The sequence below is a fragment of the Dictyobacter formicarum genome (genome assembly GCF_016587435.1).
The window spans coordinates 115,343-173,013 of sequence record NZ_BNJJ01000004.1 but is presented as its reverse complement, the minus strand read 5'-3'; the positions used below and the strand labels follow the sequence as shown (position 1 = coordinate 173,013).

General features: G+C 49.9%; 47 protein-coding genes (2 of these 47 running past the window's edge). 19 read left to right on the top strand and 28 right to left on the bottom strand.

Going from position 1 to position 57,671, the window contains the following annotated elements:
- The 4 genes from JMI88_RS08250 to JMI88_RS08235 all read right to left on the bottom strand — a co-directional run.
- On the bottom strand, window positions 1-305 hold the beginning of the coding sequence (locus JMI88_RS08250; RefSeq protein ID WP_201361333.1) for a LacI family DNA-binding transcriptional regulator. It extends 742 nt beyond the left edge of the window; only the first 305 of its 1,047 coding nucleotides appear in the window; the start codon lies at window positions 303-305; the stop codon falls past the left edge of the window.
- Window positions 306-454: 149 nt separating this feature from the next.
- A complete protein-coding gene (locus JMI88_RS08245; protein ID WP_201361332.1) occupies window positions 455-1,681 on the bottom strand; it encodes a glycosyltransferase family 4 protein in 1,227 nt (408 codons plus the stop codon).
- A gap of 187 nt (window positions 1,682-1,868) precedes the next feature.
- Window positions 1,869-2,252, bottom strand: coding sequence for a tetratricopeptide repeat protein (locus JMI88_RS08240; protein ID WP_201361331.1), 384 nt, complete (start codon window positions 2,250-2,252; stop codon window positions 1,869-1,871).
- A 454-nt stretch (window positions 2,253-2,706) separates the two neighbouring features.
- On the bottom strand, window positions 2,707-3,603 hold the full coding sequence (locus JMI88_RS08235; protein WP_201361330.1) for a TlyA family RNA methyltransferase: 897 nt from the start codon (window positions 3,601-3,603) through the stop codon (window positions 2,707-2,709).
- Window positions 3,604-4,058: 455 nt separating this feature from the next.
- On the opposite strand from JMI88_RS08235, the gene JMI88_RS08230 reads away from it, so the two are divergent.
- Window positions 4,059-4,427: a hypothetical protein gene (locus JMI88_RS08230; protein ID WP_201361329.1), complete on the top strand. Its 369-nt coding sequence runs from the start codon at window positions 4,059-4,061 to the stop codon at window positions 4,425-4,427.
- 251 nt (window positions 4,428-4,678) lie between these two features.
- Here the strand turns inward: JMI88_RS08230 and JMI88_RS08225 are convergent, their stop codons facing one another.
- Window positions 4,679-5,746, bottom strand: a complete 1,068-nt coding sequence (locus JMI88_RS08225; protein WP_201361328.1) for a fatty acid desaturase family protein — start codon at window positions 5,744-5,746, stop codon at window positions 4,679-4,681.
- 405 nt (window positions 5,747-6,151) lie between these two features.
- Between JMI88_RS08225 and JMI88_RS08220 the strand changes: the two genes are divergently transcribed.
- Together JMI88_RS08220 and JMI88_RS08215 are read left to right on the top strand one after the other, a co-directional pair.
- Window positions 6,152-6,802, top strand: coding sequence for a TetR/AcrR family transcriptional regulator (locus tag JMI88_RS08220; RefSeq protein ID WP_201361327.1), 651 nt, complete (start codon window positions 6,152-6,154; stop codon window positions 6,800-6,802).
- Between the two features lie 123 nt (window positions 6,803-6,925).
- A complete protein-coding gene (locus tag JMI88_RS08215) occupies window positions 6,926-10,276 on the top strand; it encodes an efflux RND transporter permease subunit (RefSeq protein WP_236022863.1) in 3,351 nt (1,116 codons plus the stop codon).
- A 77-nt stretch (window positions 10,277-10,353) separates the two neighbouring features.
- Here JMI88_RS08215 and ybiA read toward each other — a convergent pair whose 3' ends face one another.
- The 4 genes from ybiA to JMI88_RS08195 all read right to left on the bottom strand — a co-directional run bounded on the left by ybiA (window position 10,354) and on the right by JMI88_RS08195 (window position 15,161).
- Window positions 10,354-10,800, bottom strand: a complete 447-nt coding sequence (ybiA, locus tag JMI88_RS08210; RefSeq protein ID WP_201361326.1) for a riboflavin biosynthesis intermediates N-glycosidase — start codon at window positions 10,798-10,800, stop codon at window positions 10,354-10,356.
- Window positions 10,801-11,044: 244 nt separating this feature from the next.
- Window positions 11,045-12,085, bottom strand: coding sequence for a DUF4097 family beta strand repeat-containing protein (locus tag JMI88_RS08205; protein ID WP_201361325.1), 1,041 nt, complete (start codon window positions 12,083-12,085; stop codon window positions 11,045-11,047).
- Between the two features lie 190 nt (window positions 12,086-12,275).
- Window positions 12,276-14,576, bottom strand: coding sequence for a peptidase domain-containing ABC transporter (locus JMI88_RS08200; RefSeq protein ID WP_201361324.1), 2,301 nt, complete (start codon window positions 14,574-14,576; stop codon window positions 12,276-12,278).
- Window positions 14,577-15,161 (bottom strand): hypothetical protein, encoded by a 585-nt coding sequence (locus JMI88_RS08195; protein ID WP_201361323.1) that lies wholly within the window; start codon window positions 15,159-15,161, stop codon window positions 14,577-14,579.
- Window positions 15,162-15,670: 509 nt separating this feature from the next.
- Between JMI88_RS08195 and JMI88_RS08190 the strand changes: the two genes are divergently transcribed.
- On the top strand, window positions 15,671-16,972 hold the full coding sequence (locus JMI88_RS08190; protein WP_201361322.1) for an NCS2 family permease: 1,302 nt from the start codon (window positions 15,671-15,673) through the stop codon (window positions 16,970-16,972).
- A gap of 19 nt (window positions 16,973-16,991) precedes the next feature.
- Here the strand turns inward: JMI88_RS08190 and JMI88_RS08185 are convergent, their stop codons facing one another.
- Window positions 16,992-19,214: a sensor histidine kinase gene (locus tag JMI88_RS08185; RefSeq protein WP_201361321.1), complete on the bottom strand. Its 2,223-nt coding sequence runs from the start codon at window positions 19,212-19,214 to the stop codon at window positions 16,992-16,994.
- Between the two features lie 343 nt (window positions 19,215-19,557).
- Between JMI88_RS08185 and JMI88_RS08180 the strand changes: the two genes are divergently transcribed.
- The 3 genes from JMI88_RS08180 to JMI88_RS08170 all read left to right on the top strand — a co-directional run bounded on the left by JMI88_RS08180 (window position 19,558) and on the right by JMI88_RS08170 (window position 22,371).
- The gene (locus JMI88_RS08180) at window positions 19,558-20,385 is read left to right on the top strand and encodes a sensor histidine kinase (protein WP_201361320.1); all 828 of its coding nucleotides are present in this window, start codon (window positions 19,558-19,560) and stop codon (window positions 20,383-20,385) included.
- 46 nt (window positions 20,386-20,431) lie between these two features.
- Complete coding sequence (locus JMI88_RS08175; RefSeq protein WP_201361319.1) at window positions 20,432-21,166, top strand: response regulator transcription factor; 735 nt, start codon at window positions 20,432-20,434, stop codon at window positions 21,164-21,166.
- 335 nt (window positions 21,167-21,501) lie between these two features.
- A complete protein-coding gene (locus tag JMI88_RS08170; RefSeq protein WP_201361318.1) occupies window positions 21,502-22,371 on the top strand; it encodes a DUF6585 family protein in 870 nt (289 codons plus the stop codon).
- 155 nt (window positions 22,372-22,526) lie between these two features.
- Here JMI88_RS08170 and JMI88_RS08165 read toward each other — a convergent pair whose 3' ends face one another.
- Window positions 22,527-22,685, bottom strand: coding sequence for a hypothetical protein (locus JMI88_RS08165; protein ID WP_201361317.1), 159 nt, complete (start codon window positions 22,683-22,685; stop codon window positions 22,527-22,529).
- Between the two features lie 518 nt (window positions 22,686-23,203).
- Entirely contained in the window at window positions 23,204-25,921 is a 2,718-nt protein-coding gene (locus JMI88_RS08160) for a PAS domain-containing sensor histidine kinase (RefSeq protein ID WP_201361316.1), read from the bottom strand.
- 416 nt (window positions 25,922-26,337) lie between these two features.
- Between JMI88_RS08160 and JMI88_RS08155 the strand changes: the two genes are divergently transcribed.
- Genes JMI88_RS08155 through JMI88_RS08145 form a run of 3 tightly spaced genes read left to right on the top strand, consistent with a single transcriptional unit; the run spans window position 26,338 to window position 28,856 of the window.
- Entirely contained in the window at window positions 26,338-27,588 is a 1,251-nt protein-coding gene (locus tag JMI88_RS08155) for a Tm-1-like ATP-binding domain-containing protein (RefSeq protein ID WP_201361315.1), read from the top strand.
- Between the two features lie 19 nt (window positions 27,589-27,607).
- Window positions 27,608-28,435 (top strand): phosphoenolpyruvate hydrolase family protein, encoded by an 828-nt coding sequence (locus JMI88_RS08150; RefSeq protein WP_201361314.1) that lies wholly within the window; start codon window positions 27,608-27,610, stop codon window positions 28,433-28,435.
- Window positions 28,436-28,439: 4 nt separating this feature from the next.
- Window positions 28,440-28,856 carry a cupin domain-containing protein gene (locus JMI88_RS08145; protein ID WP_201361313.1) on the top strand — a complete coding sequence of 139 codons (417 nt, stop codon included), beginning with the start codon at window positions 28,440-28,442 and terminating at the stop codon, window positions 28,854-28,856.
- 356 nt (window positions 28,857-29,212) lie between these two features.
- Here JMI88_RS08145 and JMI88_RS08140 read toward each other — a convergent pair whose 3' ends face one another.
- The gene (locus JMI88_RS08140; RefSeq protein ID WP_201361312.1) at window positions 29,213-29,863 is read right to left on the bottom strand and encodes a uridine kinase family protein; all 651 of its coding nucleotides are present in this window, start codon (window positions 29,861-29,863) and stop codon (window positions 29,213-29,215) included.
- A 325-nt stretch (window positions 29,864-30,188) separates the two neighbouring features.
- Here JMI88_RS08140 and JMI88_RS08135 point away from each other — a divergent pair, with 325 nt between their 5' ends.
- From JMI88_RS08135 to JMI88_RS08120, 4 genes are all read left to right on the top strand, one after another.
- A complete protein-coding gene (locus JMI88_RS08135; protein ID WP_201361311.1) occupies window positions 30,189-31,199 on the top strand; it encodes a LacI family DNA-binding transcriptional regulator in 1,011 nt (336 codons plus the stop codon).
- Window positions 31,200-31,682: 483 nt separating this feature from the next.
- On the top strand, window positions 31,683-32,963 hold the full coding sequence (locus JMI88_RS08130; RefSeq protein WP_201361310.1) for an ABC transporter substrate-binding protein: 1,281 nt from the start codon (window positions 31,683-31,685) through the stop codon (window positions 32,961-32,963).
- Window positions 32,964-33,008: 45 nt separating this feature from the next.
- Window positions 33,009-33,947: a carbohydrate ABC transporter permease gene (locus JMI88_RS08125; RefSeq protein WP_201361309.1), complete on the top strand. Its 939-nt coding sequence runs from the start codon at window positions 33,009-33,011 to the stop codon at window positions 33,945-33,947.
- A gap of 18 nt (window positions 33,948-33,965) precedes the next feature.
- Window positions 33,966-34,799, top strand: coding sequence for a carbohydrate ABC transporter permease (locus JMI88_RS08120; RefSeq protein ID WP_201361308.1), 834 nt, complete (start codon window positions 33,966-33,968; stop codon window positions 34,797-34,799).
- 244 nt (window positions 34,800-35,043) lie between these two features.
- Here JMI88_RS08120 and JMI88_RS08115 read toward each other — a convergent pair whose 3' ends face one another.
- A complete protein-coding gene (locus JMI88_RS08115; RefSeq protein WP_201361307.1) occupies window positions 35,044-36,036 on the bottom strand; it encodes a D-alanyl-D-alanine carboxypeptidase family protein in 993 nt (330 codons plus the stop codon).
- A gap of 600 nt (window positions 36,037-36,636) precedes the next feature.
- On the opposite strand from JMI88_RS08115, the gene JMI88_RS08110 reads away from it, so the two are divergent.
- Window positions 36,637-37,275 (top strand): LysM peptidoglycan-binding domain-containing protein, encoded by a 639-nt coding sequence (locus tag JMI88_RS08110; RefSeq protein ID WP_201361306.1) that lies wholly within the window; start codon window positions 36,637-36,639, stop codon window positions 37,273-37,275.
- A 469-nt stretch (window positions 37,276-37,744) separates the two neighbouring features.
- On the opposite strand, the gene JMI88_RS08105 is transcribed toward JMI88_RS08110, so the two are convergent.
- Window positions 37,745-38,038: an FmdB family zinc ribbon protein gene (locus JMI88_RS08105; protein WP_201361305.1), complete on the bottom strand. Its 294-nt coding sequence runs from the start codon at window positions 38,036-38,038 to the stop codon at window positions 37,745-37,747.
- A gap of 491 nt (window positions 38,039-38,529) precedes the next feature.
- Between JMI88_RS08105 and fmdA the strand changes: the two genes are divergently transcribed.
- On the top strand, window positions 38,530-39,774 hold the full coding sequence (gene fmdA / locus JMI88_RS08100) for a formamidase (protein ID WP_201361304.1): 1,245 nt from the start codon (window positions 38,530-38,532) through the stop codon (window positions 39,772-39,774).
- 83 nt (window positions 39,775-39,857) lie between these two features.
- Window positions 39,858-40,949 (top strand): urea transporter, encoded by a 1,092-nt coding sequence (locus tag JMI88_RS08095; protein ID WP_201361303.1) that lies wholly within the window; start codon window positions 39,858-39,860, stop codon window positions 40,947-40,949.
- A gap of 98 nt (window positions 40,950-41,047) precedes the next feature.
- Here the strand turns inward: JMI88_RS08095 and JMI88_RS08090 are convergent, their stop codons facing one another.
- The 8 genes from JMI88_RS08090 to JMI88_RS08055 form a co-directional block, all read right to left on the bottom strand.
- Window positions 41,048-42,343, bottom strand: a complete 1,296-nt coding sequence (locus JMI88_RS08090) for a peptidoglycan bridge formation glycyltransferase FemA/FemB family protein (RefSeq protein WP_201361302.1) — start codon at window positions 42,341-42,343, stop codon at window positions 41,048-41,050.
- A gap of 302 nt (window positions 42,344-42,645) precedes the next feature.
- Window positions 42,646-43,491 carry an aminoglycoside 6-adenylyltransferase gene (locus JMI88_RS08085; protein ID WP_201361301.1) on the bottom strand — a complete coding sequence of 282 codons (846 nt, stop codon included), beginning with the start codon at window positions 43,489-43,491 and terminating at the stop codon, window positions 42,646-42,648.
- Window positions 43,492-43,727: 236 nt separating this feature from the next.
- Complete coding sequence (locus tag JMI88_RS08080; RefSeq protein WP_201361300.1) at window positions 43,728-43,946, bottom strand: hypothetical protein; 219 nt, start codon at window positions 43,944-43,946, stop codon at window positions 43,728-43,730.
- Window positions 43,947-44,065: 119 nt separating this feature from the next.
- Window positions 44,066-44,707 (bottom strand): RNA polymerase sigma factor, encoded by a 642-nt coding sequence (locus JMI88_RS08075; protein WP_236022862.1) that lies wholly within the window; start codon window positions 44,705-44,707, stop codon window positions 44,066-44,068.
- A 461-nt stretch (window positions 44,708-45,168) separates the two neighbouring features.
- Entirely contained in the window at window positions 45,169-45,804 is a 636-nt protein-coding gene (gene thiE / locus JMI88_RS08070; RefSeq protein WP_201361299.1) for a thiamine phosphate synthase, read from the bottom strand.
- Window positions 45,801-46,610 (bottom strand): hydroxyethylthiazole kinase, encoded by an 810-nt coding sequence (thiM, locus tag JMI88_RS08065; protein ID WP_373323800.1) that lies wholly within the window; start codon window positions 46,608-46,610, stop codon window positions 45,801-45,803. The genes thiE and thiM overlap by 4 nt, the downstream gene beginning before the upstream one ends.
- A 72-nt stretch (window positions 46,611-46,682) precedes the next feature.
- On the bottom strand, window positions 46,683-47,537 hold the full coding sequence (gene thiD, locus JMI88_RS08060) for a bifunctional hydroxymethylpyrimidine kinase/phosphomethylpyrimidine kinase (protein ID WP_201361297.1): 855 nt from the start codon (window positions 47,535-47,537) through the stop codon (window positions 46,683-46,685).
- A gap of 67 nt (window positions 47,538-47,604) precedes the next feature.
- Window positions 47,605-49,128 (bottom strand): purine-cytosine permease family protein, encoded by a 1,524-nt coding sequence (locus JMI88_RS08055; RefSeq protein ID WP_201361296.1) that lies wholly within the window; start codon window positions 49,126-49,128, stop codon window positions 47,605-47,607.
- A gap of 1,000 nt (window positions 49,129-50,128) precedes the next feature.
- Between JMI88_RS08055 and JMI88_RS08050 the strand changes: the two genes are divergently transcribed.
- Window positions 50,129-52,036, top strand: a complete 1,908-nt coding sequence (locus JMI88_RS08050; protein WP_236022861.1) for a GxGYxYP domain-containing protein — start codon at window positions 50,129-50,131, stop codon at window positions 52,034-52,036.
- Window positions 52,037-52,185: 149 nt separating this feature from the next.
- Here JMI88_RS08050 and JMI88_RS08045 read toward each other — a convergent pair whose 3' ends face one another.
- Window positions 52,186-52,731, bottom strand: coding sequence for a hypothetical protein (locus tag JMI88_RS08045; RefSeq protein ID WP_201361294.1), 546 nt, complete (start codon window positions 52,729-52,731; stop codon window positions 52,186-52,188).
- 63 nt (window positions 52,732-52,794) lie between these two features.
- Window positions 52,795-53,676, bottom strand: a complete 882-nt coding sequence (locus JMI88_RS08040; protein WP_201361293.1) for an SPFH domain-containing protein — start codon at window positions 53,674-53,676, stop codon at window positions 52,795-52,797.
- A 213-nt stretch (window positions 53,677-53,889) separates the two neighbouring features.
- Between JMI88_RS08040 and JMI88_RS08035 the strand changes: the two genes are divergently transcribed.
- On the top strand, window positions 53,890-54,324 hold the full coding sequence (locus JMI88_RS08035; protein WP_201361292.1) for a TIGR03667 family PPOX class F420-dependent oxidoreductase: 435 nt from the start codon (window positions 53,890-53,892) through the stop codon (window positions 54,322-54,324).
- 132 nt (window positions 54,325-54,456) lie between these two features.
- On the opposite strand, the gene JMI88_RS08030 is transcribed toward JMI88_RS08035, so the two are convergent.
- The 3 genes from JMI88_RS08030 to JMI88_RS08020 all read right to left on the bottom strand — a co-directional run.
- Window positions 54,457-55,563 (bottom strand): Gfo/Idh/MocA family protein, encoded by a 1,107-nt coding sequence (locus tag JMI88_RS08030; protein ID WP_201361291.1) that lies wholly within the window; start codon window positions 55,561-55,563, stop codon window positions 54,457-54,459.
- A 27-nt stretch (window positions 55,564-55,590) separates the two neighbouring features.
- On the bottom strand, window positions 55,591-56,649 hold the full coding sequence (locus JMI88_RS08025) for a glycoside hydrolase family 130 protein (RefSeq protein ID WP_201361290.1): 1,059 nt from the start codon (window positions 56,647-56,649) through the stop codon (window positions 55,591-55,593).
- 135 nt (window positions 56,650-56,784) lie between these two features.
- Window positions 56,785-57,671: the 3' portion of a carbohydrate ABC transporter permease gene (locus JMI88_RS08020; protein WP_201361289.1), read on the bottom strand. The gene runs 34 nt beyond the window's last position; the window shows 887 of its 921 coding nt (coding positions 35-921); the start codon falls outside the window, past its right edge — the gene reads right to left on this strand; it ends in the stop codon at window positions 56,785-56,787.

The following is a 57,671-nucleotide window of genomic DNA, read 5'->3' as shown; positions in this document are numbered from 1 at the left end:
TGAGCTTTTTGCTTGTTAACAGCGTCAGTAATTCCATGGAGCATGCCCATAAAATGCTCTTCATTAGGAATACTTACTCCTATACGCTGCAAAGGTGCACGCACGATAGCATGAGTATGGCGGTGAGAATTATATCCCAGGTCTCGCACATGTGCCAGAACCTTATCTCGGGTCGCAACAGATACATCCGGGCGACCATTCAATACCCGCGATACCGTTGAGATAGAGACGCCCGACTTGCGAGCGACATCCCAGATGAGTGCACGAGATTCACGTACACGCGAATTTTCTTGTCGATCCTCCAACTAGATCCCCTGTTTAAATCACTTAATCAGACTGTGTAATTACCGTTAAATAATTTCCAGTTAGTTCAAAGTGTAGTAAGCATTCATTTGTTTGTCAAGCTATATCATTTTGCAAACACAAAAGTCATACTGCCAGGCCCTGCCAATGGTTAAGCTTGATGCTGCTTAGAGCGCGTAGCTTTGTACTGCAGGTAGATACTACTCCAGAACAGCAAGCACACAATCAAGCCAACCAGGCTAAAGCCAAGAAATTTAAAGATGCCGGTCAGGAATAGCGCGCTCAGACCAAACAGGGCGGTCGTCGCGTAAAAAATGTAGCAGATCTGGCGAGCGCTGAGGCCGCCAAATAATAAGCGGTAGTGGAGGTGGGTTTTGTGGGAATACTGCGGCAACAGATCTCGCTGCATAGGATTCTGTCCACGCCGCAGGCGATTAACCGCGACCCAGGCGATATCAAGGATAGGGATGCCTAAAATCATCAGGATGAGAGCGAATTTGGCTCCACCCATAATCGAAAGCATGGCTAGCGCGATACCTAAAAATTGGGAGCCGCTGTCGCCCATAATGATGCGCGCCGGATGCCAGTTATGCGGCAGAAAGCCAGCCACGGCACCAGTAAAAATAGCGGCCAGGGTAGCAATAGTATACTGGGATAGCTCCAGGCTAATAATCGTCACAAACAAGCCCGCAATAGCGACAATGCCGGCCGCCAGCCCATCCAATCCATCCATAAAATTAATGGCATTCATCATCCCAACGAACCAGAACCAGGTAAAAAGGACGGCCGGGATGGTGAGCCAGGAAACAACGGGCTCATGAATAAACAATGTCAACTCAGGCTGTTGATACCAGGGAACCGCCGCACCCGCCACCGGGGGCTGATGGACAAAGGGATTATGGAAACCAAAGAAGAGTACGCCATGAAACGAGTGCAGGCCAGGACCCATCAAGATCAATACCGCCACCGTCTGCGCCAGCATCTTAGGCAGTGGTCGCATCCCTTTTACATCATCATAGGCATGAACCAGCACGATCAGTAGCGACGATACCAGGAACAGGCTATAAATGACCAGTTCTTTTGAGACCGCATGGCCAAAAATCATTTCTGATACGCCAGGCTGCACAGCCAGAGTGGGTAGATAGAAAAGCAAAGAAGAAAGCAGGAAAGCCACAAAAATTGCCAGTCCGCCCAGGCGAGCCAGAGCTTCCTTATGCACCTTATGGGCTACTACCGGCTCAAACCAATTCATCTTACGACACAGCGCCAGCACTCCATAAGTCGCCACATAGGTTAATATAAATGCCACGACACCGCCAAGCAGCAATGTCAAATGGTTCGCAACCAGAAAATCAATCACAGGCCACACAGAATTCATAGCCCACCTTATCTAAAAATTGGGAACGCCCTTCCCTCACCTTTAGTATAAAAACTTGCGCGACGACTGTCAGGGATTTCCACTTCAAGCTAGTACTTACGTCGACCAAAAACATCAAAAAATCAAAAATGCACAAAAAAACTTCCTACTAACAAGCGCGGTGGATGAATATAGGAAAAGCATCCAACTATTCTTCGTTAACGTAGCCAAGGCTGCGCGCACGTTCACACGCTTCCAAAGCTTCCTCCCCGCGATCTAATCTGGTAAGCGCGTAGGATTTCTGCTTATAGAGCCACCCATCATTGGCGTAACCCAGGTGGCGCGCACGTTCAAAGGCTTCTAAGGCCTCGCGATAGCGCTGCAATTGATTAAACATCCAGCCCTGCTGCTCATATAACCAGCCTTCATCAATGGCATCCAGCAACAAAGCATATTTAATAAACGTCAGCGTCTTCTCATGTTTGGCCGCGCCAACAAAGATATTGCCATCCTCAACGTAAGATTGAGAAGACAAATCAGCAGCCAGTACATTCGTATTGGAAAAAGAAGTTTGTTCTGAAGGTTGCATCATTTGATATCCCTTAAGCATAATCTCATCCATTATAATCGGGTTTTATATGCAATCAAGTATGTATGTATAGCCTCCTTGCTTCAACTCCCGGCATATATAAACCGTTGGAGCAGAAAGCAAACAGATATCTATTCATACGCTATAACCACCTATTAAGTAACAATCGAGCTGCCAACGATGTGCTTGCAGCACATATGAGTTAGCTTCCCCTGCTCGCGCTAATAGTTATATAATGGTAATCGTTTAATCCCTTCTATATTCTTGACGTTTCACAGACCAAAAAAACAATAGGAATATGAACCCTGTGGGTTCGGGCCTATGATCTTTTACTTTTTAAGAAGGTATAAATGATCTCTTGTATTCCCGCCTTCGGCGGGAGGAGGGGAGAGGATGTTGGTGGGGACACCCCACCCCCGGCAGGAGGGGCTGGCCGCCCCTCCTGCACCTCCCCGCTTTATATATATCCGACCTGGGTCGGGCCGATACCATCTCCCATAACCATAGAGTACAAAACATCCTCGCTATACAATTTTGACGCCGCCAGAGGATCGAGCAGGAAAGAGACAAAAAATTCGTGTACACCATTGCGCGGCTGTAAAGCGAGCTTAGCCAGGCCCTCAACAGCCAGTCCATTAGTAGTGCCAGCCTGCAATATACGCTGCAGAACTTCCACCAGTAAGTACGGCTCCTCGATATATCCCTTGCGGCGTGCCTCGCTACACTCCACCTCAAATAACGGCTTCACCAGCGCCAGGATGCGTCCCTGCTCTGGCAGCAACGAGACGGCAATGGGCAACGCTTTCGTCAGCGAGAGATAAGACAGATCCAACGAGATCAGTGTAGGAGCCGGCGAGAGATCCATACCAACCAGATCGCTGAAATTAGTATGTTCGTAATTGCGTACGCGCGCATCTAAGCGCAAACGACCCAGCAACTGACCATGTCCAACTTCAACCGCATACACCAGGGCAGCCCCGTGTTGCAATAAACAATCGGTAAAGCCTCCAGTCGAGGCACCACAATCAATCGCCACCGCCTGCTGCACATCTATCCCGAAATGATGGAGGGCGGTCTCCAGTTTATAGCCACCCCGGCTGGCATAGCGCAAATGATCCTTCACACGCAGCGCGGCCTGGAAGGAAACCAGCATACCGGGTTTATCTAAACAACGTTCATCAACCAGCACTTTTCCGGCCATCACCCAGCGCCTGGCCTCATCAAGTCCTGGAAAAAAACCGCGCTCAACCAGCAGGTGCGCCAGCGGTAGGCGCCGGGGTAGTTTAGCACGCGCTGGAGGCTGAGCGATCGAGGGAATAATAGATGGCTCCTGATTGAACGAAGCAAAGGACATAGTCGGGCAACCTTCCTTAGAATGTGTCTGAAAGCCATACGGTACGCGCCTGCGGCCCCTCACACGACGCTCCTGCGGAGCTCAAAAGAGGTTTTTTATGTTGGTGCAAAACGTGCGCAGTGCGCACGTTTTGCACCAACATAAAAAAGAGATTGAGGGCGTCAGCGCTCCCAGGCTGGCACATAACGTAATTTCCATGATCATGGGAATCAAACACGCTCACTAACTAACAACATACATAATTCACCTATCCAAAAGGGTAGGTTTTAAATCAAGAAAGAATATATCAATAAAGAGACGTATCACAGGTAATTTTCTTAAATAATACATAAAAGGGCATGATTTTCAGCATACAGAAATGGGGTATCAAAAGGCATATATAAGCATATCAAAATAGCACTTAAGGCTAAATATATAATGAAGATAGAAGGTTGGGGTCAGTCAGGGAGGGTTTTATGCAAGTACTACCAAAAACGGGTATTACCGTCAAACAATACGGGAAATTTCATGTACGCAAGGTACAAATGCCAGCAGAGCAGCAGCCTCTGGGCATGCTGCAAATCTCTCTCGAACAAAAGGATGCAGATGAACTATTTATCGGCTATATTCCAATCCAAAATAGCGACCTCCCATTTGTCCAACAGCGCATTCGTTTCTGGATACTTGAGCAGCAGAGTCAGCTTAATCAGGTAGAGCAATGGATAAGCGATACTTTTGATGCTCAAACTCTGGAAAAATTGCAGGATCTCAATAGTATTCTGAAAGATAGATATGATCAGGTTCTGCAGGCTCTTCAGGAAATAGATCATACTCAGCAAAGCTAACATTGTTCGCCCCTTCTTGCTAAGAAGGGGCCTGAAAGCCCTGAGTTTCGCGCCTGCGGCCCCTCACACTACGCTCCTGCGGAGCTCAAAAGCAGTTTTTCTGTTGGGTGCAAAGCGTGCGAAAAGCGCACATTTTGCACCCAACAGAAAAAAGATTGGGGACGCCTGCGTTCCCCAGGCCCAGGGGCGCCTTGCTTCCCAGGGTCGTGGGCTTCAAACCCATTTCTGAAAGAAGAGGAGAAAAAGAGCTATTAAGAGAAGCGGCGCAGAGAGGCTCCTATCTGATGCAGATGCTGCAAAATTTCCTTGAACGATTGCAGGACATGCGTCTCGTGGTAGGGAATATCACGCTCCTCACAGAAGAGTTTCACCACGCTGCGAGCCTCTTTTAACTTGTTGCGAGGCATGCTGGGGAAGAGGTGATGCTCGATTTGATAGTTTAAACCACCATAAATGAAATCAATCAGGGGATTACCATAGATATTGCGTGAGGTCAACACCTGGCGATGCAAGAAACCAACCTGACTCTCTTTATCCAGGACTGGCATACCTTTATGGTTAGGCGCGAAAATAGAACCCAGGTAGAAACCAGCAACGGCCTGATTCAGAGCAATAAAGATGATTGCCTGCCAGATGTTCATACTGTAGAAAATCGCCGCAAAATATAGAGCAAAATGCGCAATTATCGTAGCCCACTCAAAACCATAAAATCTGGTCTTGTTTCGCAACAAAAAAACAATACTGTTATACTGCAGGCCAATTGATACCGTCAGTAGAGCAGGCAGAAAAATAAAGGCTTGATGCTTCACTAAAAATTGCCTGAATTTGCCAATCTGTGCCAGATCCTCTTTCCCCGTAAATTCCAGAAAAGGAATTTCAATATCTGGATCCATATCAACCTGATTGGGATGACTATGATGACTATTATGTTTATCCAACCACCAGGCATAGCTCATGCCAATACATAAATTTCCGCCGATTAAACCAATCAGATCATGCTTCCAGGAGCGATTAAACATCTGGCGATGGCCAGCCTCGTGGCTGAGCAAACCGATTTGAGCGAAGACGAAGGCCATGAAAATCGCATTGATGAGCTGCAGCCAGAAAGAATGAACAACGAGGAGAAAGATCATGCTAAGTGCCAGCAAACCGATTAGCATCAGCACACGATAGGTGTAGTAACCTGGCTGCTTATCTAACAGGCCACGTCTTTTCATTATGCGCTTTAACTCAGCAAAATCACGGTTAGAGGTTTCAGGGGTATACTGTTCCAGGGAGGTGTCATTGCCAGGTAATGTGAGCAATGCAGTCTTCTTCATTACGGCTTCCTTAATACAAAAAATGTACACTTGCGATATTGAATCAATATCATGTGTCGAATCAACTGATGTTCTTTATGATGTCCGGTCAATAGGTGCTACTGTTGTATTTTCAACCAGGGGACAGCAAAAGCGGGATAAGTGCAGCATTCATTCCTGCCTGTTAGTTGTTCAATACACCAATGTACCTGGATATCCATATGTGCATCCATAAAAGACATCATCCATTAGAGAGAAAGATCAGCAATTTTGTTTCAGAATATGGAAGTGTGAAAAATATACAGGACTTTATGGGCAACGTTATACCTTCGATTATTACTCTTGACAATCTTTCTATGCTACATGTATATTCTGTATGGTACTTATTTAATGTTCATTAAGTAACCTAGCTAATGGTAAATATTAATGATTTTTGACCAGAGAAGCGCTAACGAAGACAAGCGCCATACAGAGCGAGATCCAGAAACCCAGCGCCGCATTCTGGCAGTCGCCGAACGACTCTTTCTTGCCAAAGGCTTCAAAGGGGTATCAATGAAAGATATCGCCGACGAAGTCCAGGTAACGGCTGCCGCACTCTATTATTACTTTCCTGGCGGCAAACAAGAACTATTCATAAATATGGTCCAGCAATGGGTAGACAACTGGACCAGGCAAACCTTTGAAACAGTTTCTCATGTCGAGGGCACACGCGCCAAGCTTATCAGGCTGGCAGAAGCTTTTTTTTCGCGTCAATTCAGCAACTTCTTTGCACTTATAAGAGACCTCGAAGAGTTTTGTGGGGACAAGCCCGGCAAAAGGGAGCTGTTCAGGAAAAATCGTCAGGACCGCCAGCACCTCCAGGATATTTTCCAGCAGGGGATTGATAGCGGGGAGCTCAGGTCAGACGTACCAGCTGAAACATATATATCTATGTTTGAAGGAATTATGATGGGCATACAATTTAAGCGGCACTTTCATGTCGATCAAGAGAACGAAGTACCGGTTGATGTGCCTTTCATGGCTGAAACGGTTGTCAGTTGTCTATTAGATGGTATATCCAAACAGCCTGGCCGATAAGCTGGTCGTTAAAATATAACCCTGATAAACCAATAAACACATCTATTATAATGCGAGCTTAATAAACGTTTAATAAGTACAGCTATTAAATGGCTATCAGATTATCCGAAAGGAGCAACGGTAATGTCCTTTTTATCAAGGATTAGCCTTGCCAATAAAAGCATAGTAGCCCTGGTCACCATTGCTATTCTTATCTTTGGTGGCTTAACGATCCCGTCGATTAAGCAAGAACTATTCCCATCCATTTCATTCCCAACGGTCTCGGTGGTCACCGTTTACCAGGGTGCCTCACCGTCGATTGTTGAGCACGACATAACCAATCCTCTTGAGCAGAACTTTCAGGGGATCGCTGGGGTGCAGACAATTACTTCGTATTCAAATGAAGGCACATCGATTATCTCCGTTTCATTTGATTACGGGACCGATCTTGATAAGGCGCGCCAGACGCTATCCCAGCGTATCTCGCAGGCCCAGTCGAGCCTACCCGCCAATACGACGCCTCAGGTACAATCGTTTAGCATCGCCGATCTGCCTATTATGCAGCTGGCCGTGACCTCTGATGCCGATGCACAAACCCTGGCCACGCAGTTGAAGCAGAATGTGGTGCCCAGTCTAGAGCGCATCGATGGTATTGGGACCGTCAATGTAACCGGTGTGCGCAACCAGATCGTCAGTATTACACTTGATCCCGATAAGCTTAAGGCTAATGGCATCAGTTCTAGCCAGGTTTCGGGTGCGCTACAGGCTAATAATCTGAGCATACCGGCCGGCGATGTGACCGCCGACGGCAAAACAGTGCCTATCAAAGTTGGCAATACGCTGAATTCTTTGGATGATCTGAAAAACCTGGTGGTCGGCATACATACTACAGGCGTAACGAGTACGCCAGGAGCTGGCGGCGCGACCGGGGGAACTAACGGCTATCCAGGAGCCGGCAGCTCTGGTGGGGCCAGTGGTTTTCCAGGTGCCGGTGGCGCTGGCACAACAGGTAGTAGCGGCAGTTTCCCAGGTGCCGGTGGCGCTGCTGGTAGCAGCAGTTATCCGGGTGCCGGTGGTACAGGCTTGGGTACCGGTACGCCAACCACCACAGCAGCTACCCCTCAGGTAACGCTGGTCAAACTGAAAGACGTAGCTAAAGTCGAAGAAGTGCTCGCGCCTTCGACCTCATTGACACGCACCAATGGCAAGCCTAGCCTGGGACTCTCAATTGTCAAGTCACCCAATGGCAATACCGTCTCCATTTCCAATGCAGTACGCGACCAACTCAAAACCCTGCAGAACAATCTGGGACACAATGCCAGCATCTCGGTCGTCTCTGACCAGGCCCCATCGATCAGCAAATCCATTCAGGATCTGACGCGTGAAGGTCTGATCGGTGCCGTCTTCGCCATCATTGTCATCCTGGTCTTCCTGCTGTCTATCCGTTCGACTCTGGTTACGGCGATCTCGATTCCGCTGTCAATCGTGATTGCATTGATCGGCATCTACGTCGGCAACTACACCCTCAACATTTTGACTCTGGGTGGTCTGACCATTGCGATCGGTCGTGTGGTCGATGACTCGATTGTGGTGCTGGAAAACATCTACCGCCACATGCAGCAAGGTGAGAAAAAAGACGTGGCCATTCCGGCAGCGGTTCGTGAGGTAGCCGGAGCGGTGACAGCTTCAACTCTGACCACGGTAGCGGTCTTCCTGCCAATCGCCTTTACCGGCGGCATTGTGGGAGAGTTGTTCCGCTCCTTCTCGGTAGCGGTAACTATCGCCCTGCTGGCATCGCTATTCGTGGCCCTGACCATTATCCCTGTGCTGGCCTACTGGTTCCTGAAAGCACCAAAACCTGGTAAGGAGAGCAAGCCAGAAAAAGTAACGTTGCTGGAGCGTGGTTATACTGCCCTTGTGCGCTGGGTAACAGGTCGCGGCTGGCAGCGTGCCCTCACACTGATCCTGGCCCTGGCCATTTTGGTCGGCACCTTTAGCCTGATTGGGCGCTTACAGACCAACCTGTTCGGCTCATCCGGCCAGAACACTTATTCGGTCACACTGACCATGCCACCGGCCACCAGTCTGCAAAAGACCGATGAGGCCGCCAGGCAAGTGGAACAGACCCTGCAGGGTTTACCGCACGTTTTAACCAGGCAAACCGTGGTTGGCTCGGCTGGTGCCTTCTCTAGCTTCTTTGGTGGTAGTGGTACCAACACGGCTACCTTCGCGCTTACCGCTGATGCGAATGCGGACCAGGCCGCATTTGAGAAGGATCTGCGTAATCGTCTGAATAGCATCAAAACCGTTGGCACACTGACAGTTTCTGCTGGTGGTGGTGGTGGTGGCGGCTTTAACGGCTCCAATCTGGAAGTCGACGTCAAGGCGTCCGATGATGCTACCCTGCGTGCAGCATCGCAGCAGGTGAAGGGCGAGGTGGCCAAAATTTCAGGTCTAACCGACGTCTCTAGCAACCTGTCGGATGCCGTGCCGCAGATCGAGATTAACGTTGATCCACAAAAAGCGCTGAAATATGGCATGACAGCCGCTCAGGTTGCTCAGAATCTGCGCTCAATCTACAGCGGCACCACTGGTGTAACCAAAATTACGCTGAATGGCACACAGCTCGATGTCAACCTCTACTACGGTACCCCGGTCACCACAGTAGATAAGATCCGTAACCTGACCATCCCTACCACACTGGGCAGCGCTAAAGTGAGCGACCTGGCAACCGTACAGAGCGCCAATGGTCCAACCCAGATCACCCATATCGATGGCAATCGGACCGCTTCGATTACCGCCACCATTACGGATACCAATGTCGGTGCCGTCAGTAGCACTGTACAGCAGCATCTATCCAAACTGACGCTGCCAAACGGCGCCACCTACTCGCTGGGCGGTGTCACAGCACAGCAATCTGACACCTTCAGGAACTTGCTGCTGGCGATGGTAGTCGCCATCCTGCTGGTCTACTGTATCATGGTCGCCACATTCCGCAGCCTGTTACAGCCAATCATCTTGCTGATCTCGATCCCGTTTGCCGCGACTGGCTCATTCATCTTACTGCTAGTCACCAAAACCCCGCTGGGTGCGGCCGCCCTGATCGGTTTCTTGATGCTGGTCGGTATCGTAGTCACCAACGCCATCGTCCTGCTCGACCTGGTCCGGCAGTACCGCACGCAAGGCATGGATGCCCAATCGGCGGTCGTCGAAGGTGGACGCCATCGCTTACGCCCGATCTTAATGACAGCGATCGCCACCATTCTGGCCCTGCTGCCAATGGCGCTCGGCTTTGGTGGTTCCGGCGGCTTCATCTCGCAACCGCTGGCAATCGTCGTGATCGGGGGCTTAACCACCTCCACCATTCTAACACTGCTGCTGGTGCCAACCCTGTATGTTATCGTCGAAAGCATTCGTGGCCGCTCGGGCGGCACCGCACTCACGGAAACTATCGAAGAGAAAGATACAGCAGAGGTGCCCGTGCCAGCGATCTAGCTGACGCCACAACAGCATAAACAAAGGCAGGATCGGTCGAAATGACCGATCCTGCCTTTGTTTATACGCTAAATCGGCTACCGGCCGCGCTCTCTTAATATTGAGCGCACCTCCATCAAGATCTGGCCCAGTTTGTTCTGGCCGCTGCCATCGCGGCCCACACCCCAGTAGTAGTCGCCCGGGGCGTTTTCAACGATTTCCTCGTCGCCGGTAGACAGGAGCAATTCGCGGAGTTCAGCGTGGGTCTCAAATTTGCGCAGCACAGCCCGCAGCATCACATCATCTTTCACGCTTTCCCAGTCAGAACGCAAGGGGCGGCTACGATCGCGTCCCATCTCTGCCGCCTGCTTGGGACTATAAGCTCTGCGCACAGCTTCCTCATGAGGGGTACCCGCAAACTTCTGTGCCTGAAAGTAATGCTCGCTAGTCGGCCACCAGACACCATCAATCTTGATACCATGCCTGGAGAAATTAGAGAAGCAGCCATATGGCTCTTCTCGCGCACTATAAAAGGAAATCATCATCCATGCTCCTTCCTTTAGACAATAATACGCTAGTTTTTAAAAAGTGCTTGAAGGCTATACTTTTCGTGCCTTCGGCCCTGACGCTACGCGCCTACGGCGCTCAAAACGTTTTATACAGTGATGCAGAAAATTGTGCGTTGCACAATTTTCTGCATCACTGTATAAAACGGGTGCGGCCGCGCATGCGGACGCCCGCAAAGGGGCGCTGGGAAGCACAGCGCCATGGGATCAGAAACATTCTAAGTTAATTTTTATAGATGTTGACCGCGCCAATGTTGACGTGTGTATTTAGTCTGGCGCGTGGCGCGTCACCAACCACATTGCTGGCGAACTGGTTCTCAAGAGAACCAATATTGGTATGCGAATGCACCTCAAATGCGGACGTTGACGGTAGGTGCAACTGGATATCACCAATATTGGTATGACAGGCATATGTACCGATAGGGTCTAGCTCGCCAAGAAGTTTGAATGTGCCAATATTATTAGAAATACGGCTTTGACGGCGCAATATGACGTTTCTGGCTTCCACCGACCCGACATTCATTTTAATCTGGAGTTGTCCATCAATGCCGTCCAATTCGATCGAGCCCACATGCTGATGAACCTGAATATCGCAGTTGTGAGGGACAGCAATATCCAGGTCAATACCCGACAGGATGGAAGCACCAGCACGCTGAGCATTATTTTCAGCCCTGATGGTTAGTTGATCGCCTTCCTGGATATACACTAGATTGAGATCTTCTATGCGCGCGAAGCGCCCCTGGGTCCGCTTAGTGGCTTTGACAACAATACTGCTGGCCTCACCACGATGAATATGTAGAGAGCCTACGGGATTATGAATAACGAGTCCCGCCATATGCTGAACCGAAAATGAGCGAGCCGGTTCTTCAGCCACTGCGCTCTTTCCAGTAAAGACCCAGACCGCCACAGCTCCGATGACCAGGAAGATAAGAGGGATAAGTCCTTTGACGCTGGTGGCAAATGACGAAGCAAAAATGATGCCAATCGCGATACCGATCAGCAAGTATATCCATTTCTCGTGCAGTTTAGATTGCTGCGGCCGTAACTTCTCGCCCATCGACGCCTGTGAGCTTGCATAGCCATCTTCATATGCACGATCATATGCCGCGGGATCGGCGGCCAAAGGGGGCTGCCAGGGCTGCTCAGGGGTCGAAGCCTGTTCGCGAGGATCATTGTTAATAGTATGCGGCCAATAGGTCATATCAGGTACCGGCTGCTTTTCAGTTTCCTCGTCAGGAGAAAACATAGATTCCTGACCACCCATGAATAAACACTCCTTACATAGCAGAAATATTCTAGAGGTTACATGTTTTTATCTAGATATTACCATACTCTGTATAGCTGGTGGTGCCTCCTGACGGCGACACGAGGAAAGAAGTAAGGGGCATTCAAAGGACCGTAGCCCTTTGAATGCCCGCTTTATAGGGAGACCTCACAGCTTTGCGCTGGTGGGTTTAGAAGGGAAGCTCTTGTTCGAGTTGGTTGCGCACCAGGTGGGCATAGTGACCGTTCATTTTCAGCAACTCCTCGTGGCCGCCGCGCTCTACGATGCATCCCTTGTCGAGCACCAGGATTATGTCTGCATTGCGGATTGTGCTCAAGCGGTGCGCGATAATAATCTGGGTGCAGGCGAGTTCGGATAGGTTTTGCTCGACGGTTCGTTCAGTGACCACGTCCAGCGAGCTGGTGGCTTCGTCCAGCAGCAGGATACGTGGCTGATTCACCAGGGCTCTTGCCAGGGCCAGGCGCTGGCGCTGTCCACCGGACAGGGCATTGCCACCTTCAGCCACAAAGGTTTCGTAGCGCATGGGCATTGAAGCAATGTCTTCGTGCAGGCACGCCTTTTTGGAGGCTGCAATGATCTGCTCCATATCGACATCTGGATGGGCAAAGGAGATATTCTGGCGAATGGAGCCGCTAAAGATGCCCGACTCCTGGATAACGACACCTAATTGCTCACGCAAGGCCTGGTAATTCATCTTTTGCAGCGAGATACCATCATAAAAGATGTTACCCCCGGTCGGTGAATATAAGCCCAACAGCAACTTGCCCAGGGTACTCTTGCCCGAGCCAGTCTGACCCACTACCGCTATCCTCTGGCCCGGCTCAATGACCAGCGAAATGTCTGTGAGCACATTAGGCAGTTGAGGATCATAGCGGAAGCTCACATTGTTCAGCACAATATGTCCCGTCAGCACTGGTGGGGGCTCAACCTCCTTAATATCTTGCTCAACGCCGGCGCTGTAGACGTCTGCAATACGATCAATATGTGAGCGTACCATCTGCAACTGCACGACGCTACCCACTAATGAGGTCAGCGGCGCCAGAAAAGTGGCTGCCAGCGCATTCAGGGCCAGCATAGTACCTAATTGCAGTTGGCCATTAAGCACTTGCATGGTACCTAACCAGAGCAAGAAAAGGGGAGCCGTAACGTCCAGTATCGACGTTAAGCCATTAATAATGGACAGGTAGGTATTGTGCTTATTGGTAATGTTCAACAGTTTATAAAAGTAATTGAACCATTGATGGAAAGCCTGCATCTCGTAGCCGGCCGCTTTGACGGTTTCAATGCTGGTCAGCAGTTCTGTAACATAGCCCTGAGACTTACCGGCTGCCTCCAGTGTCTGAGTGTTGTACAGGAGGTTGGTTTTGTTAGTAACGAGCATAATGAGTATTTCTAAGCCACCAATAACCAGGACCAGAACTCCAAAGGTCCAGGACTGCCAGAAGAGAATGAACATATAGATGATAACCAGGCCACCATCCAGCAAACTAGAGACTAGTTGAGAACTGACGGTCTCGCGCACCACAGCGTTGCTAGCGATACGTGTCAGAATATCTCCACTGGAACGCTGTTGAAAAAAGCTCAGAGGCAGGTACAGCATATGCTCAAAGAAGTCGGGAAAGACCTTCGTGTCGATGCGATTTTGCAGATAGATGAGCAAGAAAGCACGTAGCAGTGTGATCAGGCTCTCACACACAATCAAAACCAGCAGGCCAATGCCAATAATGGGCATGACGCTGGTTATGCGTAAGGGAAGAATCTGGTCAATAATTACTTTCGTGAGCACAGGCACAATTAGCCCAAAAACCTGCAGGACTATCGAGGCCAATAAGACCTGCAAAAAGATCAGTGGCGCTCGTTGCAGATACTGGCGTCCATAGCTTCTCAGCGTCAGTGAGCGTGGCTCAGCGGCGCGCGAAAAAGTGGCACTGGGCTCCATCATCAGCACGACACCGGTAAAGCCATCGTTGAATTGTGCGGCAGTTAAACGCTTGCGACCAACCGCCGGATCAACCACATCGACATAATGCGGCGTCCAACGTTCGACCACAACAAAGTGGTTAAATTCCCAGTGCACGATCGCGGGTAAACTGACAAAACGAAAATCTGTGCTCTGCATAGAGATCGCGCGCACGCGCAGGCCGTAGTTGCGCGCCGCCTGGACAATACTGCGTGCTGAGAGTCCGTCACGGCCTATATTGTAGTGATTTCTGATCTCATCAACTTTCGTCTTGCGTCCGTAATAACTGAGGAGCATGGCCAGACAAGCAGCGCCACACTCCACCGCATTCATCTGGGTGACGACGGGAACCTTTTTCCGCTTCGCCTCATGCAGATACACCAGGATACGCTGTAACCAGAGCGGTAGGAAGGCAGGCGGCGCCCACGGAGCAGTGGAAGGTATTACAGGACGTTCGGGTTGAGATTGAGGTTCTGGCGAAGCATCATTTTGTCGGGTCGTTCGTTGCATTTAAGAACCTCCTAACAGCATGTCAAAGCCAGGCAAGAGCGCCAGTACTCGCTGCGTACCGATTTGGATGCGCGCCTGAAGTAGCGTACCAGTAAAGATTTGATCATTCGCCGGCACAATCACCTTCATATGCACCGCGACCGAAGGTGCAGTGATCGTCTGTGCGGCACTACAACTGAGCTGATAGTGCGTCTGGATAGCCTCTGGACTGAGCACCAGTGGCTCTAAACCGATCACATGGCCATCGAAAAAGTTGCCAGTGGCTCCAAACTGTGCCAATCCGCGGGTACCGGCACGTACATGATCACTGGAATAAACGGGAACAAAAACCAATGCATCAACTTCGCTTTGCTGAGCATTGATTTTATGCGCACTCTCCTCAACAATACCTGCACCATTGACATAGATAGGGATATGTTCCAACCAGGCAGCAATCCCGACCCCTAGCACCAGTATAAACACCAACCAGACAAAGAGGAAAACTGGTGGAGAAACGATACGTGGTAATACATCGTCTTCGCGCCTTTGCATATAATGCTGTAACGCGTGCTCACGAAAGATAGGTCGTTTTTTTTGTTGTGTCATATGTCTTGATTACCCCGCCACATCTAAAGCAGTCATATGACAAAAACACAGAAGCCAGATCATCTATGCGCCCAACCGTCTCAACCCGGATCAACTATCATACATAGAATTCGCTCCTGTGCCCTTATTCAACTTGCTGCAGGATTACACCCATACAAAAACGGTATCCCTCTAAAGCTCTTGCACTGAATATTTATGATTACAGATTAATTAGTACCCTATAAGCGATTTCCAGTCAAGCTGATCATTGATTTATAGTAGTGCTACAGCTTGACAGGCAGCTCAGTTTCGCGATATCATGGTAGCAGTTATTAATATTCCATCGATTCTATTGACGTACTTTTTATGGAATTTTTCAGGCTTTAGCGTTAGAAATATATCTTCATTGGCAGAAGAAGTCATGTGGTGGCAAAGATAGTTCCCCTTGAATCATTAAGTCTCCAACTCAACTCGACGAAAGAGTCTGTACGACGCTATAGCACAAGCTTACTCATGCACAAGGAAACTACATGTTCAACGTCAAAGGTTACCGACCTTCTGTCAAAACAGAAGTTATTGCAGGCGTCACAACGTTCCTGACAATGGCTTATGTGATGGTCGTCAATCCCCTGGTCCTTTCACAGGGTGGTGTACCATTTGAGCAGGCTTTTACGGCCACGATTATTGCTACGCTGGCTGGTACACTGATCATGGCTCTTTTTGCCAACTATCCGATCGCGGTCGCGCCAGGTATGGGCTTAAACGCCTATTTCACCTACTCACTGGCCCAGGCCCACAAAGGCATGGATTACCATGTCGCCTTTTCAGCTGTCTTCATTTCGGCCATCTTCTTTGTTCTACTTTCACTGACCCCACTACGTTCCAAGCTCATTCAAGCTATTCCATACAACTTAAAGCACGCCATTGGTGCGGGCATCGGCCTCTTCATCGCTTTTATCGGCCTGCGCCTGACCGGACTCGTCCAGGCGAATCCCAGCACCTTTGTGGCGCTAGGGAACCTGCATTCCCCATCGGTCATCCTGGCGGTGATTGGACTGGTCATCACATTGATCTTCATGGTTTTAAATGTGCGTGGTGCCCTCTTTATTGGTATGCTGGTTACTGGCCTGATCGCATTTCTCACGGGCCAGATTCACTTTACCAAAGGCATCGTTTCACTGCCAACCCTGCCCGCTGGTATCGTAGCGTATAATCCTGTCTCAGCCGTCAGCGACATCATTCACTATGGCCTGTACGGAGCGGTCTTCTCATTCTTGCTGGTTACCCTGTTTGATGCCACCGGTACCATTCTGGGCCTGGGCAAGCAGGCTGGTCTGATGGAAGGCGACGTCTTGCCACGGGCCGACCGCGCGCTATTCGCCGACTCAGCCGCCGCTCTAATCGGCTCCATTTTCGGCACCAGCCCGACCTCGGCCTACATTGAATCAGGCGCGGGCATCTCAGCCGGCGGACGTTCAGGACTCACCGCCCTGGTCATTGCCATCCTCTTCCTGGTGGCAGCATTCTTCACTCCCATCATCAGCGCTATCTCTAGCGTTGACGCGATCACCGGTCCAGCCTTGATTATTGTCGGCTCACTGATGATCAGCAACATTCGTCATGTGAAATGGGATAATTTTGATGAGGCATTTCCAGCCTTCCTGGTAATTCTGTCGATGCCATTGACCTCCAGCATCGCCACAGGCCTGGCACTGGGTTTCATCTTCTATCCTTTATTAAAGCTGGTGCGTGGCAAATGGCGCGAGGTGCATCCTCTGATCTATGTCTTCGGACTGCTCTTCCTGGTCCAGATGGCATTTTTCCAGCCATAACAATTGCTATGGCTCGAACCTACATATTTATATCATCGACCAGGGGCAATGAAATATAAAATGTCGTGCCAACATTTTCGCTCGACTCAAACCAGATGCGACCATTGTGGCGCTCAACCAGTTCGCGGCAGAGATAGAGGCCAAGGCCGGTGCCACTGATACCATGCACATTATCCGCGCGCACGAAGCGGCCGAAAATGCGGGCCTGCTGCTGAGCGGGAATACCAATACCCGAATCTTTGATGGCGATCAGGCATTGTTGTTTGCTGAGGGGTTTTGTCAGGGTAATTTCGACCACGCCGCCATCAGGACTATACTTGATGGCATTGTTTAGCACATTGCTTAGCACCTGTTCAAGACGGCGGCTATCAGCATTCACGATGAGATGGTCGGCCTCGTACTTCACACTTAATTGGTGCTGCTCCGTCATCATTTGTGTACGCTTCACGACGCGTTGAGCCAGGGCAACGAGGTCGATGGCCTCGGTATGTAGCTCCAGACGACCGGCATGTAAACGCGACACATCCAGCAAATCTTCGGTCAATTCCACCAGGCGCATGGTGGCCTGATCGATATCTTGAATGGCCTCTAACTGCCACTCATCCAGGGCAGTACCATTGCCGCGTGAAGTCTGAACAATTAAGGTCTGTGCGCAGCCATGCAATATGGCCAGAGGATTGCGCAGCTCATGGGCGGCGATACCAATAAACTCGTCTTTTAAATATTCAGCCTCTTTAAGCGCGGTCACATCCTGGTGGACGACGATCGCCGATAGTTCAGTCTCTTGAGGCGCCAAATCAGCCAGGTGCCGCACCTGAAATTTATCAGGCGCCAGCGCAATAGCATTGACCAGCACAGGTAACGTTGTACCATCGGCATGGCGAATAATCTCCTGATGCTGGTAGACCGTCTCACCTTTCTGTACCGCACGCAGCGTGGCCAGTTGTTCTCCTGGAAGGATACGGCCATTGTTCATAAAGATGCGGATCTGGTTCTCGTCCAGGAAGGATTGCATCGACTGGCCCAGCTTCCATTCCGCCCCAAATACGGTGCGCGTGGCATGGTTCGACATCACAAGTCGAGCATCTTTTCCCTCCACCAGGTAGACGCTGGTGGGCAATTCATCCAGGATCATCTGCAACAGAAAACGCCTGGCTTCGGTGCCAGCATGAATTTGCCGCTCACGCAGCAGACGCTGAGCCTCTGTCGTATCGTGCCAGACCACAACAGCTTCAGAAATAGCTTCCTGTGACGAGGCCTGATTGGCATCGCCCAGCGGAGCCGAGTTCTTATACAGTTCATCCCAATGCAGAGGTGCAGCATTAATCACATAATCATGCTGCTCATGGGACTTATCAATCACGGAGATAGTGGCCTCTTCTTTAACCTGCTTGCTCAGGGCAGTAGCCGCCGGCAGGTAAAGCATCTGATCCAATATATGTTGCCCATCAGGTAGTTGTAGCAATTGCTGACGCAACCGGCGGGCACGCTCATTCTCGCGTATAATGTTGCCCCGCTGATCAACCAGGATCACTCCATCCGCAATGCTCTGGAAAAGCGCATCCATCTCCCGAGCGCGCATCTGCATAGCTTGATAGAGGCGTGCATTCTCCAGGGCGACCGCCGCCTGCGCGGCCAATCCTTGCAGGAGCCGCTCGTCGTCCGCGGTAAAACGATCGGGTGCAGGATGGCCCAGCAACAAACCTCCGCGCACCTCGTCATTTCTATCCAGCAGAGGAACTCCCAGAAAACTACAGATCACCGGGTGCATAGATGGAACACCTACCAGGCGCAGTTCATTGACGGGCGCGTTGCCATGGGCGAACTTGAAAGCCACTTCTCGCGCCTCTTCATGAGAGTAAGTAGTACTGCGGGTATGCATAGACGCCAGCTTCATCGCATTCCCCACCCGCACAGGAACACCGTAGCGAAAAATAGGGGCCAGTAGTCCTTCACCACCTAGATGGATCTTGCGAAAGAAATCTTCTTGCTCTTTGGTCACACCAACAACCGCGGCCAGGTAAAAGAGATTTCCCTCCGCAGGCACCAGCGCCACCCCCTGCTCATTCACCGGGCGCAGCGTAAAGGCCGCATAGGCGGCCCCGGTCAGATCCGTTGCCGTCTGTGCAATTAGATGAAGAAGGCGCGACTCATTCTTTTCGCTCATCAAAGCCACACTTACCCGACTCAGAGCATCAAAACGCTCTACTTCTGAGGAAGCCTTCTTCTGAAATTGTTCCATAACATCGCCCTTTTCCACATGAAAATATGTAGATAAAAAAAATATGTAGATAAAATAGTATATCAAGTATAGGCTATATATATTGTGATTTCATTGTGACGCCAACGGGCATCTTACTCTTTCTCTTTAGAGCGTTCCAATCTATAATCTATAGTAAAGCACAAGTGTGTTGCTGACAAGGGTTTGTACATTGAAAATTGTCGACCGGATTGAACATCTAAGAGGTGTAGCGATTTTTCAAGGAGCACGCCTTATATACATCCTTTATTAGCTTGGGGATATCAGAAAAATTATGCCAGGGAAAGAACAAGAATTGGTAGGAAAAACGGTAAGGAATATATCCATGACCGATGATCACAAAGGAAATGAGCAACCTGATACAATTTCAGATCGACATTTTTCTGCACAATTCTTAAATGCTGAATTACTCGCAACCCTTAGCCATGAATTGCGCGGCCCACTGGCTATCATTAAAGGCTATGTAACCACGCTTTTACACTATGATCAAATAATTGACCAGAATGAACGCACAGACTTTCTCAGAGCTATTGATGAAGGGAGTAATCGACTAGCTGCCAGTATCGACCGACTGATGGAACTGGCGCAAATGGAAAGTGGCACCATCGTCCTTAATTCTGCTACGATCAGTCTGCCCCATCTGCTGCGCACGGCTATCACAAAAGTTGAGCGTACCGCGCCCGGCCGTCAATTTCGCCTCCTGCATTCCTCATGCGTAGGAATGCCACTTGCACACGATATACTGCTCCAGGCAGATCAGCATCATCTGTTGACCGCCTTCGAAAATATACTTGATAACGCGCTTAAATATTCAGATAGCAATAGCTCGATAGACATTACGCTTTCACCTGTATGTACAGACGAGGAAAAAGAGCGCCTGACAGTTCATGGAGATGTAGATGCCAACAAGATGATCGCGGTTACCGTGCGCGATTACGGTACCGGCATTCCTACAGATAAGCTTGAACAGATTTTTGGCCGTTTCCAACGCGTTGAACTGGGTCTGACCCGTGAGATCAACGGGCTGGGCCTGGGATTAACGATCAGCAGGTATCTGATTGAGCTTCACCATGGCAGCATCTGGGCGGAAAGCACTGTTGGCGTAGGAACCACTATACATATCCTTCTGCCCATCAGCAGCGAAGTAGCGTAAAAACTTTATGCCTGTGCACAGTATTCATTAAAAAGGATTGAACCCTATGACTTCAAAAAAGACCAGAATCCTGACAGCTGACGATGATCCACAGTTACTACGCCTCGTCTCTCGCAACCTGGAGTTTGATGGCTATGAAGTAGTAACTGCCCGCGATGGTCAGGAAGCCCTGGAGATGATTGAAGCACATCATCCCGATTTAGTTCTGCTCGACGTGATGATGCCCCGCATGGACGGCCTGACCGTCTGCCAGCATGTGCGTGAGTTCTCGGCGGTACCAATCATTATCATTACGGCGCGCGGCCAGGATAGTGATAAAGTAAAAGGGCTCGATCTAGGGGCCGACGACTATCTAACCAAACCGTTTAGCATTGAGGAGTTGCTGGCTCGCGTCCGAGCAGTCCTGCGGCGCACACAGTTTATGTCGCATGAGCAAACCCACGCGGCCCGCACAGTCACACAAATTGGTGATCTAACCATTGATTATGCTCAACGAAAAGTGCAGATGGGAGAAACAGAAATTATCCTGACACCAACCGAATATCGCATTCTGGCTTACCTGACCCAGAATGCAGGACGGGTAGTGACGCAGGACCTGCTCCTTGAGCATGTCTGGGGCAATGAATATGTGGGCGAGAGCCATATGCTGCAAGTCAATGTCAATCGCTTACGGCGCAAGATAGAGCCAGACCCAAGCCGTCCAAACTATATTTTGACGAAGATCGGTATCGGCTATCAATTTGCTACCAATCCAGGCAAGGTTGGCCAGGCCACTAATTAACCATAGCATCAAAAAAAGTTTTAGTCAGACAATGGTGCAAAAAAAGCTCGCTCAGTGAGCTTTTTTTGCACCATTGTCTGACTAAAGATATGGACTTCAAACACATTTTTATGTGATGGTACAAACAATGCGCCCGGCGCACTGTTTGTACCATCACATAAAAATAGTGCGGCCGCGCATGCGGACGCCCGTATGGGAGCGCTTTGCTTCCCATGGTGATGGGAAGCAAACGCATCATCTATTTCACCACACATCTATATGCATACTCACTGGTGGGATGTATAGTGTATAATACGACAAAGCAAAGGACATATGAACGGAGGCCAGACAAAAGCGTGAAGTCACAACAAGATACACAAAATATCGATAATGAGTTATCATCACCATATTATGCCGAAGTACAGCGACTGGCAACGGCCTATACATTAGGAGAACGGTGCTCATCCTATACTCAATCAACTATTAATGGCGCGAGATTGCTCATCAATGCCATTGTCTGGTTTGCCATCAGTATCATTGGACTCTTCTTTCTGGCCGATGCCGTGCGCAAAATTATACTCAGCCAGACGCTGGCTGATCCCCCAACCCTGCGCTCCATCGGGGCCATTGGCGTAATTAGCCTGATTCTTCTCCTTGGCTGTTTGTTGCAAGGGTGGCGCAATCTGCGCGAATATAGCTATCGCCATCGTGAGCAGGTCCATGTATTTGAGGACGGCTTTGTCTTTTTAGAGGGGCGTCAACAAAGCCATGTGCTACGCTGGGACAATATTGAAAGCCTCATGCGTGGCAGCCTGAACTCCAAACATCCAGACCACGTAATCAACGATACACTCTCGTTTATCACTGATAAGGATGTATTACTGGTGCTGGAGCCCAAAGTGCAACAACGCACCGAACTCTGTGATACGATTGAACGCGCCTACACCAACTATCGTTATCCAGGGATGCTTGAGCTCTATCGCCTGGGCGAGGATCTAGAATTTGGAGACCTGATCATCAATCAGGAAGAGATCAGCCATGTACGCGCCAATAGCGAAGAAGAAGAACAGCTCCCCTGGGACGAGATTGAATCCATTGAGGTGGGAGAAACTTATACGCGCGTCTACAGCAAAGACGATCCCGACCATGCCTGGTTCGAAGAGTTGACGGCTGATGTGGATAATGCTCTTATTCTGAAAGAGTTGCTTCCGATTATTTTCCAATAAGAGGTGCCCCTACGGCGGCGAAAATATATAAATAGTATGAACGACGAAAAGATGCGCCATCCGGCGCATCTTTTCGTCGTTCATACAAATAAAAACCATAGGTTCGGACGAGCATGCCGGGGCATGCTCGTCTCCTCCTTGCCTCCGATTTTGATTTAAAGGCGAGACATGGCGGAGATGTCGTGGGTCAGGCGATCCAGTTGTGAACCAACCAGGATAAAGTCTCTGACTGCTTCTCGAATTGGCGTATCTATCCGCTGCTCGGCTAATTCATGCGTGCGCAGCAGCAGCAATGTCTGCAAAGAACCTTGCACAACCTTCAAGCTTTCCTCTTACGTATGCCACTAATGATGGCAGACCGATCTAATCTCAAATTAGTGGTGATATAAGTCAGAAATGCGCCAGATAACTTATAAATAGAATGCTTCATTTATTTTCCCATGCTGAACAATAATAAAGAATTTGTACATAAAAAAGCATTGCGCTTACAGCGGCAATGAACACCATTCAGCGTGAGGGACATCAAAACATTGATGGGTAAAAGTAGCAGGAGTTTTCGGCGCTGAAAAATAAATGCTTCTGGAACGTGGATACTACCAAAGACGCTGTAGCACTGGTGCATGAGGCAAAACGATTTTAACTCATAGTTCCATATAGAAGTATAACATAAAAATGAAATCTATGTTAGAGGTAATCGGGGGACGGGTGTCATTCACAATTTTGCAAAATTGCGAATGACACCCTCAGGCGATATCCCGGGCAAGGTCACCCAACCAAACCAGAATACATGAGCGGCTCTTTTCTATATTTGCATATATTTTGCCATTCTACATTATCTATGCGCTAATGGCAAAGTGAACCAGAACGTTGATCCAGAGGTTGGAGAGCTATCAACTCCCACCTGACCATGGTGTTGCAGGATAATTCCCCGGCTGATATAGAGCCCCAGGCCCATACCGGGGGATCCACTATAGATAACCCGATCGGGTACCTGGTAAAAACGTTCCCAGATACGCACCTGCTCTGCTTGAGGCACGCCAGATCCCTGGTCTCGCACTTCTATCTTTACAATGTTGTCAAAGGCACAAATTCGTAACTCAATTAGAGTATCATCAGGACTATATTTGCTGGCGTTATTGATGTAATTCAGTAAGACCTGCTCGATACGCATCTCATCGGCAGCAACAAAGAGTGGCTGTTCGGTGGCAGACTCACGCAGAATGATCAGATGGGTCTCGTCCTCCGCAACCGCCGAAGCCATTACACGCTTTACCAGCGCGGTCAGATCAAATAGCGTGGGCAGCAAGTCTAAACACTGCCCCTGAATATAGGATGCATCCAGGATATCATCGATGAGGCGATGCTCAAGTGTAACCTGTCGCTCCCCACGCTCCAACATATCGACGATCTGCCGCATCAACATAATTGTCTGATCATTATTCCTGACCGCCACCGCGTCCTTGAGGCGCTTGAGCAGGCGCCGGGTTATCTGGATACTGGCTTTGACGGTCGCCAACGGAGCTCTAAGTTCGTGCCTGGCCAGGTTAAGAAATTCATCCTGCTGGCGACTAACCTGATCTTCAGCCACTGCACGAGCCTCGGCGGCGGTTCGCTCCCACATTAAACGTTCGCGCTCAATTAACAGGGCAATGAGCTTGCCAACAGCTTTTAACAGCGCCAGGGCCTCATGCAAAGGATAAACATCTTCTACATCACACCAATCGATACAAATCAATCCAGGATACGCACCGCTGACATAAAGAGGAGCAATTAAGACCGTTTTGACACCATAGGCGGCCAGGGTAGTGGTCAGGGCTGGCGATTGTTTCACATCTAATGCTAAGGCCTCGCCCGCCTGTAACGATGCCAGTTGGTCTGGATCAAAAAATGTAGCCAGGTGGTAGTTGGCCAACCTCTCATAAATATTAGCCCGCTCAATAGCGCTTCTCCCACTCACAGCCAACGGCTGAAAACGCCCACTCTCCGCTTCAATAGTCACGATATAGCCAAGCTGGCTCTCAAAGAGGTCGCGCGTCAGCGTCAGCATCTCGACCGCGATCTCCTGGCGGTTATTATAGCCCCTCTCTCTGCTGCTGGAATCGCCCTGATCGGGAAAACGTGCCAGAGACTCCGCCATATGCAACAGAGTGAGCAATGCTTCGCGCTTGCGGCGCTCTTGTTGATAACGGAGAGAGACATCGCGCCAGATCAAAACAGCGCCCAGCAGTTGTCCATCCGCCGCATAAATAGGCGTTCCTCCGATATTCAGGGTCAACGTGTGGCCGTCCAGAGCCATTATTTGTATATCTTCAGTGCCCGATTTTTCCAATACTTCGCCATGCAAAATACGATACGGCGGTGTCTGCTCTAAAGATAAAGGCTGACCATGCACATCCCGCATCTGTAGCTTTGCCACGCGCTCCGCCAGGGAACAACTTGTAAAATCTGCATCCTGCGAAGTCAGGCACGCCAGATCCCGAGCAGCCTGATTTATGCGCAGAATTTCCCCCTCACAACCCAGGATGACGATACCATCAGCGATAGCTTCAAAGGTGACATCCAATTGTTGGCGCAACTGCCACACCTGTTGCTCTGCCTCTTTGCGCTCGGTGATATTTTTTGCCACCGCATAGATCCTGGTAATGCCAGCTGCCTCATCCTTCACACAGTGGCAAATGTCATGCAACCAGTACATCGCGCCAGATTTTGCGATTATGCGCCACTCCTGCTCGTCAGCCACTCCTGCATGCATGGCGGCAATGCGCGCCGCTGCCTTTGGAAGGTCGTCAGGATGACATAATTGAACGATATTCCACCCTAACGCATCCAGTTCTTCCCCCGTATATTCGAGCAGGCTTAGCAACGTATCTGAGACCCACTCACGGCGCAGCTGGCCATCCGGTGCAATATAGCACACATAGGCATACTCGGCCAGAGAACTAGAAAGATGCTGTACACGCTGTTGAAGCTCATGCAGATGGAGCTGCTCCAACAGACGCCGCTCCAGAGTCTCCTCTAAATCCTGCTGCAATTGATGGGGACCGGTCACATCCCGCACCACAACCAGTATACTGCACGATTGTCCCTGCTCATCCTGCAATGGCTTGCCACTGATTTGCAAATACATCTTTTGTCCATCCAAAGCGATCGCACTTACGGTGGTAGCGACAGAGCCTAACAATGCCTCGCCGCTTAACAAACGCGCCAGTGGCGTGCTTTCAATCGCAAAAAGTTGTTCCTGCTCATCACCGCCCAGCTGGTGACAAATAGACATCACCGTAGCGAAGTTCTGTGGAAATTCACGCAGGATGCGGGCACAGAAAGACTGTGCCGCCACATTATAGGACTCAATGGTGCCCTGCATATCCAGTTGAAAAATAGCATCTGGAATCGCTTCCAGCAGGGTCTCAACCTCGCTTAAAATAGTAGAGCTTTGTTCAGTCGAACCGCTGACTGTTGAATGCGCACCCTCGTGCGCTTCAACTTGTAATTGAAGATGCTCATCTGGTGGGTTGATATGTGGAAAAGGCTGTGGTGTAGTTTGCTCCATGGACCAGATGCCTCATCAGGTAACGTAATGGAAAAAGTATATCTAGTATACCAGCAAGGAAAAGACAGGTACAAGATATCTTTGTGCCTTCGGCCTCTGACGCTTCGCGCCTACGGCGCTCAAAAATGTTATTCTGAGTTGCCAGCAGCGCGCCAGGCACGCTGCTGGCAACTCAATCTCAGAACGTGTCGGAATTTCATCTCCATAGGGAGATTGTGACTCGCCAACCAGGGGCGCTGACGTCCCCACTCTTTGAGCGCCGTAGACGCGTAGTGTCAGGTGCCGCAGGCACGAAAAGCATGGTTTTCAAATATCCGCGCAGCGGCTTATATTATAAGTTATACTATGAGAATGACAGTGCTTATACATTCGCTATACAATGATGTGTTTCTTGTAGAAGATAAAGGATGAGTATCATGGCAACTGTTATACTACTCGGAACGCTGGATACCAAGGGAGTGGAATATGACTACTTGCGCCAGCGTGTTCAGCAACTGGGCTGTGAAGTTATTCTGATTGATGCAGGCATCAAGGGTTCTCCTCAAGTACAGCCTGATATTCCCCATGAACAGGTCGCGCAGGCCGCAGGCATAGATGTAGCACAACTTGCTGCCCGTGGCGATCGAGGAGCGGCAGTGGCTGCGATGGCGCGTGGTGCCACCCAGGTTGTGCTGGAACTGTTTAAGCAGGGTCGGGTGCACGGTATATTTGGTCTGGGTGGTTCCGGCGGCTCCGCCATTGTGTCCCAGGTGATGCGCGCACTGCCGATTGGTGTACCCAAACTGGTGGTCTCTACCATGGCCGCCGGCGATACGCGTCCCTATGTAGGGGCAGTAGATATCACCATGATGTATTCGGTGGTAGATATCGCGGGCATCAATCGCATCTCCGAGCGCATCCTGACCAATGCTGCCGCCGGCATCAGCGGTATGGCCCACGCCTATGAAAGCTTTAAAGCGGCCAGCAGTGGCAAACCATTGATTGGCGCGACAATGTTTGGAGTAACCACACCATGTGTGGATGAGGCACGCAAATATCTAGAGAAGCGTGGCTACGAAGTGCTGGTTTTTCACGCCACCGGTACCGGAGGCCAATCGATGGAGACGCTGGCCAAAGATGGCTTCCTGGCCGGCGTACTGGATACCACCACTACCGAACTGGCGGATGAGTTAGTTGGCGGTGTACTGAGCGCTGGTCCACATCGCCTGGAGGCAGCGGGAGCCAAAGGTATTCCTCAAGTTGTCTCCCTGGGCGCGCTGGATATGGTCAACTTTGGTCCAATGGATAGCGTGCCTGAAAAGTTCAAGCAACGCAACCTGTATAAACATAATGAGACCGTCACCTTGATGCGCACCACCGTTGAAGAAAATGCCGAACTGGGGCGTATCCTGGCGCACAAGCTCAATCAGGCCAGTGGGCCGGTCGTGGTCTTTATTCCCCTGCGCGGCGTCTCGATGATCGATGTTGAGGGTGGCCCCTTCTATGATCCCCAGGCAGATCAAGCGCTGATCGAAAACCTGACCACCAATCTCAACCAGAAGATAGAGATCCATAAGCTTGATATGGATATCAACGATCCTCGTTTTGCCCGCGCCATGGCCAGCCGCCTGGATGAATACGTCCAGACACAACTCAAGCAACCCGGGCACGCGACCAGCGCGTCCTGATCAGAGGAGGGATGAAACTGTGCAAAGAGCAGATGCATTAGCGCGTCTTCAACAAACAATTAAGCAGGGAGGAGTAATTGTAGGTGCGGGGGCCGGAACAGGCCTCTCCGCCAAATGTGTGGAGGCTGGTGGGGTCGATCTGATTATCATTTATAATTCTGGCCGCTATCGCATGGCTGGTCGCGGTTCCCTGGCAGGACTGCTACCCTATGGAGATGCCAACGCCATCGTGGTTGAGATGGCCAATGAAGTCTTGCCAGTCGTGAAAAAGACGCCTGTGCTGGCCGGTGTCTGCGGCACCGATCCATTCCGCATGATGCCCTATTTTTTGCGTCAGCTCAAAGAGATGGGCTTCGCCGGTGTGCAGAACTTCCCTACCGTGGGTCTGTTCGATGGTACGTTCCGCCAGAATCTTGAAGAGACCGGCATGGGCTTTGGGCTGGAAGTCGACATGATCAGGACCGCGCATGAGCTGGATCTGTTGACCGCCCCCTATGTCTTTAATCCCGACGAGGCGCGCGCGATGGCCGAAGCAGGCGCGGATATACTGGTGCCTCACATGGGACTCACCACCAAGGGCTCGATTGGCGCACAGACGGCTGTAACGCTGGATGACGCGGTCACACGCATCCAGGCCATGCATGACGCCGCCAAAAAAGTCAATCCAGAGATTCTCGTCTTATGCCATGGTGGTCCCATCGCTGAACTAGAAGACGCCGCTTACGTCCTCCAGCGTACCAGGGGCATAGCTGGCTTCTTTGGTGCATCCAGCATGGAGCGTCTCCCCACGGAAATCGCCATCACCGAGAATACACGCCGCTTCAAAGCCATTCAGAGAGGAGAATAACAGCATGGAAAAGCCCATTGATCCCCACAGTGTTCCCACGCAAACTTTTGATTGGGGGATTATCAAATGGCTGGTCAAACCCGAATATACGGTAGGCACAGGCCTGACCTTCGGCGAGGTTATCCTGCTGCCTGGCAAGGGACACGCACGCCACAACCATCCCGAGTCGGAAGAGATTCTTTATGTGCTCTCGGGCGAGGGGGAACAGATGGTCAATGATGAAGAGGCATTTCCGATCAAGGCCGGTGATACAATCTATGTCTCCATCGGCGTCTATCACTCTACCCTGAATACAGGTTGGGAACCGTTACGCTTAATCGCCCTGTATAATCCAGCCGGAGCCGAACGGGTACTTGAAACCGCGCCTGATTTCAAAGAAGTGCCCGCAGGACAGTTGCCAACCCTGCAACGTCCATCGTAGCCGGCAACGTTCAAATCCAATAGACGCACAAACAACAATAGGTTCGGGGCTTGCCCCCGATTGTCGCACCGCAGTGCGACCCGGTACCCATATCGTTCGGCTCCTTTTATAGGATATTCCCTCGCTATAGGTCGTTCTGGCGATTCGGGTGAGAGGAACCTCATAGGCCGCATACCCATGAGGATGATCCGCTTTTGGGCACCGCGTGTGGTAACGTGGTGATGAAAAGGGGGGCCGAGCAGCGAGGATACAGGGTCGCCCTAACGGGGCGACAATCGGGGGCAAGCCCCGAACCTATGTAATTACGTTTAAATTGGTTTTTGCATAAAAAAATGCGTATATATCATGATGGTTATTTATGCGTGGTGACCAAAGAAGGTGTCGTAGGAGAAGCTATCGTGAATTTCGAGCGCGAAATCCGCATCGCGCTCCTGCTGGAGGATCCAGCGTCGCTCGCCAAGCTCTATAAAGTGACGGCGGGCGTCAAATACTTCGATCGGCTTGCCGCGCTCTTCGACATCGCGTACGCGGGCGCGGGCGCGCCGAATATCCAGATCTGCGACGACAAAAATTTTGACAATCGATTGTGCATAATCGCGAAAAAACTGTTCGCTGCGAATCGTATACAGCCCTTCGATGATCAGCTTTTGCTGCGGCCGCAAATACATAGGTTGATAACCAACGCGGCGGTTAGCCACAAAACTATATTGAGGAATGAATGTCTGCCCCCGCTGCAAAAGTTCTTTAATGTTTCGTCCCAACGTGTGAAAATCATAGGCCTCAGGACTCTCCCATTGAGGAGCCGCCCCATAGACATCATCATACTCGATAGTGATATCATCCTCATCCACAAAATAGTGATCCATCGAGAGAACCGCTGCATCAAGATAATGCGCCAATCGCGTCGAAAAGGTGGTCTTGCCGGATGCAGCGGGCCCAGCAACCAGGTATACCTGCGCAAGTGGCAAATCTTCTATCCGTGAAATCAGGGCAGGCATGCGTAACATTAATGACTCCTTTGAGACTTAGTCTAAATATATCTTTTTATGTTTATGACCAGCAGACACAGAAATATTAAGGCAATATTATGAATGTAACCTCAAGTTAATAATTTTACCCAACAATGGGGGATTTGTCTATGTGTGTTGTCAAATATTTGCTGTGTAAATATTTGACAACACACATAGACAACTTATTATTTATATTTAGAAATTGGAAAATTCAGGTAGATATAGCGAAGTATTGACTTAACCAGAAAAATATGTTAATTACAATTTAACATTACGTTTATCGATTAACTTGCGTTGGCTTCTACGAGGACGAAGGAGCTCCATGACAACTATTTACGATATTGCCAGGGCCGCAGGTGTAACGGCAACAACAGTTTCCAATGTATTGTCGGGCAAAGGTTCGGTTAGTTCGGCCACTCGGGCCAGGGTAATGCAATATGCCGAGGAGCTGAATTACAGTCCCAACCTGGTTGCTCGCAGCCTGATTAAGGGAAGAACCGGCGTACTGGGACTGGTCTTCCCGTCGATCGATAATCCTTTCTATGCGGAGATAACGGCGGCGATGGAGCGCCTGGCTTACCAGGCTGGCTTCCGTATTTTTGTCTCGACATTCTCCAACGGCGACCAGACCGGACAAAAGATGTTGAAAGATCTGGCCCTGCGACGTGTGGATGGCGTCATTATTTTCTCGGCCGCCATCTCCCTCGACATTATTCACGCCATGGCCTTACCACATCTGCCAATCATCTATTGTCTGGAAGAAGAGATGCAAGCCTGCCCCTTCCCAGCTCTCTCTTATAACTTCTTTCAGGGTGGTCAGCTTGCCGGTGAGCATCTCCTATCATTAGGACATCGACATATTGGTTTGCTTACACATATGACTGATGAAGGTGAGTATTGCCATGTGGCCCGTGTCAAAGGATTGCAGGCGGCCCTGGCAACCTACAACCTTGAGCTTGATAGCCGCCTGGTAAAAAATGGAATTTCCAGTGTAGAACCGGGCAAAATCGTGGGTCGTGAGCTCCTGACGCAACCCAACCGTCCGACAGCCGTGTTCGCCACCAACGACATGATGGCCATAGGCTTGATGGCGGCAGCCTGGGAACTGAATATTCAGATTCCTCGTGACCTCTCGGTCATCGGCTTTGATGGCATTGCCATTTCACGCTTCACCACACCACCTCTGACAACCATCAAAATTGATATAGATAGACTAGCAGCAGAGGCGATCAATCTCTTGCTACATAACATTGAAAATCCATTATCATCGCAGACGATTGTGCTCCCAGCCCAGCTTCTCGCAGGTGCCTCAACGGGACCACTTCATCTATAACAAAAGATCTATGAAAGGAGGACAGTACATACATTCTTATCTTAATGAAGTAATGAAGTCATAGCGGACATTCATCACAGAACCAGGCAATTATCTGCGTTCATATTTGCTACGACAAGCAAGGAGGCAAGGCATGCTAACAAGCAGCACAAGTCAAAACCAGCGTCAGCAATTGCTATTTCGTACATCTCTTCAAATGCATTACGGGCCCCACTCCAGCCCAACCCCTTCTAAGTCTTACAGATCGCGTAAGTTTCGCTTAAAGCAGCGCCATTAGCAGAGCACGCAGTTTCTGCTTTAAGGTGCAGCTAACATGGCCAAAATGTAAAGCGAACAACCGTATATCCAGTCGAATTAGTAGCGCTGCTAACTTTTAAAAGCCAGTAAGCGCCAGGTCTGACCATACACGATTTAAAGAAAACGTTATCTACTGTCGCATCCAGAATGAATGGGTCAAAGTTTCATGAAAGTGAGAGGTTCAACATGAATCACACCACCGATCGCACACCGCGTAAGGTAGCGACCTCGATAATAAGCATCATATGCTTACTATCGCTCTTCGCAGTCATGCTAAGCGCCTGCGCGGGACCAGGTTCCAGCCCCAAAATTGAGCTTACCTTGTGGTATTGGAACCGCTCAATTGACGATGCGCTCATCCAACAAGTGGGCAAAGTATTTCCGAATATCGACCTGCGCGCAGAGAAGATCACCGATTACGATAGCAAAGTCAGAACATCCATGGCGGGACATCATGGAGTTCCTGACCTCCTCGGCATCAACTCCAACATTGCTACCTATTTTCCAGATGAAGACCAGTTCGTCGACCTGCGCACCCTGGGTGCCGATTCCATCAAATCTCAATACCTGGACTGGAAATGGAATCTAGGTGTAGCACCTGGCGGCAAGCTGATCGCCCTGCCGATGGATACGGGTCCAACCGCTCTCTTCTATCGCGAAGACCTCTTTGCCAAAGCTGGCCTGCCAACCGATCCGCAGGAAGTCACCAATCAGTTTAAAACCTGGGATGACTATATCCAGGCGGGCACGAAAATGAAACAGGCCACCAACGGCAAAGTGTTTATGTTTGATAACATCAACAACGTCTTCAGCCAGGCGGTTGGTCAGCATGCGCTGCAATATTTTGACCACTCCGACAAGTATATCGGCACCCAGGATATCGTCAAGCAGGCATGGTCCCTGGCCAACAAGGTTCACCAGGCGGGCATCAGCGCCAACATCGATAACTGGACCACAGAATGGAACGCGGGTATCAGCAACGGCACCATCGCTTCATTTGTCGGCGCCGTATGGATGAAGCAAATATTGCAGGATGCCGCGCCAAATACCAAGGGCAAGTGGCGCATCGCTCGCAATCCTGGCGGAGACGGCAACTCCGGCGGCTCGTTCCTGGCCGTCACCAAAGCCAGTGCTCATCCCAAAGAGGCCTTTGAAGTTATCAAGTGGCTCGAAAATCCCGCGAACCAGTTGACCGCGTACAAATCATTACAGCTCTTCCCTTCTACCCTCAGCACGCTCGATCAGCCCGGCATGAGCTCTAAGGAAGACTTTTACGGCGGGCAGGACACCAACCAGATCTTCTCGGTGGCCGCCAAAGATATTCCTCGCTTCTATTTTAATGAGTACAGCGATATCGTCGGCGGAGCGTACAGCGATCAACTAAGCTTGATTGCACAGCAAAATAAAAACTCAGAGCAGGCCTGGAATGACGCTCAAACAGAAATTCAGAGACAACTGTTACGGTAGTCATCGTCTGTTATCCCTGCTATTCAAAAGAAGAAGGAGAAACACATGAGTAGTATCAGTCCAGTTGCTGTCTCCCAACATCAAGCCCGACAGGATGCTGTGGTGAAGCCCAAAAGCAAGTTCCGTAAATATCTTCCCATGTATCTGTCGATCGCGCCATACTTTGTCATTTTTCTGGCGTTCAGCATCATCCCAACCGTTTTCTCGCTGTATCTGGCCTTCCAGAAGTGGGACGGCATTGGTCAGATGAGCTTCATTGGCTTCAACAATTTCACCTTTGCCCTCTCCGATCCCAAGTTTGGCACCGCCATCCTCAATACCTTTGAGATCTGGTTCATGTCAACCATTCCCATGCTCTTCCTGGCATTGATTATGGCCTTCTTGCTCAACCAGCGGACACGCTCCAAGTTCGCCTATCAGATCTCCTACTTTCTGCCGAATATCACATCGATCGTGGCCATTACACTGATCTTCAACTCGTTATTTGGCGAACAGTTCGGACTCATCAACACCGTACTGACTGCCCTGCACCTGCCTGCGGTGCAGTGGCTCAGCGATTTCTGGGCCATGAAATGGGCGATCGCCTTGCTCGTCATCTGGCGCTGGGTAGGCTATAACGCCCTGGTCTACATGGCTGGCCTCCAAAGCATCCCGTCCGACTTCTACGAGGCCGCCCGCATAGATGGTGCGAACACCATCAACATCTTCTTCCGCATCACAGTCCCGCTGCTGCGGCCGGTCATTCTCTTCACCGTCATCTCCTCCACCCTGGGAGGCCTGACCCTCTTTACTGAGCCAAAGATTCTCTATGGAAATAATGGAGGCGTCGGCAACCAGGGCCTCACCATGTCGCTGTATCAATACTGGCAATCCTTTGCCACGTACCATTATGGATACGGAGCGGCCGTCAGCTGGATCATGTTCTTTATCTTGCTGGCCTTTACCTTCGTCAACTGGAGAATCGTACAGCACGGTGATAACTAAGACAAAGGAGTCGATGCAATGAAAGATTATGGCACACGTACACAGCGCATCATCACACACGTGATCCTGTTAATATTCCTGGTGGCGTCCATCTTCCCATTTTATTGGATGATCGTGATGTCCACCAATACGACCAGCGACATCTATCGTATTCCGCCAAAAGTTATCTTTGGAAATCAATTATGGATCAACATTTCACACGTGCTCCAGAATATTGATTTCCTCACCGACTTCGGCAATACATTGCTGATCGCGGTCAGCGTCACGGTGCTGGTCCTCTTCTTCTGTTCAATAGCAGGCTTCACATTTGCCAAATTTGAATTTCCCGGCAAAAAAGTGCTGTTCGTTATCCTGCTAGGTACCATGATCATCCCATCCGCCGGCTCACTGGTGGCATCATTTGTCATCATGGCCGACCTGGGCTGGATCGGCACCTTCCTGCCGTTGATCATCCCAAGCATGGTCACCGCGTTCGGCATCTTCTGGATGCGCCAGTACTCGCTATCAGCGATCCAGAGCGACCTGATTGACGCGGGCCGCATCGATGGTTGTAGTCACCTACGTCTCTATTGGAACGTTGCCCTACCAACCCTGCGACCCGCGCTGGGCTTCCTGGGCGTTATCACCTTTATCAATGCCTGGAATGACTATCTCTGGCCCTTGATTGTGCTCAATGATCCCAAAACCTATACGCTACAGCTTGCCCTGGCACAATTAAATGGTGTCTACAGCACAGACTACAGCATGGTCATGGCCGGCACATTAATGTCAACGATACCCTTGATCATCATCTTCTTCTTCGGTGCGCGCCAGTTCATCGCCAACATCTCGGCAGGCGCCCTGAAATTTTAACCAGAGGGTACACTTGCCGGAGTTCTTTTGTGGACGGGCGCATACGCCCGTCCACATCCCTTCCACGCAAAGTTGCTTTTGTCGCATTAAAACCGAAATCGAGTGAAAGGATCGAATAAGAGAGATCATGAAAACATATTGATGATATTACATGGACGGCGCCGAGCGCCGTCCATGTAATATCATCAATACAATAAGATATCTCTATACATTCTTTTTAGCTACCGTATCTTGTGGTCAGCTACTACAATTTGCCGCTTAGTTTCAGGAATCCCCAGTCCAATAAATTTGAGACATCGGTGTTGCGCTGCGCCTCGTCAGAACTGTTTAAGATGGCGCCGACAATATAGTGTCCATCACGTGCTGCGGCAAAGGCCAGACAATAGCCAGCGATGCTGGAGTGGCCGGTTTTAACGCCCAGCATGCCGGGATAGGTAGAGAGCAGGCCATTCGTGTTTGACCAATCATATTTACGGTGATACATCGTGGGTGCCAGACTATACGAGGCTTGCGCGACGATGCTGGCAAAGGTACTATTGGCCATCGCATATTCGGCCAGTTTCGTGAGATCGGCCGCGCTGGTCATACTGACGTCGCCACTGATCGTCAAACCATCAGGATCCACAAAATGGGTCTGGGTCAAGCCCAATCTGGTCGCCTTGTTATTCATCATCGCCACAAAATTCGGGGTTGAACCACCAACGTAATCGGCCAGAGCAGTAGCCGCATCCGCGCCCGAGGGCAACAATGCGCCATACAAAAGATCCCTGACCTTGATAACATCGCCCAGGTGTAGTTGCGCCGTACTACTGGTGCCATCGGCGGTACGATCAACCGCATCCTGAGAAATAGTGATTTTGGTATCCAGATTAACGTCCTCGATGGTCAGGATAGCGGTCATAATCTTGGCCGTACTGGCCATCGGCAACACCTTGTTGCCATTCACGTTCGACAACACGGCATTCGTATTGCCATCCACCATATAAATGGCTGAAGCCTGGGATTGAGGCATCATGCCCCGAGGTGTTGGCGTCGGTGTCGGAAATGGGGTCGGAGTCGGCTCTGGAGTCGGTGTTGGCGTCGGTTCCGGAGTCGGCGTTGGCGTCGGCGTCGGATCCAAAGAACCCAGCATGTCCATAAATTTATTATTGACAGATGTAAATGCAAAGATGTAACAGGTAGATCCAAACAATAAAATAATTATTATCAATACAATAGCGAAAACACGGCGTTCCATGCACAGGCTCCCGTCTAATACACAAAAATTTTTAGATAGTCTTCCAATAATATTATCGAATGAGAGCTCATTTTGTTAACAACCTGGAATGGTAATTTTTCGAACCTTTGCGGCTGAAAGTTATAATGTGATCAAAATAAAATGATATATATTACAGCCATATAACATGTATAAGGATAATATTGGTTGTTATTAATAAAGCAATTGAGCAGGTAAATAATCAAATTGGCATCTTTAATGCTCTTATTGAAGAAGCTCGTTACAGCTCATTTACGCATTATTAACTACTTAACTAGGTAATTAGGGCTAGATTCAACCGCATTTCTAGGTGTATCAATATATTTCATGGTATTCTAGCAATGTTCCCACAACGACCTGAACAGCAGGCTACGTGATCATGTCCATGGGTAATGTGGATGAGGAACACCGCATAGCGAGCGGTATTGGAAGTTGTCTAATCGAAGTGAGGAAATGTTGCAAGTATATCAGAACCTTAAGAATTTCTTACGTCCGGAAAAGTCAAAGCAGTCGAAAAAAAGTCGTTTTATTGCAGTTATGGGAACATTAAGTCTGCTTAGCACCACATTAGGAGTAAATGCAGTGACTCCTAATATAGCGCATGCAGCAACGAACACCGCACATACAACCACAGCCAATATGGCAAACACAACTACCAGCTGTGCGAATGCCTATACAGTTGTAGCCGGTGACACGTTAAGTCAGATAGCCAAACGTTACATGGTCAGCTGGTTGACCCTGGCAAGCGTCAATAGTATTGCCAATCCTAATCTCATTTTTATAGATCAGAAAATTTGTATTGATAACGCGGTAGCTCGTACGGTTTCTAAAAACGTACCAGTAGCCCCTAAAAGTGTTCCACCAGCACCGGCCGCTAAGCAAGCTGCCGTGCCCACGCCAGCACCGGCCCCCGCCGTACCTGCGCCAGCAGCTACGCAGAGCACTGACATCAACGGAATGATTGATGAAATCTTTGGACCTTATGCTGCAGGTGCCAAGAGCGTTGCAGCATGCGAGTCAGGGATGAATCCTAATGCCACCAACACATACTCGATTGGTGGAAGTCATGCCGCTGGTATATTCCAAATTCTTTACCCGAGCACATGGAGTACCACCTCACAGGCTGGCATGTCTCCATATAATGCCAGGGCAAACATCATAGCCGCCCACGAAATATTTGCACGCGATGGCTACAGCTGGCGTGAATGGGTGTGTAGATAAAGTAAATATATTGGGATAACGTTAAACAATTATTAAATCAAGTTCTAGACAGCTTCAATAATTAGTCGCTTACAAAGAAGGGGCCAGGTTCCCAGTATGGGAGCCTGGCCCCTCCCTTTCGGGCGTCCGCATACGCGGCCGAGCCTATTTTTTCTGTTAGCGCATGCAGGGCGCACGGCGCCCTGCATGCGCTAACATGTTAGAAAGTGTCTGACCCCCACGCCAATGGTGGTCTCTCTGCCTCACGCTACGCTCCTACGGAGCTCAAAAGAGGTTTTTATGTTGGTGCAAAACATGCGCTGTGCGCACATTTTGCACCAACATAAAAAGAGATTGGGGGCATTTGCGCTGATACATTTCGATGGCCCATGCGATGGAACCTTCAAAAAACATGATACCAATAGGTTCGGACCTTGCGCCCGATTTGCTCCCTTGACGAGCGATACCGTTAAAGTATTTTGAGCCCATATTAATGTTCAAGCATCCAGGGACGTCCATGGGACTGGTGAAAGACGGGAGGAGCGGGCTGCTCGCGTGGTTTCTCAGGTTCTCTACGAATGACTTCTGGTTCGCAGGTGCTTTTTTCAGCACGATAATAGGCCTGCGCCAATGCAGGCGGGGTGCGTACCAGACCGGGCGCGGTGTAAATTCGTCTGACTTCGCGCTGGCATACAGGACAGTACATGGGGGCTGCAGCATCAGCGAGTGAACGCCAATACTCAAATGAGCCACACTGCTCACAACGAAATTCATATCTTGGCATACTCATTCTCCACACTGCTCTTCTTCAGTTCATCAGCCAATCTCACAGGAAATCATACATTATTTGTTCACCATTTGCAAAGGAAATCTTTCTACTGATAAGTCAATACGCATTTACTTCACTTGACAGAAAGAATATTTTAGGATACCGTATTAGTGTACGCAGTAAAAGACAAGAAAGCGCAAACATAGATGCTAGCTGTGTTTAATCATAGTTGAGAACATTTGCACATAGCATTCTTTGATGATATCTCCTCCATAAAGAAACGCGCTAATAACAAAACACAACATGGCATCTCACATAGTAGCAGCATAGAGTATTTTTCTGTTCGCCGAGGTATTCGTTCTGCGGGAATATCACGGTTCTAGCCGTATTTCTCGTTCCGCATACAGACAATGGCGTCACGTATAGTTCAATCGTATGGATCACGTCAAACTTTAGATTGATACACCTTTCTGCGTTACTAACCGCATACGTAAAGGAAAACGATCATGACGATGACGACCACAGCGATGAGACCTGAAGTGTTATTTGGTGTAGATCTGGACAAACCCTGGAGCCAGCAACAGATCGTTGGCCATAACCGCTGGCATCCAGATATTCCAGCGATGGCTTCCGTGAAACCAGGTACCATCTTCAGAATGGAATGTAAAGACTGGACGGATGGACAGATTAAGAACAGTGATAGTGCGAACGACGTACGCGATGTCGACCTTTCAATTCCTCACGTGCTTAGCGGCCCAGTTGCTGTTGAGGGTGCAGAACCAGGAGACGTGCTTGTCGTCGATATTCTCGATGTGACCTCATTCGCGGGCAAAGCAACTTCCTGGGGCTTCACCGGCATCTTCTCTCGTGATAATGGCGGTGGCTTCCTGACCGACCATTTTCCTGATGCGCATAAAGCTATCTGGGATCTCAATGGAGTAGTAGCAACATCGCGGCACGTTCCTGATGTGCGTTTTGTAGGTATTCCGCATCCTGGCCTGATCGGCTGTGCCCCCTCCCATGAGCTCCTCAACGCCTGGAATAAGCGCGAGGCTGATCTGATTGCCACTGATCCCAATCGAGTTCCACCACTGGCTTTGCCTCCACTTGAGAAAAATGCGGTGATGGGATCCCTGAAGGGAACTGATATGCAGAATGCGGCGCGCGAAGCAGCGCGCACCGTGCCACCGCGCGAACATGGCGGCAACTGTGATATTAAAAATCTTACCCGTGGCTCGCGCGTCTACTTCCCGGTCTATGTCAACGGCGCCAATCTGTCATTGGGCGATCTGCACTTCTCACAGGGAGACGGTGAGATCACCTTCTGCGGTGCTATCGAGATGGCCGGCTCTATTGACCTCAAGGTAGATTTGATTAAAAACGGTGTCAATACCTACAGCATGCAGAGTCCCATTTTTAGAAGTAGTCCACTGGAACCTCGCTACTCTAATTTCCTGGTCTTTGAAGGGATATCGGTTGATGAGGCGGGCAAACAGCATTATATGGATGCCCATATCGCCTATAGAAATGCGTGTCTGAATGCTATTAGCTACCTCGAAAAATGTGGCTACACAGGCGAACAGGCCTATATCATCCTGGGCGCCGCGCCAATCGAAGGTCGGGTCAGCGGTATCGTGGATATTCCGAATGCTTGCTGCTCGCTGTACCTGCCAACGGAAATTTTCGAGCGCGATATTGAGCCAATGAGGCATTCCGTTTCCCAGAAAATGCAAGTAGCAGTCACCAGTTAAACGCAAACAAGCTCTGTGGTCATGCTTTTCTCCAACCCGGATGCTGTCACTGGCAGCATCCGGGCTATATGGAGGTAATAAAGATGGAGCATACAATCCCCGTGGAGCGCCTGACTGCCCCCTGGGAGCGGATGACGAATGAGAATGTGCTTCTACGCTTTGTAGATACGCTCCTGCGCGGTTGCGGACAGGTTATGTTCCAGAATAATCCTCTCACTGGCCTCTTATTTCTGATTGGAATCTTTGTCAATTCAGCGCTCCTGGGACTGGCCGGAGTAATTGGATTGGTAGTGAGCACATTGACTGCTATGGTTCTCAAGGCGGATAACAACGCAATTCGTGCGGGCCTCTTTGGCTTTAACGGTATCCTTACTGGTATCGGGCTTGCGTTTTTCCTCAAGTGGAATCCTACGCTGCCAGTGTATATCATCCTTGCCGGTATTCTTAGTAGCATCGTGATGATGAGCCTGGTAAATGTGCTTGGGAGCCGTGACGTGCCTGCTCTGACAGCACCTTTTGTGCTTTCGGCCTGGATTTTCCTGTTTGCCGTCTTCCTGTTTAGTCACCTGCAATCTACGCAGGCGATACAGCCTGCCCTGTTGAAGCCAAGTGCAGCTGTACAGACTGCCCTGCGGCCACTGCCAACCTCACTTGTGGGCGCCGGCATTACGCCACTCAATTTGGTGGAAGCTTTTTTCCGAGGCATTGGAGAGGTCTTCTTTCAGGACAATCTACTTACGGGCCTGATATTTCTGGTCGCCATCCTCGTCAACTCACGGATCTCTGCTCTCTTTGCAGCACTAGGTTCTCTTGTGGGGATGCTCACCTCGCTCTTCTTACTGGGAGGCGATGGCCACTGGGTTTATCATGGTCTTTATGGCTTTAACGCCGTCCTGAGCGCAATTGCTGTTGGCGGCGTCTTCTATGTCCTGACATGGCCGTCCGCGATTTATGCTTTGTTTTGCGCTTTAATTGCAACGGTTCTGATGGCCTCGATAAGTGTCTTTCTCTCACCACTTGGGATGCCTGCATTGACGGCCCCCTTTGTCGTGAGTGCATGGCTCTTCATTCTACCAAGAAATGGTTTCCTCGCCCTGCGCTCGGTTACGCTGGGAGAGGTCACAAATCCTGAGCGTATCCGCCGTGCTTACCGTGAGCAAGCGCTCGCTCATTAAAAAAGCGCAAAGAAAGATGAAAACCTGTAGGTGCGCCCCTCGCGGGCGCTTTTTCGAGCGGGAAGAGCAAAAGCGCCCGCGAGGGGCGCACCTACGAGTCATTTTTCTTGTGTTTGAAAAGCCTTTTTCTGTTTTTTGGGCGTCTTGCTAGCGGGACGTGGCGTTTCGGGAATGCTCGGCAGCGGAGTGGCATTGGGTACAGCCTCAGGACGTGGCGTCTCTGGAATCTGCTGTCTGGTTGCCGCTGGCGTTTTTTGCGCTGGTGCTTGCTCCTGAACCGAACCAGCAGCCGGGTTCGCCTGCTGAGCCGCCTCGCGTGCAGCCTTCTTCTGCTCAGCCTGCTTCAGTTCCTCGGCCTTTCTCTTTGCAGCCTGCTTACTTTCGTACCAATGTTTACCATCCAGCAACAAACGATAGGCTTGATACACCAGGGGTCGATAGACAAGATCCTGCGTCTCCAACGAGCGCATAGCATAGCCACCAAAGCCGCGCTTGAAATTATAGACGCCATAGAGTTCATTGCCCTCTTCCAGCACATCAGGAATACCACGTGAATTGAAATACCAGCACCCATGAGACTTGGCCCAGAGGATACGCTGCCATTGTAGCAAATAATTGATCCGCATTTCTCGCGACTCATTGGAGGCAGCCTCGTACATATTCCAGCTCCAGCGTCCCAGACGTACCACGATCGCAGCGGCAATAATACGGTTGTCGTATTCAGCTACCAGGAGTGCAGCATTGTCTTTATACAGGCGCAGGAAATTTTCATAATACTCTTTGCTCAGTATCATAAATTCGCTGCGCTCACCGGTCTCACAATAAATACGGTAAAAAGCATCAATGCCAGACTGCTCATGGCTCTCGCGAATAACCACGCCGGTACGTGCCGATGTACGAATATACTGGCGTGTCTTCTTATGCATTTTAGACATCAACTCTTGCTCTTCGCCACGGATATCGGTTACCCACTCATGGCGCAGGTGATGAGCATAAGGGATGGAGCAAAAGCCATAGTGGCGCAACGCATTCAGCCAGGTCCTATCGCCATCAGGCACACCAGGTTCTACCTTCAGCATACAGGCGCCACGTTTATGCGCCTCAGCTTTGACGAAATTAAGCAGCAACGTCATCGCTGGCGAGGCAGGGTCCTCGACAATAGGACCGCGAGGAGCGTAAAAATAAGGAACGCGCAGAACAGGCACGGTAGCAACAAGCACAAGCATAACGGCACAAAGTGAACCATCGTCCTTCACCACCCCGACGTGCAGTGAATCGGCACGGCGATTACTCATCAGCTCGCCCCACTCATAGGTCTGGGTGAGATTACATAACTCGGACGCCGCCACAAAGTCATTCCATTGCTGGCGATCAGTAATGATTTGCGCCTTCATTTCCTCTATCCTTCTCTTCTTGTTATTATGGTGATTAGAAAATTTATTGAAAAAGCTATCAAAGTCAAATATGGAGAAATACGGCATTCTCAAAATAAGAACGATATACACCCACGGAATTTATATATTGTTTAGGTAGCGCGCGCAAAGGAATAGCTCTAAAGTCCTTTTTCTATGCAGCCCATTGAAGACAAACATGCTAATAATGCTCTTATTGAAGGGAACAAAAGACATGAAAACTACAGGTTTTCTAGCATGTCGAGGAAACAGGAGGATGAATGCAAATACGTCCTGACACTAAATTAAAGCTGTGATTTCAAGAGCGATAGGGTACGATCCGCGACAGCTTGCGGCCACGGCAATGCGTGCTCGGTCGCAATGCATGTGCAAACTTCATAGCCCAGCACAGCAGCTGAGACAAGGCCCTGCCTCAATGCATCTCTACCTATACCGGGGATGCAGGTATCAAGTTGGGCCAGGCGCCGGGCAGAACAGGTTTGTTCAATATTCCAGGCCACGGACGTCTCTTGCCAGCGTTCAAAGGCCTGACTTTCTAAGCGCAGCAATGTCAGCAAATTTTGCATTACCTCAAGATGAAAAGTTTGCCGCGCCAACCACCCCTGTCCGCGCTGCCATTTACTAAAGACCAGGAGCAGAAAATACCAGAAATCTCCCGCTGCCTGCTCAAAAATTGCAGACACATCTACAGCAGGAATCTGCGCCAGCAGATATTGTATGCTGGCCACAATACGGCCCTGGCTCTGGTCATAGAGCACCATATCCTCGCTGTTGCGCGGCCGGTGTAGTAGTTCAGTGATGACCTGCTCAATAACTGAGGCACGATGAAAAGCAAAATCGACGCGTAAAGGCACAGTCTCCGCCTCATAGACGGTCCAGGGATGTCCAACAGCACCTTGATAGGCTAACAGCAGCTCACCAAATTGGGCGGCCCAGCGCTTCCAGTCAATCGAAAAATCCTCAAAAGCTGCATCCTCAATAAAAACAGCCAGATCTAAATCGGACCACATGTCCTCCTGGCTCCGACTACCCGAACCGTAATCTAACACTCCAACTACTCGCGGATCCATCTCAACGGCCGCCAGAATACGCTGGCGCATAAGAGAGCGAGGGTTTGCTTCTTCCATCATACACAAAATAATCTTTCTTTATAGATCAGCAAGGGGTTACTATGCAGGCATCTTCCCGGGTCGTCTCGCCCACACAAGGAAAGGTTCCCAGCAAGCCTGAATAACGCACAAAAAACTGACAAGCCCGGGGAAAGTGGCCGTTAGCTGAAAAAAGGAGAAAGCCATCGGCTTCTTTTAGAATAGAAGTGGACGTGGAAGTGTGAGCAAAAAAAACACAGGTATGTTTACCTGTGTCTCTAAGAAAGCTGATCGTAGGTATCGTCAGCAACCAAAAAGTCGAAATCGTGCCATTGAGACAGAGGCTTGGGCTGGAGCAATACAGATACTGCATTCATAATGCGCGCAACCATATCTTTAGGTGGATTAACTTGAAGTTCAGTAACAAACAGCTCATCCAGCTCAGACTCGTCCAACTCCACATCGGTATTTAAGAAATCTAGCGAAACATTGTTCATAATGCAATTCCCTCTTAATGTTCATCGTTGTAATCGTCTGGTTTTAATACGATAAACATAAGAGGGAAGTTTCAGAATTCCAAGCTTTAGATTAGAAATCTTAAAAATAGCAGAGAAATTTAAGATGCGGAACGCGCAGTCCGTGGCTGCCAATGCTGAGACATCGAAGCTCGCAGGAGTGGGCGCGCTCGCTGGAAATAGGTCTTTGCAGTGGCTTCTGGCATGCTCAACGCCTTACCGATTTCAGCAAAACTTAACTGAGAAGTGTAGCGCAATAGCACAACCATACGGAACTTGGGAGGTAGTGCATCAATAGCTTCACGCAGCTTAGCTTTCAAATCACTGTGCTCAGCCAGCTCATCGGGCAGAGGACCGCCATCAGGAATAACAGCTAATGGAGAAAGGTCTTCTTCATCGTGGGCAGACTCTAATTCAGAAAAGTGAATGGCACGTTTGCGGCGCAATTCATCTAAACTACGATTACGAGCTACCTGAAACAACCAGGCTTTCAGAGGCTCACCAGTACGCAGAGTGGGCATTGAAATATACAGCTGTGTAAAAACTTGCTGAGAAACATCACAGGCAAGATCATAGTCATTTAATAGATGACAGATAAAATTAAATATAGGTGTATTATAGCGACGCACCAACATTTCAAACGATGTTTGATCACCTGCCAGGGTCCGTTTCACCAATGTTCCATCAGAAAATTCTGTATTATGTATATTATTTTTTGTATGTCCCCGAACTTGCATTTTCATCAACCTCACTTTCTTTCGTCTCCAATAGCATAGTTTCTTTGCCCACATAATTCAAGCGTTTTTGGGCTCTATAAGCTCTGCTATAAAGCGGTCTAAGCATAAACTTAAGAAATTAAAGACAACCTTAGCTAAAGCTGAGAATTTTCTAATCTTCTCAGCACTTTAGCCAAGGTTGTCTTTAGTGAGGTTGACTTATCTTTGATTACGAATGGAAACATCATTCCGATGCAACCAGGGTTAGAGAGTGTCTAAAAGTCAGATGTTTCGCGCCTCAAGCTGGGGCAAGCCCAGCACCTACGACACTACGCGCTTATAGCGCTCAAAATGTCTTTTATATGTTGGTGCATCATTCGCGCAAAGCGCGAATGATGCACCAACATATAAAAATGGCTCGGGCGCGTATGCGCCCGCCCGTACGGCGGCGATTGGCTTCCCATGCTGGTAGGCTTCAGGCCACATTCTTAGACTATCAGGGCACGTGCTAATTGGTGGGCGGCCAGATAGACATCTTCAGCATTCACGACAGCGGTAATCACTGCGATCCCGGCCGCGCCAGCCTGCATCACCTCTCCTGCATTCTCAGTCGTAATGCCGCCAATAGCGACCAGAGGAGTGGTATAGCGCTTGCAAATTTCTGCGATCAGGCCAGGACCAACTGGTTCACCGGCATCTGCTTTGCCACGCGTAGCATAAATAGGTCCAATTCCCAGATAGTCTGCGCCAGCCACGATCGCAGCCACAGCCTCTTCCATAGAGCCGGCCGAGATACCCAGGATGCGATTGGGGCCGAGCAATTTGCGGGCCAGGTCGCCCGGCATATCGTCCTGTCCTACATGCACCCCATCGGCATCAACGGCTAAAGCGACATCAACACGATCATTAACGATCAAGAGCACTCCGCGTTCCCTGGTAAGTTCACGTAGCGCGTGTCCTTCTTCAATCAAGGTGCGTGTACTGGACATCTTATCGCGCAATTGAATCACGGTTGCTCCACCATCAATGGCAGCTGAGGCAACTTCTAGCATACTACGTCCACGCGACCACTCACGATCGGTTAAGACATGGAACGCAAGATTAGAAAGCACTTTTCTGTTCATAAAAAACTCACTCTCTGTCGCTCGCGCAGCTGCTCATAACTGAGAGCGGTCACGGCATCCAACAAATGGGAGCGGAAAGTACCGGGTCCACCCGCCTCGATAGCGGCAGCCTCACCGGCCACCCCCATGGCAATAAGTGCCGCGATAGTAGCTGGCCAGGCGTCTGGCTCAACCGCGAGAAAAGCCCCAATCAGACTGGTAGCCATACAGCCACTACCCGTAATTGACGCCAGCAAAGGGTGTCCATTATCAATCTCAGCCGTACGTTCGCCATCCACAATCACATCGCGCGCTCCCGTAATGGCGACGGTACAACCAAAGTGGCTCGACGCGTTACGAGCAATGATCGATGGAGATGCATCAACGGAAATGGCTTCAACACCGCGCGTCTCGCTGGCCACTCCAATCAAAGAGCCAATCTCAGCGGCATTGCCTCTCAATACGGCGATGCGCAACTCCGCCAGTAAGTGTAAGGCATTCTGCGTGCGAAAACGAGTGGCGCCCGCGCCCACTGGATCTAACACGATGGGGATGCCCAGTCTGTTTGCCCGCCTACCAGCTAATAACATCGACTCTATCTGCCCGGTAGTCAATGTACCAATATTCAGGACCAATGCACCAGCCAGGCTAACCATCTCCTCAACTTCTTCAGGAGCATGGGCCATCACTGGCAGCGCCCCGATCGCCAGCGTTATATTGGCGGTATCATTCATTACCACCATATTTGTAATGTGATGGATAAGTGGTTTGCGCTCGCGAATGCGCTCCAACAGGCTGGCCAGCTCTTGCGTCCGTTGTGTACTCATCATCTTTATTCCTTTTATAGTGTTATACATTACAGCAATAGAAAAAAATAGCAATGGGTACCACCTGTGATATTAGTGCGTCTCATCAGTCGTGGCAGGTCCTTCTAGATCACGATCCAACAGCCAGAAGTGATCAACCGGACCATGGCCGTGTCCGATATGCAAAGCGTCGGCCTGCTTGATAGCACCTGTAATATAGCGCTTGGCGCGTACCACAGCCTCTTCAGTGGGCCAGCCGCGTGCGATAAAGGCGGTGATCGCCGCCGAAAACGTACAGCCTGTGCCATGGGTATTCTGTGTCTCCACTCGTTCGGCCCGTAACTCTTTAAAATCCTGGCCGTCGAACAGGATATCTACCGCAGGGCCAGCGCTGTGCCCACCTTTTACTACAACAAAGCGTGGGCCAAGGGCGTGAATCGCCCGCGCCGCCTCGCGCATAGCTGCGATACCTTGTAGTGGACGGCCTACCAACACCTCAGCCTCAGGCAGATTAGGCGTTACCACCTCGGCCCACGGCAACAGTGCCGACCTCAGGGTCTCGATAGCCCGCTCCTGCAATAACCGCTCTCCTCCTTTCGCAACCATGACAGGATCGACCACCAGGCGCAACCGCCAGTGCCTGACCCGCTCAGCCACCACTTGAATAATCTCGGGACTGGATAGCATGCCTGTTTTAGCCGCTCCGGCACCGATATCTTCCATAACAGCATCAATCTGGGCCGCGATCATCTCCAGCGGCACCTCAAAAGCGCTCCGTACGGCCAGCGTATTCTGGGCGGTCAACGCGGTAATGGCCGACGTTCCAAATACACCCAGCGCCGCAAAGGTCTTTAAATCCGCCTGAATGCCTGCGCCACCGCCCGAGTCAGAACCAGCAATCGTCAAAGCCCGTGGAGTTTCGCCACTCGCTCTTTGCAGAGCAGACATATTACGCTCCTTTCCTCTCTACAACATATTTATACAATGCTAAGCCACAATAGCGGAAACGCTACAGCTACTCCGCTGCACGCTCGCGTAAGCGACGAAAATAGCTGCGACCAAACAGATAGTAGAGGAGTCCGCTGACGAGAGCTCCAACCAGGCCGCTGATATCCATACCACCTAACAGATGCGCCAACGGACCCTGCCAGGGCGCAGTCAACCAGGGCAAGGTGGCAGAGCCAATAAATGGGATCGTCACGGAGAAACCAAGCAACCAGGCAACTACAGCACGCCTGAACACGCCTCCTTGATACCAGTAGAAACCAGTACGCCCACGTGTCAACTGATCTACAGCATACGAGCCACGCCTGAATACAAAGAAATCTACCAGTAAGACGGCGGCCCAGGAAGGAACCCAGAGGTAGGTCAGCAAAAGAAAATCGGTATAAAATCCCAGAAAACTGGTGGTCAGTTCGGTATAAGTACGCGCGCGATTGAAATGTGAGAAGAAACCGATGCTATAGACGCATAGCCCACCAACCAGACCACAAATCAGGGCCGACGTCCAGCGACGCAACGGAACATCCATCGCCAGCGCCACCAGGCCAGCAGTATAGACATCAAAGTAGTTGGCCCAGATCTCACCCAGAACCACAAATAGCAGAAAAGGAATCGTCAACCAGGCCGGGCTGGCAGCAGTAATGACGCTAAGCAGATCGGCATTGGATGGATCAATTGTGTAGAGCGCCACCCCCATGATCCCTAATAAGGATACAGGCAAGCCAATACCCAAACCGGTCCACCAGGCGATGCGCCGCGATGAAACGGCATGCGGCAGGTAGCGCGAGTAGTCTGAGGCAAAGGGAATCCAGGAGGCCACCAGGGCATAAATAAAGCTACCTCCAAGGACCATAGCGGCAAAGCGCGGCGAGCCATGCACAGTAGTGGGCAGGTTCCAGTGGATCTTTGGCCATAAGACCATAAACAGAAGAGCGCAAAAAGCCATAAAGACGATGGCCCCATATTTCTCAAAAACATGGACCGTTTGATGCCCGTAAATCGCCACCACCACCGACGCTACCAATACCAGGGTAATGGCCCCCATAGCTACCTCCGTGGTTTTAGGGACGCCAAAAATACCCAGCAACTGCACCAGCGCCCAGCCTCCGATAATACAATCGACGGCAAACCAGCCAATCGCCATCAACCAGGTCAGCGCCGCGCCCAGATAAGCGCCGCGATGTCCATAGACAGCACGCGCAAAAATCATTTGCGGCGTACCAGTTCGCGCTCCCGTCGCGCTCACAAGACCATGTATAAGCGCCGCCAGGGCCGCCCCAATCATGATCGCCACCCCACTATCAATTAACCCCAACTGTCCACGGCTGACGCCGATAGCCACTGGAGCGCCAATGACCAGTGCTCCAGTCAACAGAGAAACATAATTAGACATGGCTCCGGCCCAGACCAGGGTCAGTTCACGCGGCGAACCATGCCGCGCAGCATCTGGAACCGGCTCCATCCCGCGACGCTCCACCTTAAGGAACTCATCAGCGGCCGTGAGTTGCTCATCAGTAACTTTTACCTCTTCAGACATGTCAGAACACCTTTCAGCTCAGGCATAGGTCTCGCAAGGCAAATGTGACAACAAAATAGCACCAGCTACCAGCCAGTGCCATTAGAGATTGCTTGTCAGGCAAATGTCACTTCCTACGCTGGCATTATCCAGATCAGGTTCGGTCGACAACGAATAAAGGTTGTCCTCTCAGCCTGGCTTCCCCAAGCTCCCGCACAAACAAATATATGATAGTATCAACGAGTCGATACTACTAGTTTTCTATACTATACCCCACAAAAGCGATACTTGCCAGTCTCAACCGCTTCCTGGGCTCTGAATGGAGTTGGTTCCATTATATGGCAATGCCGATGCAATCACGGCTCTTCCGCGTTTTTGGTGAACCATATTCAAAACTTGTTTCCATTTTTAACGGGTAAAGAACACGGCCTGGCATACGCGAAATCAGGCAGGAAATCTATGTTTTTTAGCTTATTCTGCCTTTAAGCTAATTGACGGAATAGTCAGAATAGTCATAGCATGTTTTTTTAATGCGCAAATGAATTGACAAATTTGTCTATACCATGGTAGCATTTGTATAGACAAAACTCTTCTCATATAGAGTACTCTATTTGCTACATATTGTGCCTTGATGGAGGGAACCTTTTCATCTCTCTGACGAGATTGAAGGAAAGGCACAGCAGTAGCAAAAGAATCATGTATCTTTTATCCCTCCCCACCTCCAGCAGCCCTAATAGCGTGCCATGGCGCTGGTATGCTGCTCCATTTGTGACTGCTGATTCGGTTTAGCCTTAGGAATATGTAGGATGATCATACGCTTGTAAGTAAGGGAAGGATCCTTATGTTGAAAGCAATCCTAAGACCGCTGTTCTCTAGGTTTTCCATCGTAGTATGTCTACTTATTCTTTTCACGGGATTTTCAGGATTTCGTGACGTTCCTTCATCGCATGCAGCGAGCAATACCATACATTCAGAAAATAATCTCAATGCTGATGGAGTTAATTGGCCTCAGACTCAGGCCTTGCCAAGATTCGCCGAACCACACAGCCTGGATGTAGTGGATCTACAGAAGGCTCCCGGTGATATGCACCTGATGATGTCGACGCTGCAAGGCATTGTCAACCGAGGACGACCGAGTATCTATTTAATTGAGCCAAATCACGACGAGGGACCCTATACATGGTTGAATGATGCTCATATCCCCTACCAGATCAAAGATCCCTGGACAGTCGTCAATCAATACTACCAGGAAGCCAGGGGCGTTATTATTTATGACCCTAATCTCCTGGACACGACAAATGTGGCTACGACTGAAGCTGGCCTTCAAAATGGTCTTGCGGTGAGTCCAACCCTGGCCCAAAAGTTGACAGCTGCTCCATATAATTTACCTGTTCTGGATGATTTACGTGGCAAATTTCCCAATTCACTGGCTGCTTATACCTGGGAATTCCAGCATCTCTGGCCTCAGACAACGCATCGCATGCTGATCGGACTAAGGCCGAGTACGAGTGTGCCGGTACCTTCTGATAACTGGAAAGACTTCCAGACGGTTTTACAAGAAAATCAGCAAGTTCGCGATGCCTCGAATCGCTCTACCTATACAATTGACCTATCCAGCTATCTGGGCAACGATGCAGTCTACCTACGCTTCCAGGATGCATTCCCCCAGGACGGCTGGGGCCCTTCGGTTCACGAGGTCACGGTAAAAGCAGACGGAAATGTCATCGCCCAGTTTACCGGATGTAGCCAGCAAGAGGAGCAATATATCTTTGATCATGGTAATTCCTCTTGTGATTTCAATCCATCTAACCCCCATCGTTTTGCCGATGGCTCTAACTACTTCGTGTACCGTTTCGCGCCACCAGCTAACACCAAGCAGTTGACTGTTTCAGTAGATATGTGGAATGAGTACCTGATTTCAGCATCGAAAGTTGCTCCACAGGCTTCTTCGGACGATCAAACACCATTCGGCTACTTAAGAGACTATGCGGTAGCCAACCATGCTTTTGTTTTCTGGCTGAGTGCTCAGAAACCCGACGAGGTTGCTCTGTTCAATCAGATCCTCTCTGCTGTGAAACCTGGTACACCGTACCTGGGATGGTTTGATAGTGAGCCTGACGGCGTAAGCATGACCTCTAAGCACGGCGTGTATGTTCTGGCTGCCGACTGGTTCTCTAATTTGACGGTCTGGTCTGGGGTGAATGCACCATCGCAAAAGATCAAAACTATCGCAGCTCCGCCGCTGCAAAACAAGGTGTATGTAACGTTTGTCGTAAGCGATGGTGACAACTTGCAGTATGACGAACATTATATGCGTGCGCTCTGGGACAACCCGGATAGAGGGAAAGTACCATTGAACTGGTCTATCTCTCCCCTGTTACCCGATGCTGCTCCGTTCTTCTTAAACCATTATCAGACCACAGCCAGTAGCAATGATTTGCTGGTCGCAGCTCCGTCGGGAGCCGGATACTTCTATCCTTCATCGTGGCCATCAGATAATCTCAACACGTACTTGCAGCAATCAAATACATACCTAGGCAAGATGGGAACAGACATTATCTATGCCATCGACCCAAACTCTACACTGCCACCTTCGGTAGCGCAGGCTTACAGTCAGATGGGCCTGAATGGCATGTTCCTCAACAATTACAATCAGAGTGCCCTGACGATTGCTAATGGAAACTTGCCAGTATCAACGCAATTGAATGCTGCTAACGGGGCTGAAATTGTGAATGCGATCAATCAAGAAACGGCCCAATGGGACGGAAAATCACCAATGTTTATTAGTGTTTTGTTGATTGCCTGGAACAGTACGGCATCCGATGCTGTCTACGTGGCCCAGCATCTCAATTCCAATTATTCCATAGTGCGTGGCGATCAGTTCTTTCAGCTTGCCCGCGAAGCGAACAATCTTCCAGTAAAGCATTAATGCTGGTAGTCAAATGAACATATTCGAAGCCCCCAGCGAGCCGGATTGCTCTGGCTCGTTGGGGGCTTTTTCCAGATACACCGCTTTGTAAACAGCCTCACTACTGCCATCATGGATAGGGTGGACGGATTAAGCTCTAAGCTGTGCTATCAAAGCTGTAATAGCAAGAAGCGCTCCCGCTCCGTCACTGAACGGGCCAATTGTTGTGTCATCTGGTGCAATATACTGCTCTGATTCGACCAATCCTCAGGAGTCATGCGTGAGACATATTGATATATTTGCTCGCTGTCACGCACAAGTAACAGATCGAAGTTGAGTAACTGCATCAAAAGGGCTTGCTCCTGCCGGAAACGCCACCATATACGATCCTGAGACGGGACCGACATCCCGCGAATGCTGGATTCTACTTTAGCAAGTGCCTGTTGGGCTGCCTCAAGTGCTCGTAATTGCGCCATAGCTTCCTGGGGTGGATCAGGATTGGCTCGCGTCAGAGGAGGGATAAAGCGTATATGATATTCACTACGTAACTGCGCGAGCGTAGATACTGCTTGCGAAAGATAGTAGGAGGCACGCTCGCGCACAAGTAAATCATCCGCGCGTGCTTGATCGGTCTTGTTGTAGAAATTATAACCATAGCCGGTAAGCAACAATTGTAATTGCTGTACGAGCGCGTTGTTGGATGGTTGTGAACTCATCTTGATTTCTCCCGGAAATGGGCAAGTTTATATTACCCATTTCCTTTGATCATGATCATTGCTTTAGCGAGGTGGCTGTGCCGGTGGGCGCGGAGGTGTGGGCGCTGGAGCCTTTGAAGAATTGGTTTCTGTATAATGGTCAGCGTTCATGGTTGGCTGTATACCATTAACATTGAAGGGCTGACCAATTGCCATATTGGGGGCCGAGATGATACCTTTTTCCGCCATCAACATCGCGGTATAGTAACGTACCGCCTCTATTTCACTCAGCCCAAAAGCTTTGAGCGAAATGAGCGCCTTCATGCGCTCATCGCGCGGGAACACCAGGACTTTGACCGTATTAAGCGCGATTCCATAGGTGGCCAGAAATTGTTGCAGGTGCTGAAATACAATCTGCGAAAGATCATGAATCTTTTCATTGACAGATTCCAGAGGAGTGATCTGTACAATCTGGTTCACAGCTTGTTCAATAACAGGTCCCGCGTAAGCATTTATCTCTTGCGTTGTCAATGCGTGTCCCCGGTAGGGCATGTGTTGGACAAGTTGCACCGCGGCCTCGCGCGTCTCAACGTGAATATAGTAATCCACGCTGTAAACCATCTCGGCCATTTCTCGTGAGAGAGCCATGCCACCTGTTTTTAACACGAGCTTGGCACGATTAATATAGAGTGCCTCATACTGCCATGGGCTCTGCCCACCATAGAAGGCCTGTTGCATAGAGCCGAAAAGAGGACGATCAGGTGTCTGGATAGTATATTGCCCCGTTTCGTAGACATTAAGAATAGCTCCACGTGACTTGAGAACGCAAAAATGGTTGCTCTCTACTGTCAGCAGCGAACCATTCATAATACCATTGTGGGGATAGTGCCAGAGGAGAACTTCTGGTCCCATCATTTCTTCGCCATTTTCGGTCAACGTTGAAATCACGTTACGGATGCCAGTCATAAATAACCTCCTATTACCTCAGACGAGCCCGATGCATTTCTGAGGATGTACAATAAGTGTCCTTACTCGCGATATTGTATCAGAAATGGTTAATTTACTTTCCCCCCATTATTGTAACATCGTATCGTCTCCAGGCATATGAAACTAATCACAATTTTTAACGTAGCTAGAAGAAGATGGAAATGTGAGAAGAATAATGAAAGGAAGATAAGCATGACATTTCAATTGCCAGACCCATCAACGCCGTTTGGGAAACGAGTCGCTCGGCGGCTGCAGGAGGAACATTTGATTTGGCTGACGACAGTTGATGTGAAGGACACGCCACAGCCAACACCCGTCTGGTTTTTGTGGGATGCAGCCACTTCGACGATACTTATCTACAGCCAGACACACGCCAAACGTTTGGAACACTTACAACATAATCCGCATGTTGCACTCAACTTTGATGGCAATGGGATGGGAGGCGATATCATCGTGATTACTGGCGAGGCCCGGGTAAGTAGCACTGATCTACCTGCGGATCAGCACCAGGTCTACGTAGAAAAATATCGCGAGCTCATCGCTCAGCTTTTCGGAACCCCAGAACACTTTGCCTCGCTCTATTCGGTTGCTCTGCGTATCTCACCTCAGTCAATTCGTGGTCATTAAAAAAGCTCGCAAACACGGTTCGATGTTTGCTGGTCCGCTCAACTCAACATAGCCAGCATAATAGGGAAATTTTTAAAATGCCTCACTCTGGTAGTACGCCAGAGTGAGGCATTCTTTTTTGAGTTAAGCGGACTAGCAAATATCGAGGCTGCATCCATCATCAATGGAACGTTGAGCCAGGAATGCCAGGCGAAAACTCTCATATGCATCTTGCAATGTGACGAGGGGCGTGTAATCATGCTGTTGGATCTGCATCACAAAATCAGCCATACCACGCCTGACCGCTTCCACATAGTCCGCATTGCGATCCGCGCGATCAAGCGTTGCCTGCACCAGATGACCAGCAGTCGCGCCGGTAATCCCAACAGGGGCAGGTACATCACGTACCGTCAAGGGCACGCCGAGCAAGGACTCAAGCTGACTATACTGCTCAGTTGGTAGAGTACCCTCCAGCTCAAGATGGTCAGGAATCCAGCCAGTAACGATAATTGAGCCGCGCTCCAGCACAACGCGCAGGGTAGTTTGCTCAAGGATCGCGGGACGATCAAAGGCATGATAAAAGTTAGCAAGCGTACCATTAGCATAGGTAACCGCTGCCATCACACGATCCTGGCGGTCATTAGGTCCACGGTGAGCGGCACCTGATACGTGGACAGGATGTGTACCACTAATCTGGTTACAGAGATCAAAGAAATGAACTCCGTGTTCGATGAAAATACCGCCGCTATACGAGCGCTGCCAGAACCAGTGCTGATCGTGCAGCGCCTCGTTTGAGGCCACATTTTCCAACCGCATATAGGTTACAGTTCCGAGCAAACCGCTGTTCGTCACCTTCAGCAGCGTCTCGTAGACAGGAACATGGCGCAACACATAATCGATGGTGAGATGCGCCTGTCGCTCTTTGAGCTTCGCCAGCAAGATATCGGCATCATCCAGCGCTGTAGCCAGTGGCTTTTCTAGAAAAATATGTTTTCCAGCATCCGCCGCAGCCATCGCCTGTGAAGCATGTAGCCAGGGAGGAGTATTGATAACAACAATATCCACTTCGGGGTCGGCCAGCAACGCTGTCAGATCCGCATATGCACGCGCATGATAACGCTCAGCGGCGCTTTCACGTCGTGCGGCATCAACATCAGTAATAGCCACAATGCGTACCTGTGGCATTTGAGCGTAAACTTGCGCGGTAAACTCGCCAAACCCACCATAGCCAACAATACCCAGACCAGGTTGTTTTTTCATTGGGGACTCCCTTTCACTGTGTATTTTCTACTTCAGAGTGCGCAAGATCTCATTGATCGAGAGCGTAGCGCCGCAAACGACCAGGTCAGAAGCTCCATAGTAAACAGTGATCTGGTCGCCATCCTCAACGATACCGTTAGTGAAGATGACGCTCCCAAAGAAACCATTGGTCTCATATTCGGTTAACGGCTCCATGATCGGTTCCTCGGAACGCGCCAGCACTTTAGTCGGATCGTTTAGATCAAGCAGCACGGCACCCAGGCAATAGCGATTATGCTCATCGGCGCCATGATAAATCTCTAACCAACCTTCAGGAGTGCGTGTGGGGGCAGCCCCGCAACCAATACGGGCGGAGTCCCACTTGCCAGGGCGAGTGCGCACAATACACTTGTGATTGCCCCAATGTATCATATCCGGCGACTCAGCCAGCCAGATGTAATTACCACCCAGGCCACCAGGCGCCATTGAAGGACGATGCAACGCGTAATACTTGCCATTGATGCGTTCGCTAAAAGGTGTGCAATCCTTATTATTAGGAGAGATGATCATGCCATGGCGCTCAAAGTGCTGCCAATCGCGAGTGCTGACCAGGCCAACACCATAACCATCAGCCGAAACAGAGGTAAAAGTCAGATAGTAGACATCACCGATCTGCGTCACACGAGAATCCTCAATGCCAAAGGTTTCCAACGGACCCTCGCCAAGCAGAGTAGGCTCCTCTTCCACCTGGAAATGCACGCCATCTGTGCTTGAGGCCAGGCGCAGATGTGACAGTGTGGTCAGATAGGTATCGCCTCGATACGTGAAGCTACGAGGATCGGACTCGTACTCCAATTCTGGATCTCCCTTCTTACAGGAGAGAATACGTAATCCCTTAGGTGCAGTTGGATCAAGTACCAGGGCACTTACAGTGTCATCATTCTGCTCAGGACGCTCAGCAACACGCAGCAATAAATAGGTCTTACCTTGATACCTGAAGGCTCCCGGGTTCAGTAGACACTCAACAACCAGGCCATCTATACTAGGCTTTACATCGCGTGGATGTAATAAAGGATTGTTTCCAAATCTTTTGGCGATATCAGCCATCACAAATACTCCTTAAATAACAGTTCTCGTTCTGCGCCCCTGATAAGGACAACGCTGTGATTGAGGCTATGAGAGCACTGACAGACTGGCAGGAAAATCAGTGCTCTCATAGCCTCAATAGTCCATGCCGACAAATTAATTCCAGCCGTTTTTATGGCCCCAGGCCTCAACAACTCTGCGAATGATCAAGATCGTGATCAATGTTACCACCGCATTGAGCAAGGCGACCGTCGCGCCATATCCAGAGCGGAACTGGTCGAAAGCCTGGTAGTAAATTTCAAGCTGCCAGGTCTGCGTTGCCATCTCGGGGCCGCCATGCGTCAACGTATATGGCTCGGTAAAGATCGATAGGGCGATACCAACAGCCAGAATTAACACAGTATAAAAAGCGGGATAGAGCATCGGCAGCGTCATCCACCAGAATGTCTTCCAGGGTCCAGCGCCATCAATCGCCGCGGCCTCGTAGATTTCGGTCGGAATACCCTGTAGCCCGGAAAGGAAGATCAACGCATAGTAACCGGCCATTTTCCAGACAACCATCGCTACGATCACTATCATTGCCAGCGTCGGGTTGCCCAACCAATCAGGAGAGTTACCAAAGGTCGCGCGCAAAAACGTGTTCAGTGGACCCGAATAGGACAGTACACCTTTCACAACCAGCGACGACACCACGCCTGAAGCAAGATACGGTAGAAAGAAGGCTACCGCGAAGATGCTCTTCCATTTGGGCAGATGATGCACAACCAACGCCAGGCAGATGGATGCAACCAGGACTAACGGGATAAAGCCAAGCATAAACTTGTAAGACACCCAGAAGGCTGCCCAGACACGCGAGCTTGCCAATGCCTCTTTAAAGTTTGCCAATCCTACAAAAACAGGCGTCGGCGAAATTAAGTTCCAATCCTGGAATACTAGATAAATACTATAGATCAGTGGGATCAGGAAGAAGATCACCGTGAACACCAGATACGGACTCGAAAACAGCCAGCCCTGGATTTCCCGCCTGACAGCCCCCGGTTCAC

What these genes read in the sequence shown, in the direction of transcription:
- JMI88_RS08180 (WP_201361320.1), top strand. Translation starts at nt 19,558, where the DNA reads ATGACCGATGATCACAAAGGAAATGAGCAACCTGATACAATTTCAGAT.
- JMI88_RS08140 (WP_201361312.1), bottom strand. Translation starts at nt 29,863, where the DNA reads ATGTTACGCATGCCTGCCCTGATTTCACGGATAGAAGATTTGCCACTT.
- JMI88_RS08220 (WP_201361327.1), top strand. Translation starts at nt 6,152, where the DNA reads ATGATTTTTGACCAGAGAAGCGCTAACGAAGACAAGCGCCATACAGAG.
- JMI88_RS08185 (WP_201361321.1), bottom strand. Translation starts at nt 19,214, where the DNA reads ATGGAACAATTTCAGAAGAAGGCTTCCTCAGAAGTAGAGCGTTTTGAT.
- JMI88_RS08090 (WP_201361302.1), bottom strand. Translation starts at nt 42,343, where the DNA reads ATGAAGGCGCAAATCATTACTGATCGCCAGCAATGGAATGACTTTGTG.
- JMI88_RS08080 (WP_201361300.1), bottom strand. Translation starts at nt 43,946, where the DNA reads ATGAACAATGTTTCGCTAGATTTCTTAAATACCGATGTGGAGTTGGAC.
- JMI88_RS08240 (WP_201361331.1), bottom strand. Translation starts at nt 2,252, where the DNA reads ATGATGCAACCTTCAGAACAAACTTCTTTTTCCAATACGAATGTACTG.
- JMI88_RS08175 (WP_201361319.1), top strand. Translation starts at nt 20,432, where the DNA reads ATGACTTCAAAAAAGACCAGAATCCTGACAGCTGACGATGATCCACAG.
- JMI88_RS08225 (WP_201361328.1), bottom strand. Translation starts at nt 5,746, where the DNA reads ATGAAGAAGACTGCATTGCTCACATTACCTGGCAATGACACCTCCCTG.
- JMI88_RS08190 (WP_201361322.1), top strand. Translation starts at nt 15,671, where the DNA reads ATGTTCAACGTCAAAGGTTACCGACCTTCTGTCAAAACAGAAGTTATT.
- JMI88_RS08155 (WP_201361315.1), top strand. Translation starts at nt 26,338, where the DNA reads ATGGCAACTGTTATACTACTCGGAACGCTGGATACCAAGGGAGTGGAA.
- JMI88_RS08105 (WP_201361305.1), bottom strand. Translation starts at nt 38,038, where the DNA reads ATGCCAAGATATGAATTTCGTTGTGAGCAGTGTGGCTCATTTGAGTAT.
- JMI88_RS08160 (WP_201361316.1), bottom strand. Translation starts at nt 25,921, where the DNA reads ATGGAGCAAACTACACCACAGCCTTTTCCACATATCAACCCACCAGAT.
- JMI88_RS08035 (WP_201361292.1), top strand. Translation starts at nt 53,890, where the DNA reads ATGACATTTCAATTGCCAGACCCATCAACGCCGTTTGGGAAACGAGTC.
- JMI88_RS08245 (WP_201361332.1), bottom strand. Translation starts at nt 1,681, where the DNA reads ATGAATTCTGTGTGGCCTGTGATTGATTTTCTGGTTGCGAACCATTTG.
- thiE (WP_201361299.1), bottom strand. Translation starts at nt 45,804, where the DNA reads ATGAACAGAAAAGTGCTTTCTAATCTTGCGTTCCATGTCTTAACCGAT.
- thiM (WP_373323800.1), bottom strand. Translation starts at nt 46,610, where the DNA reads ATGAGTACACAACGGACGCAAGAGCTGGCCAGCCTGTTGGAGCGCATT.
- ybiA (WP_201361326.1), bottom strand. Translation starts at nt 10,800, where the DNA reads ATGATGATTTCCTTTTATAGTGCGCGAGAAGAGCCATATGGCTGCTTC.
- JMI88_RS08135 (WP_201361311.1), top strand. Translation starts at nt 30,189, where the DNA reads ATGACAACTATTTACGATATTGCCAGGGCCGCAGGTGTAACGGCAACA.
- JMI88_RS08030 (WP_201361291.1), bottom strand. Translation starts at nt 55,563, where the DNA reads ATGAAAAAACAACCTGGTCTGGGTATTGTTGGCTATGGTGGGTTTGGC.
- JMI88_RS08040 (WP_201361293.1), bottom strand. Translation starts at nt 53,676, where the DNA reads ATGACTGGCATCCGTAACGTGATTTCAACGTTGACCGAAAATGGCGAA.
- JMI88_RS08205 (WP_201361325.1), bottom strand. Translation starts at nt 12,085, where the DNA reads ATGGGTGGTCAGGAATCTATGTTTTCTCCTGACGAGGAAACTGAAAAG.
- JMI88_RS08045 (WP_201361294.1), bottom strand. Translation starts at nt 52,731, where the DNA reads ATGAGTTCACAACCATCCAACAACGCGCTCGTACAGCAATTACAATTG.
- JMI88_RS08085 (WP_201361301.1), bottom strand. Translation starts at nt 43,491, where the DNA reads ATGATGGAAGAAGCAAACCCTCGCTCTCTTATGCGCCAGCGTATTCTG.
- thiD (WP_201361297.1), bottom strand. Translation starts at nt 47,537, where the DNA reads ATGTCTGCTCTGCAAAGAGCGAGTGGCGAAACTCCACGGGCTTTGACG.
- JMI88_RS08025 (WP_201361290.1), bottom strand. Translation starts at nt 56,649, where the DNA reads ATGGCTGATATCGCCAAAAGATTTGGAAACAATCCTTTATTACATCCA.
- JMI88_RS08195 (WP_201361323.1), bottom strand. Translation starts at nt 15,161, where the DNA reads ATGACACAACAAAAAAAACGACCTATCTTTCGTGAGCACGCGTTACAG.
- JMI88_RS08145 (WP_201361313.1), top strand. Translation starts at nt 28,440, where the DNA reads ATGGAAAAGCCCATTGATCCCCACAGTGTTCCCACGCAAACTTTTGAT.
- JMI88_RS08055 (WP_201361296.1), bottom strand. Translation starts at nt 49,128, where the DNA reads ATGTCTGAAGAGGTAAAAGTTACTGATGAGCAACTCACGGCCGCTGAT.
- JMI88_RS08120 (WP_201361308.1), top strand. Translation starts at nt 33,966, where the DNA reads ATGAAAGATTATGGCACACGTACACAGCGCATCATCACACACGTGATC.
- JMI88_RS08235 (WP_201361330.1), bottom strand. Translation starts at nt 3,603, where the DNA reads ATGTCCTTTGCTTCGTTCAATCAGGAGCCATCTATTATTCCCTCGATC.
- JMI88_RS08125 (WP_201361309.1), top strand. Translation starts at nt 33,009, where the DNA reads ATGAGTAGTATCAGTCCAGTTGCTGTCTCCCAACATCAAGCCCGACAG.
- JMI88_RS08130 (WP_201361310.1), top strand. Translation starts at nt 31,683, where the DNA reads ATGAATCACACCACCGATCGCACACCGCGTAAGGTAGCGACCTCGATA.
- JMI88_RS08215 (WP_236022863.1), top strand. Translation starts at nt 6,926, where the DNA reads ATGTCCTTTTTATCAAGGATTAGCCTTGCCAATAAAAGCATAGTAGCC.
- JMI88_RS08115 (WP_201361307.1), bottom strand. Translation starts at nt 36,036, where the DNA reads ATGGAACGCCGTGTTTTCGCTATTGTATTGATAATAATTATTTTATTG.
- JMI88_RS08075 (WP_236022862.1), bottom strand. Translation starts at nt 44,707, where the DNA reads ATGAAAATGCAAGTTCGGGGACATACAAAAAATAATATACATAATACA.
- JMI88_RS08200 (WP_201361324.1), bottom strand. Translation starts at nt 14,576, where the DNA reads ATGCAACGAACGACCCGACAAAATGATGCTTCGCCAGAACCTCAATCT.
- JMI88_RS08095 (WP_201361303.1), top strand. Translation starts at nt 39,858, where the DNA reads ATGGAGCATACAATCCCCGTGGAGCGCCTGACTGCCCCCTGGGAGCGG.
- fmdA (WP_201361304.1), top strand. Translation starts at nt 38,530, where the DNA reads ATGACGATGACGACCACAGCGATGAGACCTGAAGTGTTATTTGGTGTA.
- JMI88_RS08230 (WP_201361329.1), top strand. Translation starts at nt 4,059, where the DNA reads ATGCAAGTACTACCAAAAACGGGTATTACCGTCAAACAATACGGGAAA.